Here is a 51,991-nt window from a genome sequence, read left to right as displayed (position 1 = left end):
GGAGGAGCGCGTGCGCGGCCTTGGTGAGCTGGACGGGGTCCGCGGTCGGGGTGGGGAGCCGGGCGACGGACTGGGGGAACATCCCCCGGCGGTCACCGCCGGCGGCCGCGAGCGCGGTCTCGTCGAATGGGGAGATGGAGGCGAAGGCGGTGAGGAGCTTGGCGACCTGGCCGTGGCGGACGAGGCGGGTCGCTGCGCGCTGCGCGTAGATGGAGAACACCTGCCGCATCTCGGCGACGGTGGTGATCTTCGTCCCGAACGATCGGCTGACGATGAGCTGCTTCTTGTCCCCGACGTGCGGGTCGTCGGGCCCGATGCAGGGCACGCCGCGGAGCTCGAGCGCGGTCCGCATCGTGACGACGGACGTGTTCTTCCGGACGACGGTCGGGTCGGCTGCGGCGAGGTCTGCGACGGTGCGGATCCCGATGCCGGCGAGGCGTTTCTCGAGCCGGGAGGCGATGCCCCACACCTCCGAGGTGGGGAGCTTCGCGTACAGCTGGTCCCGCCATTCCTGCGGGGTGTCGTCCCAGACGCAGACACCGTCGAAGGCGGGTGCCCGCTTGCTCCACTTGTTCGCCATCTTCGCCTGAGTGCGTGTTCCCGCTACCCCGACGCAGACCGGGACGCCGACGAGGCGCAGCAGCTCGTCCTTGATCTGCCGGGCCCACGCCTGGGTGGCCCCTGGCTCCCGTTCGATGTGCGGTGGTACGGTCAGAAACGCCTCGTCGATGGAATAAATGTCCAGGTCAGAGGTGAATCTTGCTAATACACCCATCACCCTCGAACTCATCGATCCGTAGAGTTCGTAGTTCGATGAGACCGCCCGCACGCCGAGGCGTTCCGCGTGCGGGCGGATCTTGAACCACGGCTCCCCGAGGTCGAGCCCCATGGCCTTCGCGTCTTTCGACGCGGCGACGACCATCCCGTCGTTGTTGCTCAGGACGACGAGGGGAACGGTCGCGAGATCTGGCCGGAAGACACGCTCGAACGACGCGTATGCGGAGTTGACGTCCACGTGGGCCAGCATCGTCCACCTCCCGACTCGAATACATGTTCGAGTGTACGCGGGCGGTCGACGCTCTGATTATTCCGCGAGCTTGGCCTTGATGGTGTCGATCTGGGCCGTGTCGTTCGGCGCAATGAGGAACAGATCGTGGGCGACCATGTCGTCGGCGGTCACGCCCAGGCTCTCGAATGACGTCGCGAAGGCGTCGCGGGCGTCGGTGTCGGCGAACTCATAGATGCGGACGTCACTGCCGTCCAGCTGGCCCTTGCCCCACGCGCTCGCACCCGGTGCCATCTCGCTCGACTCGGCGAACCCGGTCACGCCCACGCGCTCGGCGATGGTGGTCAGGCTCTTGGCGGCGGGTTCCTGAGCCGCCGGGCTCTCATTCTCCGGCTGGGGCGATGGTGTGTTCGCTGCCGGCGGTTCGTTGGCGGCGCCGGGCTTAGTGGCGGCGGGGGAGGGGGAGGAGCAGCCGGCGAGGAGCAGGGCGGACAGTGCGAGGACGCTCGCGAGGGTCCGGGTGTTGAGGTGGGACATGGCCAGAGCGTATCGAAGAGGTCAGACGGCGCACCTCCCGGTGTCACTCCGCGGCGGTGGGGAGGGAGATCGTGTACTCGTCAGGGGCGGGCATCTCGAACGGCCACAGCCACGTGGCGGGCTTCACGGTGGCGGAGATCTCGATGGTCGCGGTGGCGCCGGTGGCGTCGGTGACGCGGACACGGTCGGCCTCCGCACTCTGCGGGACGACGGAGCCCTTCACGTCCTCGATGAAGTAGGTGACCTGGTCCTTCGACCCGTCGATGCCGTCGCCCACGTACGTGTCGCCGACCTTCACGATCGGGACAGTCTTGCTGTCAACGGCTTCGGTGGGGACAACGGCGTACGCGTACAGCGGGCCGAGGGCAATGGTGCAGAGGACGGCGACGACCGACGCGGTCAGCATGTTCGTCTGCCACCCGCGGATCCGCAGGCCGTTGTAGCGGTCGCGGACCATCAGGACGATCGCAGTGATGAACAGGGCGATGCCGACGGCGGGGATGAGGACGAAGGGGCTGGTGAGCGGGTTCATGGTCGTGCGGTCCTTTCGGGTCGTGGTGGTACCCCCTTCATGCGCGGTGCATAGTAGGTGCGTGCACCACGCGGCGCCGCAGGGTATCCGCCGACCAGGAGGAGCCTCATGCGAGCAACGACCCGTGCCCGTGCCGTGGTCGCTGCGGCGGCGCTGCTCGCACTCCTGATGGCCGGGGGCGCTGCGCCGGCAGGCGCCGAGCAGACTGACGCCATGGCGCTCGCCGCGGCCGCGAAACCCGCCCCGAAGGTGAAGCCGTACCCGGTTGGGGCGACACCGGACTACCAGCTCGGCGGCGCGTACACCGTCCCGAAGGGTGTGACGGTCGTCGTCCGTGACCGGCTCGCGAAGCCCGCGAAGGGCGTCTACTCCATCTGCTACGTGAACGCGTTCCAGACCCAGCCGGGGGAGCTCGCGAAGTGGCCGAAGCGCGCGCTGCTGCGAGACGCGCAGGGCAAGCTCGTCCACGACCCGGGCTGGCCGGACGAGGTCATCGTTGACACTCGCCGCGCTGACGACGTCGTGAAGACCGTCACCCCGTGGATCCGTGACTGCGCGAAGCGTGGGTTCGCCGCCGTCGAGTTCGACAACCTCGACACGTACACACGCACGAAGGCGCTCACCCGCACCCACAACGCCGCCGTCGCGAAGCGACTCGTGGCCGTTGCGCACTCCGTCGGTCTCGCCGCGGCGCAGAAGAACGCCGCTGAGGACTCCGCCGTGCTCCGGAAGACCGCGCGCTTCGACTTCGCGATCGCTGAGGAGTGCAGCGTGTGGAAGGAGTGCGGCACGTACGCGAAGGTCTATGGGAAGGCGGTCCTCGCCGTCGAGTACTCCGACGACCTGCCGGTGTCGTTCAAGACGATGTGTGCCCGGAAGGACGCGCCGCTCTCGATGGTGCTCCGCGACCGGGACCTCGTCACCCCGAAGGTGAAGGGGTACGTCTTCCGTACCTGCGGTTGAGCGTTACTGCTCGACGGCCTCGAGCTGGATGTACGAGCCGGGGTAGGCCGATATGGACAGCCCGCCGCGGAAGATGAAGACGAGCTCGTTCTCGTCGACCTGGTGCACAGATTCCAGCACCCCGGTCGCCCACATGACCGGCAGGTCTGCCAGACCGTGCCTCGTCCGCGCCTGCGTGACAGGGGGTCGCATGACACGTACGAGCTGCCCGATAAGGGGCAGGAACGTCGAGGGGACGGTGGACTCCAGCGGTCCAAAAGCGTAGGTGTTCTCCCGGCTGATCGTGTCCTCCACGAGGCCTCCTTCTGCGCGCAGACGCGCCGGTATCGGCGCCCGGCTGGGCGCGGTTTGTGCCATGGTCATGCGCGGCGAGCGCGCGGCGGCGTGACTCGGCCGCTGTCGGAGCCTAGCGGCACGGGGCGCGGTCACCTCGGCACGCCGTGCGCATAGGCCGGCGTGACCACGACCACGTACTCCCGCGCTGACGGGACCGAGTTCAAGGAGGCCGAGAAGGTCATCCGCACACGCCTGGACCCGGTTCTGCCCGTCCTGATGCGCCTGGACGGCAAGGCGTTCCACTCGTACTGCAAGGGCCTCGATCGCCCGTACGACGAGAGGTTCATGGTCGACATGGACGCGGTCATGGTGACCCTCGCTCGGGAGATTGACGGCACCCGTGCCGCCTTTGTTCAGAGCGATGAGATCAGTCTGCTGCTGTCACTCGGACTACCCGAAGGCGAGACCGGCCCGCAGCTGATGTTCGGCGGGCAGGTGCAAAAGCTCGTCTCCATCTCTGCAGCGATCGCTTCCTCCGCGATGAACGCCCGCCGTCTCGGCACGGTCACGGACCGGGTCGCCCTGTTCGACTCGCGCGTGTTTCAGCTCCCCGACCTCGCCGCGGTCGAGCGATACTTCCAGTGGCGGCAGGCGGACGCGCGGGTGAACTCCCTCGGGATGCTCGCCTCCGCCCACTACTCCCACCAGGCACTCGCCGGCATCTCCACCCGCGAACGCGCCGCGATGCTCCGCGGGAAGGGCATCGACCCCGACGAACTCCCCGCAGGGTTCGTGCACGGGCGCATCGTCCGCCGGCGACCGGTGGAGAAGGCCGTCACGTTCACCGACCGGCGGACAGACACCGAGAGCACCATCGACGTCGTCCGCCAGGAGACCTACGTCACCGCAGCACCGCCATTCGAGGAGGGCCTCGACGATGCCTGGTACTGAGACCACGCTGCTCACCGACTTCGACGGCGTCATCGCACCGTTCGGGTGGCCCCGCCACCCCGTCACGACCCTCGTGTCGCCCGGCGGGTACTTCGACTCCGCGTTCGTCTTGAACGGACTCCCGCACGTCCTTCACGCCCTCCACACGGCCGGGCGGATCCGCTGGACGATGCTGTCCTCGTGGGGCGCGGAGGTCACCGCCTACCTCGCCGGCTTCGACCTCCCGACCCCAGTTGACGCCATCACGCCGGGCACCGTCGGTGGCCCGCTCCGGGAGCGACACGGGAAAGCCGCGGCAGTGGAGGCCATGCTCGAGGAAGGGCCTGTCGTCTGGGTGGACGACCTGGATGTCCAGTCGTTCCGGGAGGAGTGCGCCGACGCCGTGACGCTGCTGGACCATCCGCGACTCCTGGTCATCGAGACCGACTCCGCAGTGGGTTTAACCCCTGACCACCTGCACCGCGCGCTCGCGTTCGCGGACTCGTTCCGCTGACCTACCCCCGCAGGTGCCGGATTCCGAACGTCGCGACGCCGAAGATCTGAAGGTCGCTCAGCTCGGGCACGACGATGTCGGGATGCTCCGCATTGTCAGCCTGCAGGACAACCCCGGTGGGCGTCACCCGCAGGCGCTTCACGGTCAGCTCGCCGTCGAGGATGGCTACGACGACATCGCCGTCACGCGGTGTCTTAGACCTGTCGACGAGCAGCTCATCCCCGTCCCAGATGCCGGCGTCGTGCATCGAGTGACCGGCCACCCGAACGATGAACGTCGCCGCCCGATCGGTGATGAGGTGGTCGTCCAGGGACAGCTCACCGTCGTAGTAGTCCTGTGCGGGTGACGGGAACCCCGCGGGCACGGCGACGGGGGAGACGCGGATGGGGGAGCGGGCGAGCTCGGAAGTCGCGATGCCGAGAACGGTCGCGTACACAGCACCACCTCCGAACATTGCACCGATGCTCAGTATGCGACGAGCACGCCAGATTCGGAAGTTTGATCCGGTAGGCCGTGGCGTGATACGCCAGTGGAACGCGAGGAGCCTAGCCTCGCGCGCCTACCGCCCATGGGCAGTTCAGCGTCCGGTGAGTACGTCCACGGCGTAGTCGTAGTCGTTACCGATCATGCTCGACGGAACGTGGAAGATGACACTGCCGGCCCGCTGGACGTCGAAGGGCCACAACCAGTTCGCAGGGGTGACTCGATCGACGACGGTGACTGTGGCTTCATCGCTCTCGTAGAACACCGCCTGGCTGAGGAGGCTGGAGGACTCGTCGGAGCCTCCGGCAGTGCGCTGGTAGAAGGTCACCCCCGCGTTCCCCATCTCCGTCTCGTGGGTCGCAACCAGCAGCGACTCACCATCACGCGTGAAGGGGATGAGCTCGTGGGTTGACGTCGTCTCGACGACGCCGTTGGCGTCCAGGTTCACGAATGGGAGTACCAGGAGGGCCGTCGCTGCGAACACCCCTGCGGAGATGCCCGAGACGATCGCTCGACCGGGCTGCTTCTTGACCTCGGCGAAGCGTGCGTAGACGACGAGGGCGATGGCGAGAACGACCAGAGCGATGGGGAGCATGGCTGAGCTATGCGCGTCACCGCCAGTGGCAGGGACCGCGCATGTACTCGGTATGTCGCACCTCGAATCGCAGCTCGCCGCCGTCCGCCTCGCCTGGTCCCTTGACCCCGCCGCGCCCCGGGAGCTCACCGGCGACGAGACCGCCACCCTCACCTCGTTCATGGGCTGGGGACAGTTCGCGAAGGTGTTCCGCGCCGACGACGACACTCCGGAGGCCGCGATCGCCGCCGAGCTCGAGGACATCCTGCCCGCCGACGCGTACTTCGAGGCGTCCATGCAGGTGGACACGTCCTTCTTCACCCCTGCCGCCGTCACCGGCGCTGTCTACGACATCCTCCGCTCCGTCGGGTTCACCGGCGGCCGCGCGTTCGAGCCCGGGTGCGGCGCGGGCGCGTTCATGAGCGCAGCCCCGGCCGACATGAACATCGCCTGGACGGGCGTGGACATCGACCCGACCGCGGCCCGCATCGCGAAGCTCCTCCACCCGACCGCGGAGATCATCACCGGACGCCTCGAGAAGACCGAAGTACGCGACGGCACCTACGACATCGCCGTCGGCAACGTCCCCTTCTCCGCCACCCGCATCCACGACGCCGCAGGGCGCTACGCCGCCCTCCACAACTACTTCCTCCAGCGTGCAGCTCTCACCGTCCGCCCCGGCGGCTACGTCGTGGCCGTCACCTCCCGCCACACCCTCGACGCCTCCGGTGGCCTCCTCGCCCCGCAGAACGCCAGCGACTTCGCCGGGATGACCTTCGAGGGCGCCGTGCGCCTCCCCTCCGACGCGTTCGGTGAGGCAGGCACCTCCGTGGTCACCGACATCATCGTCCTGCGCCGCCCCGACGTCTCCTACGAGCCAGTGTTCTACTCCGGCACCCCCGAGCAGGACTACGCCCGGGACCCTTGGGGCTACGCGCGCGCCACCGACAACGGCTTGTTCATCGAGGAGCCCGCCCAGGCCGCCCCCGGTGTTCGCACTCGTGTCTCCGCATTCTGGGCGGACAACCTCGACCTGGTCGCCGGGACGATGAAGGTCACCACCTACGACCGGTCCCCGCTGGTCGTTCGGAGCGAGGACCCGGCCGGCGACATCTCGGCCGCCGTGTCCGCCCTCACCGCGCGACTGACGCCGATGACCGAGCCCGGCCACGCGCTCAGCCTCGACGATGTCATCCTCGAGGACGAGGAGGGACGCAAAGAAGGCTCCTTCCACGTCATCGACGGGAAGATGCACAAGGTCGAGCGCGGCGCGCTCGTCGCCGCCCGCACCTCGAAGGAACTCGTCCACCTCGTGCGCCTGCGCGACATGATGACCGAACTCCTCGCCCTCGAATCCAACCTCGACCTCCCCGACGAGGAGATGGCCGAGCACCGCGCCGCGACCCGAGCCGCCTACGAGCAGTACCTCACGGCGTTCGGCCCCCTCAACCGCGGCACCCTCGTGGAAGGCAAGCCCGACGAGGACGGCAACGTGACCCTCTCCTGGCGGCGTCCGCCGCTGGGCGGGTTCCGCCGCGACCCCGACAGTGCGCTCGTGATGGCCCTGGAAGTGTTCGACCAGTCCACCGGCGCCGCCCGCGCCGCCGACATCCTCACCCGCCGCGTGAACCGCGCCCCCGAACCCATCGAACGCGTGGACACCCCCGCCGAAGCCATCGCCGTCAGCATGGGCGAGTCCGGCCGCATCGACCTGCACCGCATCGCCTCCCTCCTGGACCTGGACGACGCCCAGGTCGCCGCCGACACGCTCGGCGACCTCATCTGGGAGGACCCCGCCACCGGCCGCATCATCCCCGCTGCGGAGTACCTGTCCGGCGACGTCCGCGAGAAGCTGCGCCTGGCCGAGGACCGAGGCCTCACCGCCCACGCCGAAGCCCTCCGCGCGGTGCTCCCCGCTGACCTCGGCCCGCTGGACATCACCCTCAGCCTCGGGCACCCGCTCGTGGCCGCAGGCGACGTCGTCGACTTCATCGAGCATGGCCTCGGCGCAGGCCACGTGAAGATCTCCCACGAGCCGTACCTCGGCGTCTGGGAAGTGGACGGCGGCGACTACGCCAACCAGGAAGCGAAGATGACGTGGGGCACCCCCGACATCACCCCCGCACGCCTGGTCGAGCACGCCCTGAACAACAAGACCCCCGAGATCACCGACCGTGTCTACGACCCGCGCGTGGGCGACTACCGGCAGGTGCGCAACGCCGACAAGACGGCAACCGCGATGATGAAGCTCGAGGAGATCAACGACCGCTTCTCGACGTGGGTGTGGGAGGACCAGGCCCGCTCGGAGCGCATCTGCCGGGAGTACAACGACCGGTTCAACGCCCACGTCACCCGCACCTACACCGGCGAGGGCATGACCTTCCCCGGAATGGCCGACACCTTCACCCCGTGGGCGCACCAGTGCGCAGGCGTCGAACGCATCGTCTCCAACGCCACCTCCCTCATCGGTCACCCCGTGGGCGCCGGTAAGTCCGCGACCATGGCGCTCGCCGCTGTCGTCCTCCGCGGGAGGGGCCTGGCGAACAAGCCCCTCATCATCGTTCCCAACCACCTGCTCGAGCAGATGGCCCGAGAGGTGCAGCAGGTCATCCCCACCGCGAAGATCCTCGTCGCCACGAAGGAAGACCTGCAGAAGGACAACCGCCGCGTCTTCGCTGCACGCTGCGCAACCGGCGACTGGGACGCGGTCATCATGACCCACTCCGCGTTCACGATGATTCCCGTCTCCCCGCAGGTCGAGCAGCGCTGGATCGCCGAGCAGAAGTACGAGCTCCACGACGCTCTCGCCGAGCACGCCGAGGGCGGGTCGAAGGGCGCGAAGGCCATCGCCCGCCGTATCCGGTCGTTCGAGCAGCAGATGGATAAGGCCCGCACGGGCATGGGCGACACGGACGCGATCTACTTCGACCAGCTCGGTATCGACTTCATCGCGGTTGACGAGATGCACCTCTTCCGCCGCCTGCCCACCCACTCCACCCAGCGCGGGTCGGGCCTGGGCTCGGGGTCCTCGAAGCGCTCCACGGACCTGCTGCTCAAGATCGAGACGCTGCGCGAGAAGAAGGGGTGGGACGCCCCCGTCATCGCAGGCTTCACCGGCACCCCCTGGTCGAACACCCTCGCCGAGACGTGGGTGTGGCAGCGCTACCTCCAGCCCGAGCTGCTGACGAAGATGGGCCTGCGCCCCTTCGATGCATGGGCCGGTGCGTTCGTCCGGTACGAGACTGCGAACGAGGTCGCACCCGACGGGTCGGGCTTCCGCAGCTACCGCCGCCCGGTGGGCCTGGTGAACGTCGCCGAGGTGAAGACCATGCTCGCGCAGGTCGCTGACCTCATCTCCGCAGACGACCTGCAGACCGAGCGCCCCGACGCCTTCTACGAGACGTTCGTCGTGGACGGCACCCCGGAGCAGATGTCGTACGTCGCCGGCCTCGCCGAGCGCAGCGAGAACCTCCGCAACAAGGTCGACACCGGCATTGAGAACGACAACATGCTTCTCATCGTCGGCGATGGCCGGAAGGTTGCCCTCGACCCGCAGCTGGTGGGCCTGGACGAGTTCTCCGCGAAGGTGACCGCGTTCGCCGACCGGGCCGCGGCCACCTACCACGAGGACAAGGACCGCACCTTCGGCGACCTCGCCCGCCCGGGCGGCTTCCAGCTCGTGTTTTGCGACCTCGGCACGCCGCACCCCTCCGACCCACAGACGTACGGCCGGATCCGCAAAGCCCTCATCGACCGTGGCGTCCCCGCCACGCGCATCCGCTTCATCCACGAAGCGACCACCGACAAGGGCCGCGCCGCACTGTTCGCCTCCTGCCGCGACGGGGACGTGTCCTTCCTCATCGGCTCCACCCCGAAGGTCGGCATGGGAACGAACGTCCAGACCCGCCTCACCGACGTGTGGCACCTGGACGCACCCTGGCTCCCGTCGGAGATGATCCAGCGCGACGGCCGCGGCATCCGCCACGGCAACCTCTCCGGCACCGTCCGTATCCGCCGCGTCGTCGTCGAGGGCACGTTCGACGCCTACATGTGGCAGACCCTCGAGCGCAAGAGCCGGTCCTTCGACGCGCTGTACGCCGCAGGCGCCTCCGCCCGCGAGCTGGAAGACGTCTCCAGCGCCACGCTCAGCTACGGCGAGGTCAAGGCGCTCGCCGCCGGCAACCCGCTGCTGCTCGAGCAGGCCAACGCCCGGACGGAGGTCAAGAAGCTCCGCCTCCTGCGTGCCGTGCACCTGCAGGGAGTGAACGCTGCGCGCGACCAGGCCAAGCGGGCGACGGAGAACGCCGCGCGCAACCGCCGGCAAGCCGCCTCGCTCCTGGACGTCCACGAACTGCTCGAAGAGCGCGGGATGCCGGAGATCGACGTCGTCGCCCTGGCCCGCCAGATCCGCGAGTGGCAGGGCGGGGAGAACACGTGGAGCAGGTTCGCCATGGGTGCGTTCAACATCGGAGCGAACGTCTCCCGCGACTACCGGCAGAACACGTCCCGCCTCACCTCGCTCAGCCTCCGCGTGGACTACGACACGGTCCACGAGTGGTTCATCGACAAGAACTTCGCCCGGAAGTCGCCCCGCACCATCGCGAAGTGGCTGGTCGCCGCCGTGACGAAGAGCATCGGAGACGCGCAGGTCGACGCCGGCATCCTCATGGCCCGCGCCGATCGGGAGGACGAATACGCCGCCGAAGCGACCGCGCTCGTCGAGCGCTCGAGCTTCGACCGGGAGGCTGAACTCCAGGCAGCCGTGACCCGCCTTGCCGAGATCGACGCGGCTATCGACGAGCAGGTGATTGCCGACCAGCGTCAGCCGGTCTCCGCGTGAAGCCCTCGCCTGTGCCGCTGGTCGCGGCGCCTGTGGCTGAGACCGACCAGGTTCTCGCCCGGGCGCCGTTCCCGGCGCTCAGCATGAACCGGCAGATGCTGCGGAACCTGTTCTGCCACTACTGCATGCGAGAAGCGACGACCCGTGACCACGTCGTCGCGAAGGCCCGCCACGGGGTCAACAGCTACTTCAACCTCGTCCCCGCGTGTGGGCCCTGCAATTCGACTCGCGGGTCATCCCCGTCCGGGTGCTCATGCGAGTTCTGTACCCGGGCGCGGTGGCTGTTCGACATGGGGCACCGCCGGCGCCGCTGAGGCGAGGTGGTCACACCCACCGGCGCGGACCGCGCATGGATGTAGACATGACGACCTCGACTGAGAACGCACTGCTCACTTTCGGCGACACGTTCACCCTCCCCGCCACCGGCGACGAGGTGTGGACCATCAAGGACACCCGTCCGTCGTTCACTCACATCCGGGCGAGCTGGAAGCACATCGCTCACGCTGTGAACGAGGAGCTCGACCACCACGCCTGGTACTTCCCCGGAGTGGGATGGCGTGCGAGGGTGGGCGGCTCTCAGGATCCCGCTGTCATCGAAGCAGAATTGGCCGCGCTCAACTTCAACCTGGCACATCGCACGGCCGAGGAGTGGCAGGCGAAGTACCGCCGCCTTCTGGCGACTGAGGTGCGGGAGGACATCGCGCAGATCGTCAACCTCGTCGAGACCTGGACCACCGGTCCTGACCTGCACATCGACCAGGCACCCCTGCGCGCTCACGTCGCCGCGGTCGCCGCCTGCACCGTGGCCGGCGTAGAGGCCGACCCGACCAGTGACCCCTACGTCGCGGTGTACGCCGCGACCATCACCGCGTATCGGAGTGCCCTGTGACCGCCCTGACATTCGGTGACACGTTCACCCTGCCCTCCACCGGTGACCTCGTGTGGACGATCGTTGACGACCGCCCCACGCACTACGTGGATGCCTCATCCCGGCCATACACCGCCCGCGTGCAGACGGATGGGTATGTCGTCCGCTACGGGCCCGAGAGTGGCTGGTACGCCCTGTACAGCACGGGGGTCCGGCGCGCCTCGGGCGACCAGCCTGTCATCGCTGAGCTCGAAGCCCTCGAGGTGCGCCTCCCACGCCGGTCCGAGCAGGAGTGCGAACACCTCGAGCTCGACCGACTCGCCGCCCACACCCGCGCCCGCGTGGACCGTCTTGTGGACGAAACCCGCATCGGGACCGCATACTACCTCGGCGCCCGCGCCTATCCGATTCATCACGAGCACCTCGCTCACGTTGCCGCGATCGCCTCCGTGCACATCTCCGGGGGCGAGGAGGGGGACGTGCAGTACCTCCTCGTCTACAACGCGACCCTCGCCGCTCTCCGTGAGAACGCGCTCCCCGAGGAGGAACGATGACCACCCTCGCCGACATGCTCGAAGCGACCCTCGCCTCCTGGACGCCCGTGACCGGGCGTGCGCTCACGTTCGAGGACACGTTCCGCCTGCCCGCCACCGGGGACGACATCTGGGCCATTCGCGACAGTCGGACGCCCGCGCCGGCCGCAGGCGCCGCCATCGGGATCCTCCCGCCGGCGACCGCGACCGCGTACGTCGCTGTCAGCCGCGACCCCCGACCGACACTGCTGGCCGTCTACCACCCCGACCGCGGCTGGGAGTCTCACGTCGGCGACGAGGTCGAACTGTTCGACGTCCTGACTCAGCTCGAGCAGCTCGACGTCGACCTTCCCGAGCTCCCACCACTGGAAACCGCGTACCTCGGCAACCTCCTGGGCGCCATCCCCGCATAGAACCCGAGGCCACCCACGCCTCCCATGACCTCCCACCCCGAAGGACAGACATGACTCTCGTCGCAGACGCTCCCGCCGTCCACCGCCCCACCGAGGAGCAGCAGGCCGCCATCGACGCGTTCGCCACCGGCGGCCACACCTCCATCGTCGCCGGAGCAGGCTCTGGCAAGACCGCCACGCTCCGCTTCATCGCAGAGACCGTCCCGAACAAGCGCGGCCTCTACCTCGCGTTCAACAAGTCCGTCGCCATCGAAGCCAAGCAGCGCTTCCGCGGCACGAATGTCGAAGCTCTCACCGTCAACCAGGTCGCCTACCGTGCGTTCGGTGCGGCGTCCCGCGACCGGATGGAGATGAAGCGCCTCTACCCGCACGAGAAGAAGCGCGCGTTGGGGATGCCGACGAAGTTCCCCATGGGCACCTCGTTCGTCAGCTGGCAGAAGGTCCTCCGCCTCACCCAGCAGACCCTCGAGACCTTCTGCCGGTCGTTCCGTCCCGAGATCGAACTCGACATGGTCCAGATCCCCGCCACCATCCTCGGCCCCAAGAGCGACCGGGACGCGCTCGCCGAGTCCATCCTCCGCTTCGCGCAGGCGTGGTGGAAAGACTGGCTGAGCCCGAACGGCCTCATCGAGCACACCCACTCCACCTACATGAAGCGGTGGGCCCTCAGCGCCCCGCAGCTCGAGTACGACTACCTCCTCGTCGACGAAGCGCAGGACCTCGAACCCCTCACCCGCGGGATGCTCCTCAGCCAGAACACGCAGGTGGTCACCGTCGGCGACCCCAACCAGGCCATCTACGGGTGGCGCGGCGCCTCCAACGCCCTCGACGACTTCGACGGGCACCGCACCTACCTCACCCAGTCGTGGCGGTTCGGTGACGCGATCGCCGAGGAAGCGAACTTCTGGCTGTCGCTCCTGGAGTCCGAGATGCGCCTGCGCGGCAAGCCCGGTGCGAAGTCCAGCGTGTGGAAGTCCGAGCGACGACCCGAAGCCATCCTCACCCGCACCAACGGTGGGGCCATGCAGGAAATCATCGCCTCCCAGCAGCGTGGCATCGCCGTCGGTGTCGCAGGGGAGCGGAAGAAGACCGAGCTCGTAGACCTCGCCAAGGCCGCCCTCGACCTGCAGCGCGACGGCAAGACGAAGCACCGTGAGCTCGACGACTTCACCTCCTGGGCCGACGTCATCGCGTTCGTCGAGGACGACGGAGCAGACTCGGAGATCGCAGCCCTCGTCCGCGTGGTGGACAGCTACGGCGCGCCCGCCGTTGTCGCAGCGATGGAAAACACTGTTCCCCTCGACCAGGCCGACCAGACGGTTTCCACCGTCCACGTCGCCAAGGGTCTCGAGTGGTTCCACTGCCGCATCGCGGACGACTTCCGCGAGCCCGGATACGACAAGCAGACCAACCAGCAGAAGCCCCTCGAAGCCGAGGAAGCACGCCTCGCGTACGTGGCCGTCACCCGCGCGGAGCGTCACCTCGACGCGTCCGGGCTGGACTGGGCGCGGACGATGACTGGCGGTGTGGCGCTGTGACCTTCACGTACCCCGGCCTCATCTACACCGGCGAGGGACCCGAAGCGATTCTCCTCGGCCACGGCCTGCCCCTGGACGAGGTCATCGCCGCGGAGGCCGACATCCTCGGGCCGCTGGAACCGAAGTTCGAGAGGGTCATCAGCGAAGTGCACTTCGCGTACACGCCGCGCGTGAAGCACTGCTCTCGCTTGGACGGATGGGGCTGCGACCAGGAGGGGGAGTGGCACGGCCACTTCTACGAGGTGAAGCCCGCCGCCGGCACCGCACACACCCTCGTCCGCCACCGGTACGTCCGCCAGGACGAGAAGAGCAACCCCGTCCTCGTCGAAGCGATCGTCCGAGGCGACTACATCGACTTCGCCGCCCAGCTCCGCCGTGGCGTTCACGCGACCTGGGCTGCCACCGACGTAGCCACCGCCCTCCCCACCCTCGACGCGTGGGTCGCCCACCAGTCGAACTCTCCCTACTGAAGCGGAACATCATGACCACCAGCACATTCCTCGAGAACGTCACCGCTACCTTCCACGCACGTAGCGATGCGTTCGCCCGCCTCACCGACACGGGCGGCCAGGACGCGTACCGGCTTGCTCACCGCGCCGCCGACAACGCCATCCTCGAAGCGCTGCACCGCGGCGCGACACCCGCAGCGGTGAGCGCCGCCGCGGGCATCCCGGAGGAGCGCCTCCCGAAGGCCCTGCGCCGGATGGCATCCGCCGGGTCGAAGCTCGCGATCGAGCTCGTTCGACGGCTGTATCCGATCACGAGCGTCGCGGCCTGAGCGTGGGCGCATAGGTGAGAGCACCCCGACCGGGGAGCTCCCACCTACGGAAAGCCCGCCATGCCCACACCCCGCCGTCTGCCCCGCAAGCTCACCTCCGCTCTCGCCATCAGCATCGGCCTCGCCGCTGCCGTGGGTCTCGTCGGGTGCGAGAGCGACGCGGCGAAGGTCAGCGAGAACATCTCCACCGCCGCCGACAACTTCGAGGTGCAACGCCTCATCGTCGGAATCAACGGCATCACCGACAAGGTGCTGTTCTCCGTCGAAGGACGATGCTCCATCACCCGCGATGGGGACCTCGTCGTCACCTGCAAGCACGGCGAGAACGACTACCGGAAGCACATCGTCGGCCTCAGCGACAACGTCACGTTCATCTCAACCCAGCTCGAGGGCATCGACGCCTCGGTTTACCACACCCGCATCATCCTCAAGCCGGAGAACATCCTCCCCGACTTCGACCTCAGCACCGGGAAGCAGTAACCGATGGCACGACGGAAGCAGGCGACCCTCGGAGTGGACTGGCACCTCCCCGACGGGCGGGGCGGCTTCCGCGCACGCCGGTTCGCGACCACCACGCGCGCGACCAGCGACCTCATCGAAGCGCTCGCTGCCGACGGGCACACGGTCGCCACCGCGCGTGACGCGGTGAACTACGACCCGGAGGCGAAGGCCGTCCTCGCCACCATCGCCGACGCCGGGTTCGGCGATAAGCGCCTCGACCTGTACGTCCGTACCTGAACGGAACCCTGTGACTGACATCGACCTCGACCATCTCGAAGCTCTCGCCCACGCCGCCACTCCCGGACCCTGGGTGCAGTGGGACGACGGTGACGTCGGCACCGCCTACCCGGTGACGAAGAACCGTCGCCGCCGCGACCAGGAGCCCGAGCAGGTGCAGGTCGAAAGCGACCACCTCGCAAACGCGCACGGAGCGGACGGCGCGTACATCGCCGCCCTCTCACCCGACGTCGTCCTCACCCTCATCGCTCTGGCGCGTGCGGCCGAGCCGCGGGCCGGGTCGCTGATGGAGTTCGCGAACACGCTTCGCGACGACGACCCGGACACCCAGTTCATCCTCCGTACAGGCGGCCGCGCCGTCGCCATGCACGCCGAAGCACACGGCTACCGGCCCGCCGGCAGTGCGCCGCAGCTCGAGGGCGACCTACTCGAAGTGCAGGAGCAGATCCGGGAGGCGTACGTCCGCCCTGCCAGCCTGTTCGGCCACTACGGTGCCGAGACGCGGCAGACCGCATTTGACCGCTGGTACGCCGCCGTCACCGGATGACGGACGCTACCCATACGATGATGACCAACACCACGGGGGGAACCATGGGCAAGACCTTCACGCGCGCCATCACGGCCGCAGTCACGATCGCGCTCGCCGCAGGCATCACCGCCTGCGCACCGGCTGCGCCGGCCGGGCCCGCCAAGAGCGCGGCGGCGTCCGCGGCACCCGCAGGGCCGACGCCGGCCGTCAGCGCGGAAGACCTCGGGGTCGCCGATTGGCCGCTTCTCGAGGACGCAGACTGGGCCGCGCCGAAGGAGCCGGTCGGTGACTACACCGAGAACGAGGTCGAAAGCCTCGGCGAGCACCTCTCGTCCTGGGTCAAGGTCGCCGTCAGCGAGGCGATGTGGCACCAGAAGGACAAGGCGTCCGAAGCGGAACTGTCCTCGTCTGCCCTGCCGGGCGACGTTCGTGGCTGGTACAAGGACTGGGAGATGGGCGCTGACACAGGCCGAGCCCACGTTGGAGGCATCGTCGTCGCCGACGACGTGACCGTCCACCCCGAGCAGAGCCGGATCCTGCTTGGTTGGGACACGCAGGAAGGCCCGCTCGCCGAGAACGAGCCGGAGGCGGGTTTGCATGCTCGCTTGTCGGCTCACGTTGCTCTCCTCACGACCGTCGAGGGCGAGACGGAGCCGCAATGGATGCTCTTCTACGTCGATCGCACTCTGGCTACCGACCAGCCGCACCGGGTCGGGAACGGGGCCCAGGTCTTCTGGAACCGGAACACGTCCACTGGACTGCTGGACTACTGTCGCGCGGAAGGCGAGGGAGGCGACGGGCAGTACGCCCCGTCGGTTTACCCTGCCATCGCTGGCGGCACCGTCGAGGACAGTGATGAAGCCCGCGAGGCGTACCTCGCCGCGGCGACGACGATGATCTCAGAGGCAGACGGCGAGTACGTCTCCTCCGACGAGAACCGCGCCGCCGCTAAGAAGGCAGCCGAGAACGTCATCGAGGACTACAGCTGCGAGTACTGACCACGCCCTCCGAGCCGGATGACGAGGAGCTGTCTCGACGTCCGGCTCGAAGGCTGTTCGGTCACGCTCGCCGCTCAAGGTAGAATTAGACACGCCCAATATGGCGTGCAACACCGCCTCCGCTAGAACCGCAGAACTAGGCCACAGGCGATGTCCCCAAACCCCAGCTCCCACCAGCAAGAACAGGCAACCGCTCTAGCCAACCGGCTACGAACTCTCCTTGATGTCGCCGAGTCCCAGAAGGGACACGAGGTCACCTTCGCCGAGGTCACCGAGTACCTCACGGGCCGCGGCATCGCGATCTCCCGTGCACGCTGGTCCTACATGGTCAACGCGCACCGCCTCGTCGACGACCCGGTACTGCTCGACGCGCTCTCCGACTTCTTCCGAGTGGACCCCGCCTACCTCCGGGGGGAAGGGGAGATGCCTGACAGCGTCACCGCCCAGCTCGACCTTGTCCGGGCGATGCGAGCAGCGAAGGTTCGCTCGTACGCTGCCCGCACCCTCGGCGACCTGTCACCGGAGACTCTGGGGGCGATCACGAAGTTCCTCGACGACGAAGTCCGCAACACCGAAGGGAAGTGACGGACGCGATGCGCGCCCAGCACCACAACGCCCACCCCGAACGACTCGACGTCATGGTCGAGCCCGGCATCACCCTCAGCGGGCTCATCGCCCGCGTGGAGGCAGCCCGAGAGCGTCCCATGCGGATCATCGAGCTTCCCGAGCTGGGCCAGGAAGACGGGGCACTGTGCGGGTTGTGGCTGGCCACCGACGCTGAGGACATCGTCCTCCACGCGCCCAGCGAGTCGGCGTTGCACCGTGAGCAGTTCATCCTCCACGAGCTCGCGCACATGATCTTGCTCCACGACCAGGACGACAAGGTCTACACCCCACGCAACCTCCTCCCCGACATCGACGAGGCGACCGTTGTGAAGGCGCTCGCACGCGACGACATCAACGACGACTTCGAGATCGCAGCGGAAGCGCTCGCGGACGAGATGGCGGCCGTCATCCGAGAAGGCCGAGGATTCTCGCGGTTCGGGGCGGTGTTCGGCTGATGGCGCAGCTCATCATCGCGGCCCTCATGTGGACGCTCGTCATCGTGCTCGTCGTGTTCCGCCGCGCCAACAAGGAGCGGAGCGTCCTGTACGCCGCCATCCTCATCGCCCTGTCGATGATGATGTCGATCGACCCGCTCTACCTCGTCGTGGACGGCTGGTTCGGCGGCGGCGACATCACCCACCTGCCAAGCTGTCTCGCGCTCATGGTCGGGGTGTTCTTCCTCGCCCGCGGCGTCGCCCGGGCAGGCCACATGCAGTCCAAGTGGTCACATCTCGCTCTCGGGCCGGTCACCCTCATCGTCGCGTGTGTGGTCGTCTCCGTCGCGTTCTTCCTGGTGGAGCGCGGCCCCGAGACGACCGTAAGCTTCGGGGCTGCCTACGGCACCCAGCTCGCCGCCGGCGTCTACTCCGCTGCGCAGTACGTGTACCTCGGCATCGTCGTTTCCGCGATGGCCCTGACCGCTCTCCGGCAGCTCCAGGGGAGCACCCGTGGCCGGGAGAAGGTCTCCGCCTGGCTCCTGCTGGCTGGCTCGGTCGCTGCGATCGCGCTGTGCCTGGACATCGTCGCCATCAACGCCGCAGGCGTCGCACAGAACCAGGCTCTCCTCTCCGGCGCGCTCGTCTTCTACACTCCGCTGCAGATCGTCACGTTCGTCTTCCTGACGTTCGGGCTCATGGCAGCGCCCCTCATCCGGTGGGCGCGGTACGCGCGCCGACAGCGGGTGCTGTCTACGAACCTGGACCGCATCGACGACCTGTGGAAGACCGCGACCGTCGCACGCCCCTCCATCGCCGACCGCATCGCGACACCCAGCAGCGAACCGTCCACGCGCCTGCACCGTCGGGTGGTGGAGATCCGTGACGCCGCCCTCGACAACCGGAACGACTTCCACCTGACGCCAGAGGACCGGGCGCTACTGGCCGAGGTGGAAGACCACCTCATGGCCGGCACCATATGACCTTCGGACCCTTCATCGCGCGCGCCGCGACCCGGCCGCCGAGGCCCCGGGTGCATGACCTCACAATCCTGCGCGCGACCGCTCGGACGGTCACCGTCCCCGCTACCGGGCGCACGGTCGTCCCCGGCGCGTGGGGGATCTTCCTGGCCGGCGGCGGGCACCTCCGCGTCGCGGGTACCCCGGATATCTCCGGCGGTGCAGCAACCTGGCAGGTGGAAGCAGGACCGGCGCGGGAAGCTCTAGGGCGACGAGCGGCATGGACCGGCATCGTGCACCCCGGTCCGGCCGCCGCAGGTCTCACCTCGACCGACCACCTCTTCCAAAGCCCGGAAGGAGTGGCACCGGCCTGGGTCATCGACGGAGCGCCAGGGGAGAGGCGACCCGTCTGGGCTGTCCACGTTCACGGCGTCGGGTCTTCTCGCGCCGGAACGCTCCGAGGCGTCGTCTCAGCGTCGGCGGCGGGTCTCCCCTCGGCGGTGGTCACCTACCGCAACAGCGAAGAGGGCCCTCACGTGGGCTCCGGGCGCTCGATGCTGGGGTGGGATGAGGCTCACGACGTCGCGGCCGCACTCGACGCGCTCGCCTCCGATGCCGGCACCCGGTTCGTCCTGTTCGGCTGGTCGATGGGCGCTCAGATCGCCCTCCGCCTCGCCGCCTCCGCCCGCTGGCGGGAGCAGGTCGCTGCCCTCGTCCTCGACAGCCCGGCCTTGTCGTGGCCGCACGTTCTGGAAGCCAACGCCCATCACGCGGGCCTCCCGGCGTTCGCGGGTCGGCAGGGCGCCGCGTGGCTGTCCGGATGCGCCCGCGCACGCTTCACGGGGCTGACGCGCCGGATCCCGCTCGAGGAGATGGACTGGGTCGCGAAGGCGCCCACCGTCCGGCAGCCGGTGCTCGTCCATCACGGCCGCGGCGACTGGTCCACACCGATGACCGACGCGGAACGCTTCGCCCGCGACGCGCCGAACACCGCCCTCCGGCGCAACGACGGCGGGCACACCACCGGGTGGAACATCGACCCTGAAGGGTGGCACGACTCCACCCGCGAGTTCCTCACCCGCACGCTGCGTTAAACCAGCGGCGCCCCGCCGTGCTCGGCGGCGAACTCCCGCATGAGGGTCATGTGGAAGGGGGTCAGCCCGATGTCATCCAGCGGTGCGATGAGCAGCTTCGGCAGGTCCGGGTACCGGGCCTCGACCTTGTCCCGCCAGATAGGCACCTCATCGTCGTCGGCCCAGATGAACGGCCGTGGGTCGGCATCGAGACTCCGGCACAGCTCGAGGTACTTCCAGTCTGCGGGGATCGCGCCAAGCGGGTCTGAGAAGTCCCGGCCCGGGAAGTTCAGCTTCTCGTAGACGAACGTGGGGTAGCACTCGGCGAAGAACGCGTCGACGGAGTCGTGCTCGAGCCACGTGGTCAGCATCGTCACGTCCACGCCCAGCGCCATGATGTCCGCGAACAGCTTCGGGGACACGCGGCATCGGGTCCGGAAGGTCTGCCTCGGCTTCACCTTGTGCCGACGGCGCGCGAGCCATTCCGGCATCTCGCCGCCAGAGCCGACGTGCGCCGACTTTGGGCGCATTGCGGGGTGAACGAGCTCGGTCGGGATGTGCTCCTCGACTTGGCGGATCTGCTCGTGCCCGTACTTCAAAGACGACGCACGGACGACTTCGTCGATGTCGAGGAACAGGTGGGGCGCGGCGCTCATCAGAGTTCATCCTTTCGCAGGTGGTGTCGGTTCTCCCACTCCATGCGCGGTCACCGCCAGCGGCCGACACCGCGCATGTCCTTTCCATCACCCACAGATGGAAGGACAGACCGATGACCGAACAGCTCGAACCCCTCGCCGGCGGATACCCCGTCGTTGCGATCGTGACGATGGCAGGCGAGCACGCCACCTGCGGGTGGGCCATCATCTCCTCGGACGAGACCGGCAGTGAGATCCTCGACTCCGGCGTCGGAACGACCGGTAAAGCGCTGAACGGGGCTCTCGCTGAGCTCGCTCTCATCCACGCGCAGCAGCGCCAGTCCCTCATCCGCACCTGGCGCCCGCAGCTGGACGCTGCCGTCATCGCTGCCGGCGGGGAAGGGTATCTCGACGTGCCCACGAACATCCTCGTCGACGACCCCACCTACCTTCACGCGCTGACCCTCACCGAGGAGCTCGCCGCCGAACGCGCCGCGAAGCGCGAAGCATCCGGTGCAGGACGCGCCGCGATGAAGCCCGTCACCATCGCCGTGGACGGCTCCCGCTCCCGCGACGGCGCCGGGGCTTGGGCGTGGATTACCGAGGACGGGGCCTACGACAGCGGTGCCGGACGGTACGCGTGCATCCTCGCAGCGGAGCTCACCGCCATCCTTCATGCCCTCCGTTCGAACCGCCGGGGGACCCGCCCTCTCCACATTCTCTGCGACTCCCGTGACGCCATCCGCAACGCACAGCGGGTCCTCGCGGGGGAGCGCCCCGCTTCCACCGTCAGCAACAGCGTCGCCCGGGTCCTTTCCGCCATCGCCCGCGAGCACGGCGGGGCGAACGTCACCATCGAATGGGTGAAGGGCCACGCGGGTCACCCCCTCAACGACCGCGCCGACCGTCTCGCGGTCCTCGCCCGCCGCACCGCCGATGAGCACCAGAGCGCCGGCGTGCAGCTGGTCGCCGCGAACATCGCCGACATGGTCGCCGCCTGAGCGCCCGCCGCGCATGAACAGCTCAGCCCACCCGAGAGGACGCCGCCCATGACCACCAGCGCATTCACCCCGCCCCCGCAGATCACCAGAGAGGTCGCTCGGGCCGTCTCCGTGCAGATGATCCGCAACTTCGATGGACCGTTCGACGGCATGAGCACCGACGATTCGCTCTACGCGTTCACCACGGTCTGCTGGAAGTGTCAGACGCCCTCGATCGTGTGGTTCGAGCAGGACTTCGTCACGCTCACCATCGGGGAGCGGTGCCTGCGGTCGGATGTCCGCCGCGAGATCACAGAGAAGTTCTCCACCCCGCTCGCTCACATCGGCCAGGTCACCACGAAAGCCGGCGGCACGTACCTCGGCTTCACCTGCAACGCGTGCCACGCCGTCCTCGGCAAGCACTTCCTGAAGGTCGAACTCTGCAACCTCATCGCCGGCGGAATGCGCTCCAACTTCTGGGTCCACTCGTACAGCAGTGCGCCGACCCCCATCCCGGAAACCGCTCTGTCGACGCTCGACGAGAGTGTCACCCCCGAGGACCGGGCCGCGCTGTTCGCGCTCTGGCGGTGGAGCATCTCACCGATCGTCGAGCACTACCGGAAGACCGGCCGGATGCCCGAAGACCTCAGCACCAAGCTCACACGAGCCGCGGTGAAGCTCCGCCTCCGCGCCGATGAAGGGCGGCTCAGCTCCCAGCAGGTCATCTACCTCGACACGGTCATGCCGCCGTGGCGTACCGCTGGCTTCCCGCGGAAGCTCACCGGCGAGGAGGAAGCCCTGGTGGAGTTCCTGCTGCGCCTGTGAACGTCAGGGCGTGAGGTAGGTCTGCATCGGGTCCGGCTCCGGGGTCGCCGGGCCGTTGAACGTCGGGATCGCCAACGGTGCGACGACCGCGAAGGCTGCCACGAGGCCGACGACGATCATGATGACCCTCAAGCGCTTCTGACGCTTGGCGAAACGGTCGTCCTTGCTCTCAGGCATGAGGGCTCCAAATCAGGGTGAGGCACGCCGCGTACTGCGGCCGCACCACCTATGCGCACCGCAGGGTGACGAGGGAACGTCCTTCCGGTCATAGGATCCGGGAAGCAACTATCCGTGGCGACGACGCCATGAAGCACGAGGGGGAGACGATGGGACTGTTCAAGCGGAAACCGAGTCAATGGGACTTGGAGCGCGAACGGGAGAAGGGCGCCAGGCACGCGTTCCAGCAGAAGGTCCGCGACGGGCTTGTGATCGAACCGCCCCGGGACTGGAAGGGTGAGTGCGACAGGTACCACTGCGACCCGAGGACCGGGATCGTGACCTTCTGCCTACCGTCGTCCAGATCAAAGACGTTCAGCAAGGTCTGTTACATCGCTGCGAGCGCGAACGGGCACTACCGCGATGCCCGGCAGATGTCCGAGGATGTCGAGGCGATGCAGGGACACTTCGCGCGCAACGTCCTCGAGTCGGGCATCCCCGTTGCCGAGGGTCACTACGTCGCCCACCTTTTCGACCCTCGCGCCCCCGACACCCTGGACATGGCGACCCTGTACATGAGGCATCTGCAGCCGGGCACACTCATATACGTCTACGAAACGGGGTTGGTTCTCAGGACGACGTCGCGCCACGACAGATTCGAGCTCGTCTCAGGCGAACTCCCCTGGGCGTCTCAGAAGTACCTCGACCGGAACCAAGCTCTGCACGGCGGGCACTTCATGACGGCACTGAAGAGTGGCGGTCGTCTGGAGTATCCGACCGCCGCCGAACCGCCGTTCATCGTCAACTGGCGAGGCGGCCGGCTCCTCGAGCAGGAGCACGTCCGCCATGCAGCGATGCCTGGGCCTCCGCGGCCTCGTGGGGGACTACTCGACTGAAGTCAGCCCAGTCCGAGGACCGCGCGGTAGGTGGTGTCGGCGGCGATGTCGTCGTGGCTCAGATGCTCACCTGTAGCGCGCTCCCACGCGGAGCCTTCCTGGACCGCTACGCGTGACAGCTCAGCCGGGCTGAGCGCGTGGGTGGCGGGGACGACGCGGAGCGCGTCACGCAGCGCACGGTCATGCCGCACGCTGACCGTGTACGCGTTCCCGCCAGCATCCCGGGAGTACACCTCGATGGGCTTCGTGCCGAGCACGCCGAACTTGTCGTAGACGGAGCGCAGCACCGGACCGTACGGCCACTTCCGGAACGGTTCGTCGATGAGAGGCTGCCCGGTGATCGTCGCGTACTCCGCGGCGGTGAAGTAGAGGAGCCGCTGCAGCCGCATCGCTGTCACCGGCTCACCGGCTTGGAAGCACTCTCGGAGGATGGTGTTCGCGACCGCCTGCGCGCTGTACCCGGTCACTTCGTGCCGCGCTTCTTCGCGGCCGCCGCGCGGGGCGCTGCGGGCTTCTTCGCCGCGGGCTTGCGGGCAGCCGCGGTCTTGTTCGCGGGTGTTGCCTTCTTCGCTGCGGGCTTCCGAACGGTCGTCTTCTTCGCGGCGGGCTTGCGCTTCGCTGCCGGCTTCCGGCGCGGCACGGGGACCTTCACGGCCACGTTCGCGTTCGACCCGGGGGTCGGAGTGCCAGCGGAGAACAGCAGAGGCTCCGACAGTGCCCACACGCGCGTGAACTCCTCGAGGAACGCGCGGGCGATCGCGGCGTTGTGGATGGTCATGCCGTTCTCGATGTTCGACTCGGCGCCGGCGGTCAGGTTGAACGACCCGGTCCATACCGCCGCTGGGGTTCCCGCGGCATCGAGCCGGACGAGGAACTTGTGGTGCATGAGCGCCCCGAACCTGCCCTTCGCCGTCCACCCCACGCACCGCACCGGATCCAGAACCGGACCCGCCGGCGTCGGCGCGGGAAGGATGCCGGCGGGCACGCCGCCAACGAGCGGCATGAGCGCTTCACGTTCAGGGTGCCCCTGCACGCGCAGGCCGAACTCCTTGTTCACCACCAGGGCGACAGGGCGTGCGGCGAGAGCGGCGATGAGGCGCTTGGACTTCACCCACGCGACGCAGCCGACGATCATCGGGGAGTCGTGGATGAACGCTTCGGCGGCCGTGGCGACATCTCCGAAGTGGACTGTCACCTCTCCCGCGGTCGCCCCGCGGACTCGCGCGGTCCAGTCGTACCCGCCGTGCGATCGGGGCGAGAGGTCGTTCAGGTTGATTCCGCGTGGAGGTGCCATCGCGTGCCCTATGCGCGAGCGCGCGTGAGCGTGAGACGTGGCGCATAGGGGTCGCACTATGACACCCATCGAAACCCAGACCGCGAAGCTTCGTGCAGCGGTCGATGCCTTCCAGGCCCAGTTCGGTCGTGCCCCGCGAGCCGCGTTCGACGCGGACGGGGTCATCTACCCGTTCGAGGAGACGTACCTCGCCCACCACAACAAGGAGAACCCGGACCTTCCCGTCACGGGCCCGTTCACGAAGTTCGACGTCGGCTACGGCTTGGACGAGAGGACCGCTGAGGCTCTGCAGGAGTCGATGCGGACCCTCGACTGGTCCACGCTCACCCCGCACCCGGCAGCGCTCGCCCTCATCCCCGTGATCATCGACGCCGGGGTGGATGTGTCGGTGGCGACCTCGCACCGCACCGACAATGTGTACCAGCCGTCGGCGAAGGTCTACCAGTTCAAGCGCGACTTCAAGGGTCAGCTCGACGACCGGGTCATCATCACCCAGGACAAGACCCGGGTGCTCGCTGACTGGCTGTTCGACGACAAGCCGGAGATCACCGGGAAGCTCGAGCGCGTCTGGCAGCAGGTCATCTGGGACCAGCTGTACAACCGCGACGTGCACGGCCCCCGCGCCACCTGGGAGACGGTCCTCATCGTCCTCGCCGACCTCATCGACCAGGCCGTCGCCGCAGCGAAGCAGAACACGTTCGAGATCGCGGCGGTCGCCACCGACCTGCCGGCAGCCCTCGACCTGGCCCCCGCGGTGGAGGAGCCGGCAGCAGCGTGGGAGGACGATACCGACGGCGCGCTCTCGGCGATCACCATGCCGTGGGATGACTCACCCGCCACCCCGGCGGCCGAGCACGTGAACACCACCGACACGACCACCGCGCTGCCGTGGGCGACGCCGGAGAAGACCACCGAGCCCGCTGGGCTCACCAGCGTCGTCTGGGATGACCTCGTGACGGGAGACGCATCGTGAGCATCGACACGTCCGAGGTCCGCGTCACCGGCGCGTCCGGAGCCTCCAAGGGGCAGAAGGGCGCCCGGTTCGACCTGATCCCGCCGCTGCAGCTCAAGAAGCTGGCCGTGCACTACGGGCTCGGTGCCCGCAAGTACCCCGGCATCGAACGGCAGGACGGTCAGCCCGGCCCCGCCATCGACAACTGGCGGCTCGGGTTCAACTACTCGTCCTCCATCGCCGCACTCGAACGCCACTTCAACCTGTGGAAGAGCGGCGAGGACTTCGACGAGGAGACCGGGTCGAACCACCTCGTCGCCGTCATGTGGCACTGCATGACCCTCCTCGAGTACCAGGACACCCCTGGGTTCCCGGCCGCGTACGACGACCGGCAGCAACCGCTCGTGAACAGCCTCGGCGCCACCGTCGAAGAGGTCCGCGCAGCCATCGCCGCGTACGGCGGAAGCCTCCCCACTTCCCCCATCCCCACCAAGCTCGAGCCGCTCCCCAAGCTGGGGGAGTGACACCTGCCCCACCGCCAGGCGTGTGGGGGTCACCCGCACTCTTCCGAGAAGCAGGTCCGCCTCACCGCCTCAGCGCGTGGGGGTCACCCGCTGCATCCGCCCTACTAGGCACCGCTCCACCGTCTTGCGCGCGTGGAGGTTCCCCGCACTGATCGGGTTTCCGACGTGCTCCACCGCTCCGCGTGTGGAGGTTCCCCGCCGATCGTCATGATCACCACTGCTCCACAGCCTCGCGAGTGGAGGTGTCCCGCTGTGTCCCAGCACCAGACCCGCCCCACCGCCGTCACCGGCAGCGTGGGGGTCACCCACAAGAACCCATGGGCTACCACGCCCCACCCGCCCCGGCGAGCGTGGGGGACCCGCAGCGCATAGGACGGCATGACCGATGACCCGTTCGAGACGCTCGGCGTGTCCCGCACCGCCCCCGACTCGGTGATCAAGGCCGCCTACCGCGCCCGGATCCGTGAGACCCACCCCGATTCCGGCGGCACCGCCGCAGATGCTCAGGCCATCAACGACGCGTACGCCGCGCTTAGCGACCCCGCCCGCCGGGAAGAGCTCCGACGCCGCCAGGAAGCCCCACCGGCATCCCCCGGCCCTGCGACACCACCGCCTCCGCAACCCGCGGCCGCGCAAGCGCCGAAGACCATGCCGGAACGTACCTACTCGCAGTTCAGCCCGCCGACGAAATGGCGCCGGAACCGTATCGTCTGGGCAGCCGGGGCTGTCGCCCTTCTCGCAGCCCTTGCCGCGGGCGGCCCGGCCGGTGCGCTCTGCAGTGCCATCGCTATCGCCATCGCCCTCCGCTGGTCGGTCAAGAGTGCGGCCGCCGCGGTGGTCATCTCCGCGCTGCCGTCCGTGGCACCGCTCATTGAGCCCGGCGCGAGCCTTGCGGACTTCACCCCGTTCCCGTCCCTCGTTCCCGCGATCGCGCTCGCCGCGATGCTGTGCGCGTGGGCCGTCGTCAGCCGTCGCACTCACCGGGCATGGCTCGCGCACTTCGGAGACGTGTTTATCACCACCCGCGACCTCTTTGCCCTCACCCCGTACCTCGTCACCGGCATGACCGGAGACGCCGCGCACGGCCTCGGGCTCATCCACCTCGAACGAGCCGACGGTCAGGCGGAAGCTCAACCTCGCACCATCCGCGACGACCTCACCGTCCGGACGGGCGACCTGGTCGTCTTGGCCGGCGGCAGCATCCTGGCCTCAGCGACCCCGGAGATGCTGCAGGTGTTCGCCCGGCTCAGTCGGTGACGGTCGGGTCTTCGATGTAGGGATCGACGTCGTTCAGCCACCACAGGTGGAACAGCGCACCAGTGAGGTGCTTGTCGTCGGCGAGCGCGTGACGCGGATCCCACGGCACGAACCGTTTCACCGTCAGCAGGTCAATGATGCGGGAGTCGTCGTGGATGACCCCGTTCTGGGTGAGTGGGTCCAGAGCGCCACGGCCGAGCTTGTCGACGTCGGGCGGACCGACCGGGAAGGTGTGCTTCGTCTTCGCGTGGGTCTTTGGGCGTGGGAGCCAGAACTCCACCGCGCAGAACAGCGGACCGTCCATCGGGATCATCGTCGCGGGCTTCTGCTCCTTGAGCGCCCTCTCGATGTCAGCGCGCCACGGCTTGACCTTCTTGGATGATTCGACGAGCACCCCACGGCCGACGTGCCGCTTGGACCCTTGCGGGGCGGGAACGCCCGGCGCGAAGAAGGAGAAGTCCGGGGCGGTCGCGAGGACATGCAGGTAGCGATAGAGGGTCACACTGCCCCTATGCGTGCCGGCCGCCGAGAGGAGCCCCGCGCGCCCGGGGGTGCCTGCCGCTCGTAGGCTGATGGGATGCTCACCGGCCTTATTCGCGATGCCCGAACCGTCACCCGCGAGGTCTCAGCAGACAGCCTCGAGCTCGCCAAGGCAGCTCTCGCGGAGGCGGCCCCGGTGGGGTACGAGCTCGTGAAGGCGCCGGCCCGGATGCGGAAGGGGTCTATCACCCTCGACGTCACCGGGACGTTCGCTCCCCGCGGCGAAGCGCGGGAGGTGGAAGCGTCAGACCTGGCGGCTCTGCGCCAGCTCATCCCCGACGGGTGGGAGCTGCTCCTCGTGCGCCGAGCGGGGTAGGACTCGGCTGCAGGCGCGCTCGGTGCTCCACCGCCCGAACGCGCAGCACGCACCGGCGACCGCGCAGATGGCGAGGGTCAGTGGGTGCAGGGTGATGCCCGGCAGGGTCATCGACAAGATGGCGCTGACGACGAAGCCGAGCACCCCGAACGCCGCGGTGCTCACAGCAGTCGTCGCGTGGCGCAGCGCTCGCCCCGCCCACCATGCGATGGGGGCGAACACCCAGCACAGGATGAACGAGACGACGCTGACGGTGATGGTCGTGTACATGACTGAGTTGACCCGGACGCCGAGATCGCTCACCGAGAAGAACACGGCCACGACCGCGGCAATGAAGGTGATGACGGTGAAGGCCAGCCAGGTGGTGAGGGTGTGGCGGCACACGGCGCGGGCATCGAAGTGCATCAGGGGTGGATCTCTCCTGGAGTGGAACGGTTCTCGCGGCGCCGGCGGGCGATGAACGCGGCGCCCCGTCCCGCCGCGGTGCACAACCCGCAGACGGCACCAGCCAGCAGCACGGGATCGAGCGTGGGTTGCAGCGACCCGGCCGTAGCCAGAAGGCCGAACCAGAGGACCGCTGCGGACGAGGCCGCACCGACCACCCAGAATACCGCCAGATGCAGCACCACCCAGGGAACGTGCCGCATCGAGTGAGCGACGAGGTAGGAGATGGGGAAGCACGCCCAGAACATGACGAACGTGATGCACGCCGCGAAGAAGCCGACCATCACCACTAGTCCGCCCGCGGAAGCCGCCCACAGCGATAGCACCGCGATACCCATGGCCAGGAACCCCCACGACCACATGATGTAGACGGAGTTGTCTGCCGCGTCGAACGGTGCGCGTGGCGCCCTGGGGGTGGTCATCACTGCTCCCGGTCTATGGAGTCCAGGAACACGTCCTCGGGGTCCGGCGCCGCAGCCCGGGTTTCGCGCCTGTGGCGCGCGGCGAATGCGATCGCCCGTCCGCCGGCGGTGCACGCACCGCACAGGGCGGCACCGACGAGGACCCAGGTGACCACGTGGGAGGTGTTCTCGTACGGGGTGAAGGCGGAGCCCAGCCAGAGGGCGGGGAGGGAGGCGACAGCGCCTGCCGCCCCGAACACGGCGATGTGAGCCCATGCTGCGCTGACGTGGCGCATCATCCTCGCGATGAGCCACGCGACGGGGGAAGCTACCCACACTAGGCCGAGGGAGATGACGACGGCCAACCCGCCGATGACCCCAGCCAGACCGTAGGAGCCTTCCTCAACAGCGGAAATCAGCACCATCGCGTAGGTGAGTGCGACCGCAGAGAACAGTCCCCACGTCGTGAACGTGTGCACGGCCACGTCAGTGAACGCAAACGGGACCCGGGTGTCAGATGCTGCGCTCATCGCTCTCCTTCGCTCGGCGGTACCGCGTCTTCGTGCAGTAGTCACCGTCCATCGGGTGATCCCACCCGAACTTCTCATAGACAGCGGTGATCATGTGGACCGGTTCCTGCCAGGCGAGCTGACCGAACCGGACCTCGAGGACGGACTGACCCTCAGGCACGGACCTGCGCGACGCGCGCGTTGAAGAGTTTGCCGCCAGCCTGGTGGGGGATGTGGCGGCCGGCCGCTGCGAGACGTGCCGCCTCGCTGAGGACGATGTGCTGACGCTTCTCCCCCTCCGGCTCGACGTACCACTTCCCGGCCCGCTCGTAACGGACGATCGGGTGGCCGTCCGCGGTGTATCCGTGGACGACGCGGTCATACGGGTCAGGGGCAGCCATACCCGTCCTATGCGCAGCAAGCGGCCCGGGCCGTCACCGGATGGCCTTCTTCGCGGAGGTCTTCGCCACGGTGACGTACCCGCTCTTCGCGTAGGTGACCTTCACCGTCAGCGACTTGCCGCGGTCCGCTCGCGTGGCGACGTAGGTCGGCTTCGTCGCACCCTTGATAGTCCGCCCGTTCGAATACCACTGGTAGGTGACCTTCGCACCGGAGACCTTCGTGGTCAGGGTCGCGGTGTGCTTAGCTCCGACCTTCCCGGTGCCGGAGATCTTCGGCGCGGCGACGGAGAGGGTGCCCTTGGCGACCTCCCCGGTGGCCTTGGACACCTTGCTGACGGTCGAGTATCCGGCCTTCGTGCCGGTGACCTTCACCGTGATGGCCTTCCCGAGCTGGGATGTGGTCGGGGTGAACGTCGAGCCGGTGGCGCGAGAAATCGCGGAACCGTTCGCGTACCACTGATACGCGAAGCGAGTCCCCGCGGACCAGGTGCCGGGCTTCGCGGTCAGCTTCGAGCCGACCTTCGCGGAGCCGGTGGCAGCGGGGGTGCTCGCGGCGAGAGTGCCGAGGGCCACCACACCTGCACTGGCGGTGCGTGAGTGCGTGTAGTAGCCGGCGAGGGAGCCGGTGACATCGACAGTGACGACGGATCGAGCGTGCTTAGGCTCCAGCGTGAAGCTCGACCGCGTCGCGCCAGTGACGGGGCGGCCGTCAACGAGCCACTGCACAGTCAGGGCCGGGCGCTCAGCCCACACGCCGGGGGTAACTGTCAGCGTGTTGCCGACTTTCGCGGTTCCCCGGATGACCGGCTGGACGCTGGTCAGCCACCCCTTGTCCACAGCGGCAGTAGCAGCCGATGTGCGTGTCGCGGTGGTGAAACCGGGGTTGCTGCCGGTGACGGTGACCGTCACAGGCTTCCCGGCCGCCGTCGCCCCGACCGTGTACGACGGTCCGGTTGCGCCGGCAATCGGGGTGCCGTTCGCGTTCCACTGGTAGGTGAAGAAGGTGCCCTCCGACCAGTACCCGGGGTCGGCGGTGAGAATCCTCCCGACCGTTGGGATCCCGTAGATGCTCGGGGTGCCCGCCTCGATCTCCGCGTTGGCAATGGCGGGGGAGGCGGGGGATGTGACGACCCGGTCGTTGTACCCGGCGAGGGTGACGGTGACCTGCACACTCACTCGCTTGCCGAAGTCGGCGGGTTGCGGGGAGTACTGACGGCCGGTCGCCCCCAGGATGGTTGTCCCGTCCGTCATCCACCGGTAGCGGACCTCCGCATCCTGCGGGGAGGTGACCCCGTCGGCGACCAGCTGCCCGCCGACGATCGGGGTGCCGGTCACGCGGAGGGTGAACGCGGGAAGGGTGCCCTTAGCGACGAGGCCTGTCGGGGCGCTCTTGAAGATGCCGCGGTCGCCACCTTCGACGACGCCCCACACCTCGATGGTCTTCCCGGCGTCGTCGGGTCGGACCGTGTAGGTCGGCTCGATGTGTTCGACATCCACGCCGCCGACGACCCAGCGCAGCTCGTAGTCCTGGTCTGCCCAGCCGGCATCCACGGTGGCCGTGAGGGTCTCACCGACCTTCGCGGTACCGGTGATGACGGGCTTGGTGAGCTCCGTGGGTGCGGTGGCGGCGCCGTCGAAGGTGACGGTGACAGCCGCGGTCTGCGACGTGGTGGATGCCGCATCGACCTTCACACGAAGACCGGGAGTGTCCTGCCCGGTGGTGAGGGACTCGAACTGCTGGCCGGACTGGAAGGACAGCGCGCCGGTCTGCGCGTTTCGGAGGACCGTGGAGGCTGCACCTGAGCACAGGCTCACCGTCGGGTTCTCGCAGTCGAGCTCGAGGATGCGGACACCCGGTGCCCAGGTGCGTTCGGTCTTGCCGACACGGCCGTAGAAGGCCAGGGCGTCGCGGCCTGTGCCGGAGCGGTACTCGACGTAGTAGTGCTCGCCGGTGTGCTGATTGACGACGTCGAGCGCGCGAAGGCCGGTGCCTGTGCCCATGCCGCGGAGAGTGAAGGCTTGGGATGCGCCGCCGGCGGCGGTCACCGTCTGGATGCCGGGGGTGGTCCCGGTCCGGGTGAGAGCGTCGAGGTTGACCTTCTGGGAGGAGTTCAGCGAACCGATGTTCGCGAAGTTGGAGGTGTTGCCCCACCAGATGCCGCCGCCCATGACGTCGTAGAAGTCGTAGTACTCCTGCTGGGTGCAGCTGTCACCTTCGACGGTGGGGAGGGAGCATTGGGTGAGGTTGGAGTGGCCGAGGCCGAGGTTGTGACCGAGCTCGTGGAAGACGACCTGATCCCAGTCGGTGGCGACGGTGGACACGGACGCCCAGGCGACACCGCCAGCGTGGACGCTTCCGACGGTGCCCAGGCCGTTGCCTTCACCGCAGATGTCGCCGGGGACCAGGACGAGCAGGTGGTCCCCGTTGCCCTTGGCCCAGTAATGGGCTGAGGCCATGCTGGTGTTCCCGTAGTAGTCACGGCTGAACCCCTTGGGTCCTGACGCGTAGTCCCAGAGGGCGTTCGCGTCGCACAGGAGGGATTCGGGGACGCTGTCACGCTTGACGGCGTTGGCCCGGCGGATGGTGGAGACCTGCCCGCCCGACTCTGACGTCCAGTACTCGCTGAGACGGCCGACGGCCTTGTCGACGTCGCTGTCCGATCCGTACCCGGCAGGTCGGGAGCTGTCCTGGAAGACCATGACGTCCACGGTGTGCGCCTTCGGGGCCGCGGCGGCCGCGGTGGGCGGGGCAAGGGTGGCGGAGGTCACCTTCAGGGGCACGTCCAACTCCGCGGCGGCTTGGGCGACCTGCTCACCGAGATCTTCGGCAGGGACAGGCTCGACGAGAGCTGCGACCTTCGGTGCGACCGTCACGGTGCCAGTGAACGCTGCGCCGGTCTCGGCGGTGCCGACCTTCGTGCCGGTGAGCTCGACGGTGGTCCCCTCCTCGGTGACGAGGGTGACGGTGTTCTCCGTGGCGTGGGTGCCTTCGGGGGAGGCCATGCCTTCCTCGTCCGGGAGGACTCGGATGACGCCTTCCAGGGCGACAACGCCAGGGATGGCCGGTTCAGCGGCGGAGGCTGCGGAGACGGGGAGACCGAGAACCACGATGGCGGTCGCGGTCAGGATGGCGAGCACGCGCGAGCGCGCAGGAATGATCATTGCGGCCAAGAGCCTTCCGGTCGGCAGCCCCAGGCTGCGGTTGAAGGCGCGAAGCGAGGTCGTTGCCCCGGCCTCACATCGCACCCTGCGGCGAATCGTGTCCAACTGTGGGCCGCGCGCACGCTCGCCGTCCCCCCATGCTCATCATGGCAGGGATCAGCGAGCGAACATGCCCGGGTGTCGCCGGGCGAGGCGGGAGACCTCCGCGCCGGAGAGGTTGCCGGGGATGACACCTCGGTCGATCTGCGCGGCGCGACGGGTGGAGCGGTGGATGTCCTCGAGCGCGCGGCTTAGGTGCAAGCCCTCGTCACCTGCGAGGTGGAGGTCGTGTCCGGTGGTGCGAAGGAGCGCGTTGACGAACGGGACGCGGCTGCCGCCCTGCACGAACGCGATGCGGGACAGGAGCCCGCGTGCGGTGTGGGCGGGGACGATGACCCCGTTGTCGGTGGGGCGGATGTCGGCGGGCGCACCGAGGAGGTTGAACACGTGGTTCAACTGCTCGGCGGTGCGCGCGTACTGCTGGTTCATGGTCCTCATGTCGTTCGAAAGTTCGGGGTGTCCCGTTCATGCGCGGTGCCGGGCGCACCGCGGTGACAGCAGCACGCAGCGCATAGGGAAGCGTCGACTGTTCGAACCCAGACAGGATCTCTCATGGCGAACGCCATCACGCCCATCACCGTTGCCGTCGGGCAGGTTCGGGAGGACAACGATGAACGCAGTCGTGGACGGACCGTGCGTATCGTCGGCATCGACGAGACTCACGCGAGCGTAGTCGTTCTGACCGCCCGGTCGAATGCTCCGGCTGATGTGAAGAAGCGGGTGCCCGGCAAGCGGACTCGCATCCGTCTGGATCGGCTCAAGCCTACCGGCCGCGGCTACCGGCTCATCACTCCCGCTCTCTGAGGCCGCGTACATGACCAGCATGCACAGCACCCAGGCCGAGAACCTCGAAGCCCACCGTCAGGATGACGGGAAGTTCGGGAAGCACCCGAACACCAGCCCCGAGTTCACCCTCGGCGAGCGCCCTCACGCCGCCCTCCCGCGGCTGAGCATGCAGCCGTACGCGTACGGGGTCACCCACTGGACCTTCCCGGATCAGCGGGACCACTTCGACCTCGAGCCGCCGTATCAGCGCGGCGCCGTTTGGGAGCTCGAGCAGAAGCAGAAGCTCATCGAGAGCCTCCTGCGACGCGTGCCGGTCGGTTCGGTCATCTACAACCATCGGAAGGACGCCATCCGTGACGGTGGGTCGCTGTATGCCGTCATCGACGGAGCGCAGCGGCTCCGTGCTGTCCGGGAGTTCTGGGACGGCGAGTTCTCCGTCCCGGCGTGGTGGTTCGAGGACGATGAGCTGGAAGTCCCCGCCGGCGGTGAGGTCACCTTCGAGGGTCTGTCGGTCATCGGCAAGCGCCGGTTCCAGATGTGCTCCCTCCCGGGCCTGGAAGCCAACGTTGCCACCATCGAGGAGGAAGCTCGCATCTTCGACCTGATCAACACGGGCGGGACCGAGCAGGAACAGTCCACCATCGACCGTGCTCGTGCGATCGCTGCTGGGGGTGCCGCGTGAGCACGTCCCTGGATGATGCGATCGCGCTCGTCCGTCAGCGTGCGGTCGCGTGGCTGTTCGCGCACCTCCCCGACGACGTCGAATACGTCAGCGTCGAAGCGTTCGGCGGGCAGATCGAACCAATCGTGTTCTCGGACGCATCCGGACGGCAGCTCGACCCGTCCTGGGACGACGACGCGTTCGGTCCGCTGAACGAGGTCGCAGGTGCCGGCTACCGGGCACTCCCCGGCCTTTCGGTGCGCGCTGCGACCTTGCCCGAGAGAGTGCGAATCGCACACGACGCCCCGTACAGCGACGGGCCGATCCTCATCCTTCAGCGCCCCGCCTGACCACCGCGGGCACGGTACCGCGCATGTAACGGAGGACGGTCGCAGGGTGCGGCCGCGAGAGGACCCCATGGACATCAGCGCCTTCACCGCTCAGCTCGACGCCATCCGCCGCGAGGCGATCAACGTCCTGTTCCGTAGCATCTCTCCCGACATCGACTACGTCGTCGTTACCGTCGAGAACGGAGAGATCTGGGACGCCCAGTACTTCACCCCGAACGGGGAGATCTACTCCCAGGCAAGCGTCGAGCTGTGGCCCCTCACGCAGGTGTTCGGTCATCACCTCGATGAGCTCGGCCCCTACACCGCGACGAAGAGCTCCGTCCCCGAGCACGTTCGACGCGCAGCCTCCTACGACTGGAACCGGCCGAGCGGCACCGCGCGCATCTTCGTCCGCCCCGACGCGCTGCGCTGACAGCCGCGCACATAGACACTGCCCGCACCTCGCCGGGCGACCCCACAGCCTGACGAACGGACCACCCATGAAAGCCCAAGGCCACAAGCTCGAGACCACCTGGAACGGCCGACGTGGCCACGACGCGGTCACCACCGCCACCTGCCTGTGCCGGAAGTGGTCTCACACCGGCGCCAGCCAGGTCGATGCCCGTCAGGCCTACCAGGAGCACCTCGGCGGAGCGAAGAAGCCGAAGGCCCGCGCCGAGAAGAAGACCGTGAAGGGCACGAAGGCAGGGCTCGTCCCCGCCCGCGCCGACGGCACGAAGTCGTACACCGTCGCCATGCAGGGTGGGATCACCAAGACCCGGACCGTCTGGGCGAAGGACCAGGCCGCCGCGCGCGCGAAGGTGAAGGCCTCCCTCCCGCGCCTGGCCCGCATCACCGACATCACACGCACCCCGGCGACATGAGCACCCGCCGCTACCTCAGCCCGCTGCGCTACCCCGGCGGGAAAGCGTCCATGGCCACCTGGCTCGCCGGCACCTTCGCCGCACAGTCCGGGCTCATGGACGTCGAGGTGTGGATCGAACCGTTCGCCGGCGGCGGGGGAGCAGCCCTCGCCCTCCTCGAACAGAACGTCGTCGAGGAAGCCTGGCTCATCGACCAGAACCCCGGCATCGCCGCGCTTTGGCACGCCATCACCGCCGACAACGAGTCGTTCGCATCCCGCATCGAACAGACCATCCCGACCGCGGACCTGTTCGAACGCTCCCGCGAGATGCTCACCGCCCCGGAGGGGGTCGACCCCTTCGAGCTCGGCTACGCCGCGTTCATCGTCAACCGGCTCTCCCGCTCCGGAATCGTCGCACCCCGCGCAGGGATGATGCCCGACCCCACCGCTCGCTTCAACGCGGCCGCGCTCGCCGACCGTGTCCGCCACATCGGAACGTTCGGATCCCGCCTGCGAACCATCCACGGCGACGGCATCAGCTACCTCGAAGACCTCGCAGACTCCGGGGTTGATGACGAAGTCCTCGCCTTCGTCGACCCTCCGTACCTCAGAGAGGGCAACCGGCTCTACTCGCAGGGCATGGACCAGGCCGGGCACCAGCGTCTCGCCGACGCCCTGAACGCGACGACCGCACGATGGGTGCTCACCTACGACGATGAGCCTGCCGTCCTCGACCTGTACCCGGAACGGCGAGTGCTCTCCTACGCCATCCGCAACACCGCGAACCGCGCTCGCACCGCCCGGGAGTACGCCGTCCTCAGCGACAACTTGCACACCCCCGAGACGGCAGCGCTCACCACCAGCGGCGCCGCGGAATGGGTGCGGGCAGCCTGAGAGCGCGGACTGCGCATGTGGTCGGTGAACACCACCGAAAGGACCACCATGACTTCTCTCACTCCCGGCTTCCTGAACCAGGTCGCGCAGCTGCGCACCTTCGTGGACACCCACGGGCGCCTCCCCGTCCAGTGCGACGCCACCGACCCGCACGAGCGCACGCTCGGCGACTTTCTCCGCTCCCAGCGCGGCAGTCACACCTGGCGCACCGTCAGTGAGGCGACCCGCGAGCGCGCCGCGCACCTCGACCAGGAGGTCCCCACCTGGCGGACAGATGCCCGTCGCCCTGTCACCCGCCGTTCCAAGGGAACCGACTTCGAAAAGCGCGTCGAACAGGTCGCCCGCTTCGTCACCCGCCACGGGAACATCCCCCGCTGCACGGCGCCTGCCGGCACGCTTGAGCGGGAGCTCGGAACGTTCCTCATGAACTGCCGCCAGGCAGCACGCGGCAAGGGCACGATGGTGTGGAACGTCGCGCGCGCCTCGACCCTCGAAGCGAAGGTCCCCGGCTGGAACGCGGTCAATCCCGAAGCGAAGTTCGCCTCGAACCTCAGCAGTCTGCGCGACTATGTCTCCCGCACCGGCACCCGGCCCCGCCGAGGCAAGGGCCCGCTGGATGACGCCGGTCGCCTCGCACTGTTCGTGCAGAACACCCTCGCCGCCGGGAATGAGGCCCGCCGGAAGGCGATCGCCGACACCCTCGCTCTCGCCGCGTGAGTCAGGAGCGCACCGCGGCATCCGCCGAGGACATTCGCGGTGCGCTCTGCCAGTCGCCCGGCCAGTGCATCGCCACTTCGATAGCGTCCAGGTCGTCCCGGGCCTGACGGATCTGCTCAGCGAGCTGATAGTGGGGGAGGAGCTCATCCAACACCTGCTGGGCCGCATCCCGCAGACGCACCACGGACACTCGGTGACCGGCGAGGGTGATGTCAGCGTTGCGGAGCCCGTCCTCCTCCGAGTCCAACGCGCGGCGCACGTACACCGCGGACGTCGGCGGCACCCGACCCTCGGACAGTTCAGCGATGAGCTGCGCACGCGTGGCCACCGCCTTCTCCGCCTCACGAAGGCCGGGGACAGCGATCGCCGCTTCCTCGAACAGGGTCGCGTCTGACCAGAGCTCCTCGTTCGCTTCGGGCACGGTTCCGTCCTCACCGTCGATGAAGGCGAGGAGAGCCTGCATCGCTGTGACGTGCTCTGCGGTGGGGAGCATCGACCGGCGCACGACCGACGTGCTGGCGGCCTCCCGGTGCGCCTGCTCCTTGCCCATCAACTCGCTCGCCTCGTCAATGGTGTCCGCCTGCGCCTGCAGTGTCGCCGGGTTCTCTGGGAACAGCTCCCACACGACCTTGCCGTCGGTGCGCAGGTCCAGCCGAGTGAACGCTGATCCGCAGAAGCTCTCACCGGCATCGACCAGCATCTCGAGCCGGTCGGAGATGGTCTTGCCCTCATGGTCGCGGGGAACATCCTCCACCCGCAGACCCCACCGGCTGACCGCGTATGCGAGGTCCGCAGCCAGGGCGGGGGACAGCTCAGCCATGGGACGCCTTTCGGTGACGAGGTCGGTGCCGTGACTGTACTCACCGCCGCCGACATGACCCCACGCATAGGCGCTGTGAGCGGCCCACGCCCGGTGGGCCCGACCAGAAAGCCCACTCTTGGACTTCACACTCATCATCACTGTGGCGGTCGCCGTCGTCGCAGCTCTGTTCCTCGGCGGTATCGGCCTGCTCATCTGGCGCGCCTGGTACCAGGTCCCCGGAAGCGACGAGGCCATCGTCGTCGTCGGAAAGAAGCAGCGCGGTTCGGACGGCTCGACCAGCAACATGACCGTCATCACCGGTGGCGGCGCCTTCATCAACAAGCTGACTCAGCGCTCGGACAAGGTGTCCCTCCGCGCCCGTCAGATCAAGATGGAGCCGACAGCCCAGACGACCCACGGCGTGACCCTCCACGTCGCCGGCGTCGCCCTCGTGAAGATCGGCTCGCAGCCGGACCACGTCCGCGCCGCAGCAGAGCGCTTCGCCTCGCAGGACAAGGCCATCGACGCCTTCACGACCGAGCAACTCGAGGGCGCCCTCCGTGGTGTCGTCGCGAAGCTGTCGGTCGAAGAGGTCATGAAGGACCGTTCCAAGCTCAGCGACGTCATCGCCGAGCACGTCAAGGCGGACCTCCTGGCACAGGGCCTCATCCTCGACGCCTTCGCCATCCAGGGCATCACCGACGCCAACGGCTACATCGAAGCTCTCGGCGCCGCCGAGGTCGAACGGGTGCGCCGCGAGGCTGAGGTCGCCCGCATCAACGCCGCCCGCGAGGTCAAGGCCCGCCAGATCGCCACCGACGAGGCGAACCTCATCGAGCAGACCGCCCTCGACAAGAACAAGGCCGCGGCCAAGAGCGAGGTCGGACGCGCGAACGCCGAGGCCGAGCAGGCTGAGAACCTCGCCCGTGCGGAGCGTGAGCAGGCTGTCCTCGTCCAGATGGCCGAGAACAAGCAGGCCACCCTCGACGCGGAGGTCAAGAAGGTCGCCGACGCCGAGAAGTACAAGGCGCAGACCGAGGCCGACGCCCTGGCGTACACGCGTCAGAAGCAGGCCGAGACGGACCGTGCTGTCGAGCAGCAGAAGGCCGACGCGGACGCCTACAAGGTGCAGCGTGACGCTGACGCCCGCCAGGCATCGGCATCCGCCGACGCGGCAGCCACCCTCGCCAAGGCACAGGCCGAGGCAGACGCACGCCGCGCCACCGCCAACGCTGAGGCGGACGCCATCCGTGCGACCGGTGAAGCTTCGGCTGCCGCCATCCAGGCTGAGGCTGAGGCGCTCCGGGAGAACCAGGACGCCATCCTCGCCCGCGAGCTCATCGGCCAGCTGCCGACCCTGATGGGTCAGTTCGCCAGCGGTTACGCCAACGTCGGGAAGATCACCCTGGTGGGTGGCGACTCCGCCGGCACGCACATCGCCCGCGAGCAGAGCGCCAGCCTCACCGCCACGTTCGACGCCGTCAAGGCTGCCACCGGGCTCGACATCGCTGGTCTCGTCCAGGGTCAGGCCGTCGGCCGCGGCATCGCCAGCGGTGCGCACAGTCTCGACGCCACGGACGTTGACCTCACCGACGTCACCCTCTGACATCCGGCACACTGAGAATGCCCGCCTCCCGTTTCGGAGGCGGGCATTCCTCTTTGCCGGCACCGCGCATGGAGAACCCATGACCGATTCTGCTGAGGGCATCGACCTCACCATGGCCGTTCGGATGGTAGCCGCCGACCAGATCCAGGGCGACGACATCAACACCGTCCAGGACGCCATCGACCACGCCGTGGACACCCTCCGTCTCCCTGAGGAGCCGCCGGTCCACGGCGCCATACCCATCGAGGGGGATGACGATCTCGCCCACGCGTACCGCGTCGTCCTCGAGGCGTACAAGACGATGAGCGTCGCCGACATCGCCGCGGCCGCCGGCGAAGAGTTCTCCGCACTCATCCGACGACTTGCGGAGGGCCGACCGTGAGGAACAACCTCCACGACAAGGAGCGCCTCCGCGACTTGCAGGCCATCGACCGCCGGGGCTCGTCACGCGCTCCCAGGGCCACGATGAGTCTCCGCGAGGAATGGCTTTGGACCGCCGGTCTCGTCACCTTCGACAAGAGCACCGGGAACCTCATCCCCACCGAACGCGGCGAAGCCATCCTCGACGACACCGGCGAGCGCGAATGGCTCTACTCCGTCCGGCCCGTCACCCCCAAGACCCCGGTGCCCCGTTTCTCTTCGTTGTCCCACGCCGTCTGGGACTACGAACGGCGCCTCGGGAAGCTCCCGGACGCCTCCGACGACGGTGACGACGAGGTCTTCCGGGAGGAGATCGCACGGTTCCGGGCGCTCCTGAGCATCGTGGACAACGACCGCATCTGGATCAACCGCAGCGGCGGGAGGCCCATCGTGAACCTCATCACCGGTGAGGAGTTCGCCGGCGAGCGCGACGAACTGTTCGAGTGGGGGATGCGCTCCAACCAGGACACCGCCCTCCATCCTCTGGCAGCCGAGCAGAAGGCCGACTCGTACTTCACGCACCACATCGGTTTCACCGAGCAGTGCGCAGGCCGGAAGATCGTCCACGCGGACGCGACACTCGACTCCCTCACGGACGCGCTCCGTCGGGTCGCTGAGGTCAGCGAGCGAGCGTTCATCAAAGGGACGCGCCTGAAAAGCGGCATCACGACCCTCGACCTCACCGGCGTCACCGACTACGAGGACTACGAAGCTCTCATCCTCTCGGACCCGTTCCTGGCAGGTGAGCTCATGTACCGGGACGGTGACCGGTGGGCATTCCTCGTGCAGGAGTGGGTGGACATGACCTTCGAGCGGCGGTTTTTCATCGTCGACGGCATCACCGTCGCCCACGCCGGGTGCATCGAGGAGTACACGCCCTTCGACCACCTCAAAGGCGTCGAGGACTGCCGGATGAAGCGCCACCGCTCCGACACCGATATCCTTTGGGCCGCGGCAGAGACGAAGCTCCTCGGCGACTTCGCGCGACAAGTCGGGAAGGGGATCTACGACCGGGACAAGGCGATGAGCGAGTTTGTCCTCGACGTCGCCATCGGACCGGACGGGCAGCCCCTCATCGTGGAGCTCAACGGCATCCGCAACGCCGGTCTGTACGCGTCCAGCCCCGGCCGTGTCATCGACCTCCTCGCACGACGCCGTGACGTGTGGTCGAAAGCACCGCACGCGCGGCCCAGGCGGAAGGTTCAAGCCACATGACTCGCGAGATGATCCTGCACCTGCACCTCCCGATCGCCCTGAACCAGGACGAGAGCGTGAAGCTCTTGCTGAACGACTGCCCCAACGAGGCCCTGTCCGCGGATCTGCACAAGTTCGGCTTCATGCGGTTCGGTTACCCCGACGAGCAGCTGGGCCACGTGGAGGGCATCAATCCCCTCGCCATCGCAGCGAAGCAGCACGCCAACGGCGTCTACAAGGTGAACCTCATCCGGGGTGCCACTTCCCGCACCGTCGCCGGTGACCTGCTCACCGTCGTCCGCGGGTACGAGCCGGAAGCGACCTCCGCCACCCTGGTGCGTGTGGACAGCGAGAACGAGAAGCTCGTGCTGTTCCAGGGGCAGTGGATCGTGTGGGCGGAGGTCACCGTCGCCGTGGAGGTCTGACCTCACCACTCAAGCAGAAAGGCCCCGCACCGAAGTGCGGGGCCTTTCGTGCGGGGGTCAGCGCAGGAGCGACAGGACACCCTGGGTCGACTGGTTCGCCTGCGCGAGCATCGACGTACCGGCCTGCGACAGGATGTTCTTGGCCGTGTACTTGACCATCTCCGACGCCATGTCGGTGTCGCGGATGCGGCTGTTGGCCGCCGAGATGTTCTCGGCCGAGACGTTGAGCGAGTTGATCGTCGACTCGAGGCGGTTCTGGTTCGCACCGAGTCCGGCACGAGCCTCCGAGACGGCCTTGATCTTCTCGTCGATGGTCGAGATGGTGGTCGCCGCGTTGGTCGCGTTGTCCACCGTCAGGGCCGCGACCTCTCCACCGAGGGCCGAGAAGTCCTCGAGGGAGACGGTGATCTGGTCCTCGGTGGCGACCGAGCCGGCGCCGACGTGGAACGTCAGCGAGGCGTTGTCGCCGTTGAGGAGCTTGATGCCGTTGAAGTTCGCCGACTCCGCGACACGGGTCAGCTCGGCACCGAGGGTGTCGATCTCGCCCTTGATGGCCTCGCGGGACGCGTCGTTGTTCGAGTCGTTGCCCGCCTGGACAGCGAGGTCACGCACGCGCTGCAGGAGCGAGTGGACCTCGGTGAGCGAACCTTCCGCGGTCTGGATGACGGAGATGCCGTCCTGGGCGTTGCGGGCGGCGACGTTGTAGCCGTTCGCCTGCGACTTCAGGCCCTCCGAGATGGCGAGGCCGGCGGCGTCGTCCGCGGCGCGGTTGATGCGGAGGCCGCTGGAGAGCTTCTCGAGCGACTTGCCGACGTCGTTCTGGGTGCCGGACAGGTTCCGGTAAGCGTTGAGGGCCGAGACGTTCGTGGCGATCTGCATTCCCATAGTGGTTTCCTCCGTGAGTGGGACTGGGGTGAGCGTGGAGCTCATGAGGCCCATCCGTGGACCTCAGGAAGCGTTATCGGCAGCGCCCGCCATCGCGTTAGGCAGAATCTGAAAAATCTTTCGGGCTCGCGCATAGGCGGCCGTATGAGCATCGAATCCCTCACCGCCGACGACCACGGCGAGTACCGGCTGACAACGCTGACCGGCAGCATCTACGAGCTCGTCCTCCATGAGCCGAAGCTGTTCCCCGCCGTGTCCATCGGGACCCTCCGGCGGCTGCCTGACCAGGTCCCCGCAGCTGACGGGGGCGCTCAGTCCGCACCGATGCGCCGTGACGGCGATGCGCTGCGCGTCATCGGCGCCGAAGACATCACCCTCGGGACGAACGGGTTCTTCACCCTCGAGGCGCTCGGTGACGGTGAGTCCACAGTGCGGCGCACGAGCATCATCCAGTCGATCGTGAAGGTCTGAGGCGGCCGATACGCTCAGCCCGTGACCACACCGCAAGCGGGTAACCTCGATGCGTACCTCGAAGCCCGCATCGACAGGCAACCCGGCGATGACGGGTGCTGGCTGTGGACGCTCAAGCCGGACCGGGAGGGGTACGGGGTCGCCAACTGGGCTGGCCGCACCCACCGTGCGCACCGCCTCGCGTACTCCCACTGGGTGGGCCCAATCCCAGACGGCGCGGAACTTGACCACACCTGCGAGATACACGCCTGCGTCAGGCCCTCGCACCTCGACCCCGTCACCGGGCTCGTCAACCTCGAACGCAAGCACCTCCGCCGCGGTGAGACACCCGAGCGCGCCCGAGAGCTCGCGCTCCTCGACCAGCAGATGTACGCCCGACAGAGTGAGAAAAGGCGCGCGGACACCGCAGCCCGTTCTGCCGCTGCGGACGTGGCACAGTCCGTGGGCGTCAGGGTCGGCACGCGCCTTCGCCGCTCGACATCGAAGGCGGGCGTCATCTGGCGAGTCGTCGCCATCACGGCGTACGGCGGTGAACCGTGGCTGACCGTCACGTCTGAGCGCACCGGCTACGAAGACCGCATGCGCTTGGGTGACCTTGCCGTCGCGACCATCATCACGTAGCCAGCTCGCCCCGATACGCTTCGGACGATGGTCGAGGACGAGCACTTCCGGGCGCGCGTGGATGCGCTCGCTGCGTTCGCCGCAGCGACCGGACGGATGCCGTCCCGGAGGGCGGCGGACCCAGCAGAGAAGAGTCTCGGCAGCTGGCTGAAGACCCAGCGGCAGAACGCCGGCGCCGGCCGGTGGCTTGATCGTGTCGCTACCCTGGACGAACGCGTTCCTACCTGGCGGACCCCAGCCGGGAGCGACCGCCGATGACCGGTCGCTTCCGCAGGCCCTCACGGACCTGCTGGAACTCCACCTCCAGCTCCGCGTACCGGACGTGGTCCGCGTCCGTGTACTGACCAGCGGCCCCGAGTTCCTCGATGGCCAACGTCGCCTGCAGGCTGTGGCCGGCATCCCGCGCGATGGACAGGTTGTGAGCGTGCGACGGTGGCGTGGTGGGGTCGCCGATGAGCTCGTCGAGGTCGGCGATGATCCGCGGGTAGATGATGCGGGACAGCTCCCACGGGGAGTAGCGGCTGCGATCGACCCATTCGCCCGTTCGGCGGAAGGTAGCCTTCTGCTCCGTCCAGGACGCCTCACCAGGGTCCATCGACGCGATGATGCGGTCCGCCTTCGAGACGGCTTCCGCGGTGACACGTGCGCACATCTCATCCAGACGCTCATGGAACCAGTCAAGGCTCGGCACTGGCAGGTCTCCTCGCTGGCGCGCGGTGCGCCCTCACCTCACCCATGCGCGGTCACCGTCTGGCCGCCGTGCCGCGCATGGGAATCTCGTGACGACCACGAACTCGCGGGCAGGTACCCGCTTCCTCAGTGCCCAGACCTGCCAGGAGCACCTCGGTGTGACCCGTGAGGAGCTGGACGTGAAAGTCGCCAGCCGGCTCGTCCTACAGATGACGACCTCCGACGGTGTCACGGTCTACCCCGAAGCGCAGTTCACCGCCACCGGGGAACTCCTCCCCGGTCTCGCCGACATCCTCTCCATGCTCCTACGCGCCACGTTCGACGAGTGGACCGTCTTCTACTGGCTGACCGCGCCACTCGACGACTTCGGCGGATGTACCGCACTGGATGTCCTCCGCCTCGGGAACCGAAGCGAACTAGACCTCATCCGGGCGTTCGCCTACGACGACGCCTCAGCATGGGAGAGCACCCGCTGACCTTCACGTGCGCGCATAGGCGGGCGTGCCCACCACCCCATCCGAGCTCGTCCACGTCATCACCCGGACGCCGCTCCGCTACGCCACCGAGGCGCAGCTACAAGAACAGCTCGCAGCCGCGCTCACCGCCTCAGGCAATGACGTCACCCGCGAAGTGGTGCTCTCGGACGGTTCCTCCCGCATCGACCTCATGGTGGGCCGCATCGGCCTCGAAGTGAAGGTGAAAGGGTCCCTCCCTGACGTCCGCCGGCAGCTGTCCCGATACGCGCGCACCGGCGACCTCGACGCCCTCATTCTCGTCACCACTCGCTCAGCCCATCACACCATCCCCGCCACCCTCGCCGGGATCCCCCTCCACCTGTGCTCCCTCGTGGGAGTCCGGCTGTGACGCGCACGTACGGGAAGCTCACCTTCCGGAACAACTCCGCCGGCGGCAACTGGTACATCACCGCGGAGCCCGCCGTCGTCATGCGTTTCAAGCGCACATTCTGCCGCGTCCAGCAGAACCGTGACGGCACCCTCTGGCTCCGTCACACCATCGAAGTCGCCCGCGACCTCGACTGGTTCACCGAGCGCTTCCCACTGGAAATGGACGAGAAGACCCGCACCCGCCTGACCGGGGGAGCGGACGCCCACCGCGACCAGGAGCAGACGGTCGCCGACATCCTCGCCCGGAAGACCCCCGCACCTCTCACCCTCGCGCAGGAGCCGGCTGTCCCCGCCCGCGACTACCAGCTCACCGCCGTCGAACTCCTCCGCGCCCGTGGCGCACTCCTGCTCACCGACTCGGTCGGCCTCGGGAAGACGTACACCGGACTTCTCGCCACCGCACCCGAAGACGCACGGCCCGCCCTCGTGGTCCCACCCACTCATCTCCCGAAGCGGTGGATGGACGAATGGGCGAAGTCGTTCCCGCACCTGAACGTCGTCGTGGGGGAGAAGACCACCCCACCCGACACGATCGTCGACGGCGACCTCCCCGACGTCCTCATCGTCCCCTACTCGCGACTCGCCGGCTGGGCAGACGCCCTCGCTGGGCGGGTGAAGACCGTCATCTTCGACGAGGTGCAGGAACTCCGCAACGGCACCAACACCCGTAAGGGCCAAGCCGCTGCGATGGTCGCCGAGAAGGCCACCTACGTGATGGGGATGAGCGCCACCCCCATCCAGAACTACGGCGACGAGATCCACTCCATCTGCGACATCGTCGCACCCGGCGAGCTCGGCACGCGCAGCGAGTTCATCCGCGAATGGTGCACCGCCGGCCACCGCGTCCTCGTCCGCGACCCCGCTGTCCTCGGCTCCTACCTCCGCGAGAACGGCCTCCTCCTCGGCCGCACCCGCAAGGACGTCGGCCGGGAACTCCCCACCGCCATCAAGGTGCCCCACATCGTCGAATCCGACCCCGCAGCGCTCGCCGCGGTGCAGGAGGACGTTGCCGAGCTCGCGCGCCTCATCCTCTCCGACAGCGCCTCCCGGCAGGACCGGTTCCAGGCAGCGGGGGAGATCGACTGGAAGCTCCGCCAGTCCACCGGCATCGCCAAAGCCCCCTACGTCGCCGCGTTCGTTCGGATGCTCCTCGAGACGGAGACGAAGGTGCTCCTGTTCGGCTGGCACCGAGACGTCTACGAGATCTGGATGGACCTGCTCTCCGAGTACAACCCCGTCATGTACTCCGGCAGCGAGACCCCCGCTCAGAAGGCTGCCGCGGAGGAACGATTCGCCAGCGACCCGACCTGCCGCATCATGGTGATGTCCCTCCGCTCCGGCGCCGGCGTCGATGGCCTCCAGAACCACGCGCGCGTCGTCGTGTTCGGGGAGCTCGACTGGTCACCGAAGGTCCACGACCAGGGAATCGGCCGCCTCGAGCGCGACGGCATGGACGAGAACGACCCCGTACTCGCCTACTTCCTGCACACCGTGGACGGGTCCGACCCCGCCGTCCTCGAACGCCTCGACCTCAAGATGCAGCAGTCAGATCCCATCGTGAACCCCGACGCGGCACTCACCGCCCCTACCGCGCCAGACCCCGACCGGGCACGCTCCCTCGCCCGGGCGTTCCTCGACGCCGCCGCAGCTCGAGCAGCCTGAGACCGAACAGAGACCATGATGGTCCGACCCCGTCGATACGCTGGCCGCATGCACCGCCCTCTCGCCCTCCCCGCCCTCGTCGTCGGAGCCTTGCTGCTCGCAGGGTGCACCCCCGGTGAAAGCGACGGCGGGCTGATCGGCACCGAGCCGGAATCGCCAGTAACCTCACCCTCGGCATCCCCAGCGCCCACCACGACCGGCAGTCCGGTCGAGGCATCGCCCACCCCGACCCCGTCGGCAGAAGCCGATCCTGCACCGGCGGTGAGGACCGCTCCGGAATGCACGGACATCGCCTCCCTCGAATGGCTGCAGTCGAACATCGACACGCAGCTCGACGGACCGGACACGTTCGAGTTCACCGGGGAGGGGCTCCCAGGCCCCGCCGCGCAGACGGCGGCGTCGAAGTCCACCGCGCTCGTGTCCTGCACGTGGGGCATCCCCTACTCCGACGGTGCGTTCTCCGTGACCGTGCTCACCACGACCCCCGCCATCCAAGAGTCGCTGCAAGACGCTCTCAGCACCTCGTCGAAGTACACCGCGAGTGAGAGCGGCTACATGGGGCCCGACGGCACGGCCGCCACCACCTACACCCACCTGTTCGAAGACGGCATCGGCTACGGCCTCGCCTACGCGTTCTACGACGGGTACTGGGTCATCGCCTACGGCACCATGGTCAGCCCCGACGACTGCATCACCCTCACCCAGAAGGCTCTGACGGCCACCACCGCCATCAACACCTGACCCCGCCATCACTGGCGACGCGCCGTCGCCCTCGCCGCTACGTATAGACCGCGTACATGAGGAACATCCGCACCATCTGGTGCGGCATCCCACCGGCGAAAGCGAAGCGATGACTCTCACCTCCCAGGCAGCCCACCACATCGACGCCAAGGAGGAGGTGACGCGCACCTACGTCCTGGACACCTCCGTCCTGCTCTCTGACCCGCAGGCCATGTTCCGGTTCGCCGAGCACAACGTCGTCATCCCGATCGCCGTCGTCGTCGAACTCGAAGGCAAGCGCAACGACCCCGAGCTCGGCTACTTCGCGCGCCGGGCACTCCGCCACCTCGACGACCTCCGCGTCGAGTACGGCCGCCTGGACGAGGGGATGCCCACCCCCGGGCTCGGCAGCGTCCGCGTGGAGCTGAACCACACCAACACGTCCTCCCTGCCCTCCGGGATGCGCCTGGCAGACACCGACACCCGAATCCTCGCCGTCGCGAAGAACCTCGACGACGAAGGCAAGAACGTCACCATCGTCGCCAAGGACCTCCCCATGCGAGTGAAGGCATCCTCGCTCGGCCTCATCGCCGAGGAGTACCTCAACGACCAGGCCGTCGACTCCGGATGGACGGGAACGGCAACCGTCCACGTCAGCGGAGACACCGTGTCCGGGCTCTACGAGGGGACCGTCACCACCATCCCCGAAGCCAAGGACCACCCCCTCAACACCAGCCTCATCATCGCCTCCGAGCGGGGAAGCGCCCTCGGTCGCGTCACCGGCAAGGACGGTCAGGTCCGGCTCATCAAGGGCGACCAGGAAGTGTTCGGCCTCCGCGGACGCAGCGCCGAGCAGCGCCTGGCCATCGACATGCTCCTCGACGACGAAGTCGGCATCGTCTCCCTCGGAGGCCGCGCCGGCACCGGCAAGTCCGCGCTGGCCCTCGCCGCAGGCCTGGAAGCCGTGCTCGAGAAGAAGCAGCAGAAGAAGGTCATCGTCTTCCGGCCCCTCTACGCCGTCGGCGGCCAGGAGCTCGGCTTCCTCCCCGGCGACGCCGCAGAGAAGATGAACCCGTGGGGCCAGGCCATCTACGACGCTCTCGGATCCTTCGTCTCCGGCAACGTCCTCGAAGAGGTCGACGCGCAGGGTCTCCTGGAGGTCCTCCCGCTCACCCACATCCGCGGACGCTCCCTCCACGACGCGTTCGTCATCGTGGACGAGGCACAGTCCCTCGAGCGCAACGTACTCCTCACCGTCCTCAGCCGGATGGGTCAGAACTCCCGCATCGTCCTCACCCACGACGTCGCCCAGCGCGACAACCTCCGCGTCGGCCGCCACGACGGCATCGCCTCGGTCGTGGAGACCCTCAAGGACAACGCACTGTTCGGGCACCTCACCCTCATGAAGTCCGAGCGCTCCGCGATCGCGGCCCTCGTCACCGACCTCCTCGAACGCGGCGAGCTGACCTGACCTCCGCAGGGTAAAGAGCATTCGACCCCCGCCTGGCATCAGCCAAGCGGGGGTCTTCGTTCGTGCTGGCACAGTCAGGGGAGCGGGCCGCGCATGAAGGTGTAGAACCACTCGACCAGAAGGAGCAGCCGTGCCTGACACCAACCCGAACTTCGATGACATCGTCCTGACACCCACCATCATCGACGAGAGCGGGAACCTCTTCGTGCACACGAGGGTGGACGGCATCGAGCTCGACCGACGTGACATGGTCGGGTACGGGGTGTCCACCACGCGCAACGCACTCCGCCTTGCTGCAGCCGTCCGCGCCGGCGCCGTGTTCCACGACTTCCAGGTCCTCACCGACAGGAACGGGAAGACCTACCTCAGCGCTTCGAGCCGGGTGTACTCGCGGACCATGAACGCCGACCTGAAGAGGCTTGGCTACTGACGAACCTCGGTGCCGCTCACTGGTCGTGAGAAGGTGAGGTCGCAGCCGTCACCGCAGGAGGACGCAATGGAACGCACGTTCACCCGCGCCAAGCTAGCCGCGTCCCTGCTCGCCACCGCATTCGGGCTATCCGCGCTCGCGGCCATCGGAACCGTGTGGGCACCACAACCGGGACTCAACCCGTTCACGACGAACGGCAATGCAATCGGCTACTTTTTCGCGCTCCACTTCGCAGGCGGGCTGGTCGCGTTCATCATCGCGCTTCTGCTCGCGGATAGGGGTGGGGACTCTTCGCCGCTCACTGTGGCGTTCCTCGCGAACCTCGTACCCGGGTGCATGGGCCTTGCCATCGTCGGGTTCCTCGGCAACTGGGGAACCCTGGCGATTTGGGTGGGCTCAGTGGCGCTTGCCGGCACTCTCACCTTCTGGCTCATCCTTCGCCCGTTCGGCCTCGGCCTTCAGTCGGAAGACTTGCGACAGTAACGCCCGCGCCTTGTCCGGGTGGACCCTGGCGCCTCCGGTGAGGTTCGCGAACGGCCGCACCCCAAACTCCTCGAGGTGCATCGCCAGGAGCGCGTTCTCCACCTCGCCAGGGTCCACTCCCGGGGTGGGGTACCAGCCGACGACGAGCTGCTGGCTTGCGGGGAGCTGCCAGATGTACCGTCCGCCGAAGTGCCCGGCGCCGTACCCGCGGCCCTGCTTCGCGTACGCCCAGAGGCGGTCCTTGAACCCCGCGTCGCCGCCTGCCTTCCCGATGTAGAGGATCTCCGCACCGCCCCGCCACGCGGCTGTCAGGGTCGCGACGGGGACGGTGAGGTCCGCGTGCTTGTGGGGCCCGCCGACGCTCACCGGGAGGAACTCGGGAGAGACCAGCGGGGGAGTGGTGACGACGTAGACCCCGTGGACAGCGGGGAGGTCACCCTTCGCGAGCGTGCCGAGCGGCTTCCAGCCGACGAACCCCAGCTGCTCGAATCCGGCCTTGGTCCATTCGATGTCCACCCCGCCACCGTAGCGGCGGAGTGGACAGGCTCAGATGTCGAGTGCGTACATGACCCCACGACGGAGGTTGAGAGGCACCGACAGCCACTCGGGTCGCAGCGGGATGGTGCCACCGAGCGAGAAGGCGATGCGAGGGCGGGGGCCGCCGTTCGTCTCGTACGTCTCCTCGGACTTGTACGCGCCGAGGATGGGCCACGCCATGATGGGCACACCCTTGTAGACGGCGACGAGGTTGTCCACCTTCCTGCCGGTGGCCAGCGTGATCGGCCACGCCGCGTGAGCCACTTTGGCCGCCTCGTCGTAGGACATGCCGGGGCGATAGGTGTCGTTGACGGACACGAAGATGACGCTCATGATGAGCTCCGTTCCAGCTCGCCTAGATGCGAACGCGTCATGGGTTCTCGCCTGATGCGTGAGCCCGATGTGAGCAAGCTACTGCCGCGGCGCTTGGTTCGTCAACCGAGGGAGAGCCGACGACGCTGAGCGGTACGCCGACATCGGCGCAGCGGTGGCGGCTGCGGTAGCCGCAGGGGAGACGGAGCGGGCGCGTGCAGAGCTCGCCTTGGTTGCAGGGGATCTGTGGATGGGGTCCTTCAAGCAGGCGGCGGGCGCAGGCGAAGGTGACGGGAAGGCGGTACCACGGGTCAACGACCCCTACCTGCGCGCGCAGGTCTTCGTTCGAGACCGCTTCCGGTGCACGCATTGCGGCGGTCGGACTGTCCCGCGAAGCGTCCTCGTAGCGCTCAGCGACCTATTCCCAGCGGAGATTCCTTACGACCGGCACTACAAGCGGGGCGCGACGCGCGCGCGGACCAGCACCCCGTTCTGCGGCCTACTGGTGACGAGCATTATTGAGTTGACCAGTATTCGGTTGACATGCCGGGCCACCCCACCTCCTCCGTCTGTCCAACCGTCCTCTGTATCG

General features: G+C 68.0%; 70 protein-coding genes (1 of these 70 cut by a window edge). 47 read left to right on the top strand and 23 right to left on the bottom strand.

Annotated elements, in window-relative coordinates:
- The 3 genes in view from BLR68_RS17500 to BLR68_RS17490 are tightly spaced (at most 57 nt apart) and all read right to left on the bottom strand, a layout consistent with a single transcriptional unit that may run on beyond the window.
- A protein-coding gene (locus tag BLR68_RS17500) for a Y-family DNA polymerase (protein WP_051082773.1) crosses the window boundary here: on the bottom strand, positions 1-1,027 show its 5' portion. Its footprint begins 278 nt before the window's first position; only the first 1,027 of its 1,305 coding nucleotides appear in the window; the start codon lies at positions 1,025-1,027; the stop codon falls past the left edge of the window.
- A gap of 57 nt (positions 1,028-1,084) precedes the next feature.
- Entirely contained in the window at positions 1,085-1,543 is a 459-nt protein-coding gene (locus BLR68_RS17495) for a hypothetical protein (RefSeq protein ID WP_018186313.1), read from the bottom strand.
- Between the two features lie 43 nt (positions 1,544-1,586).
- Positions 1,587-2,075, bottom strand: coding sequence for a hypothetical protein (locus BLR68_RS17490; RefSeq protein WP_018186314.1), 489 nt, complete (start codon positions 2,073-2,075; stop codon positions 1,587-1,589).
- Positions 2,076-2,183: 108 nt separating this feature from the next.
- Here BLR68_RS17490 and BLR68_RS17485 point away from each other — a divergent pair, with 108 nt between their 5' ends.
- Positions 2,184-3,038, top strand: coding sequence for an endo alpha-1,4 polygalactosaminidase (locus BLR68_RS17485; protein WP_018186315.1), 855 nt, complete (start codon positions 2,184-2,186; stop codon positions 3,036-3,038).
- A 3-nt stretch (positions 3,039-3,041) separates the two neighbouring features.
- On the opposite strand, the gene BLR68_RS17480 is transcribed toward BLR68_RS17485, so the two are convergent.
- On the bottom strand, positions 3,042-3,332 hold the full coding sequence (locus BLR68_RS17480; protein ID WP_018186316.1) for a hypothetical protein: 291 nt from the start codon (positions 3,330-3,332) through the stop codon (positions 3,042-3,044).
- Positions 3,333-3,494: 162 nt separating this feature from the next.
- On the opposite strand from BLR68_RS17480, the gene BLR68_RS17475 reads away from it, so the two are divergent.
- The gene (locus tag BLR68_RS17475) at positions 3,495-4,265 is read left to right on the top strand and encodes a tRNA(His) guanylyltransferase Thg1 family protein (RefSeq protein ID WP_018186317.1); all 771 of its coding nucleotides are present in this window, start codon (positions 3,495-3,497) and stop codon (positions 4,263-4,265) included.
- The gene (locus BLR68_RS17470) at positions 4,252-4,758 is read left to right on the top strand and encodes an HAD domain-containing protein (protein ID WP_018186318.1); all 507 of its coding nucleotides are present in this window, start codon (positions 4,252-4,254) and stop codon (positions 4,756-4,758) included. The genes BLR68_RS17475 and BLR68_RS17470 overlap by 14 nt, the downstream gene beginning before the upstream one ends.
- A gap of 1 nt (position 4,759) precedes the next feature.
- Here the strand turns inward: BLR68_RS17470 and BLR68_RS17465 are convergent, their stop codons facing one another.
- Together BLR68_RS17465 and BLR68_RS17460 are read right to left on the bottom strand one after the other, a co-directional pair.
- Positions 4,760-5,194, bottom strand: coding sequence for a LexA family protein (locus BLR68_RS17465; protein WP_018186319.1), 435 nt, complete (start codon positions 5,192-5,194; stop codon positions 4,760-4,762).
- Between the two features lie 141 nt (positions 5,195-5,335).
- Positions 5,336-5,836 (bottom strand): hypothetical protein, encoded by a 501-nt coding sequence (locus tag BLR68_RS17460; RefSeq protein WP_018186320.1) that lies wholly within the window; start codon positions 5,834-5,836, stop codon positions 5,336-5,338.
- Between the two features lie 52 nt (positions 5,837-5,888).
- On the opposite strand from BLR68_RS17460, the gene BLR68_RS17455 reads away from it, so the two are divergent.
- The 16 genes from BLR68_RS17455 (at position 5,889) to BLR68_RS17390 (ending at position 20,143) form a co-directional block, all read left to right on the top strand.
- Positions 5,889-10,655 (top strand): helicase-related protein, encoded by a 4,767-nt coding sequence (locus BLR68_RS17455; RefSeq protein WP_018186321.1) that lies wholly within the window; start codon positions 5,889-5,891, stop codon positions 10,653-10,655.
- A gap of 83 nt (positions 10,656-10,738) precedes the next feature.
- Positions 10,739-10,969: an HNH endonuclease gene (locus tag BLR68_RS18310; protein WP_081626439.1), complete on the top strand. Its 231-nt coding sequence runs from the start codon at positions 10,739-10,741 to the stop codon at positions 10,967-10,969.
- Between the two features lie 47 nt (positions 10,970-11,016).
- On the top strand, positions 11,017-11,544 hold the full coding sequence (locus BLR68_RS17445) for a hypothetical protein (RefSeq protein ID WP_018186323.1): 528 nt from the start codon (positions 11,017-11,019) through the stop codon (positions 11,542-11,544).
- Positions 11,541-12,077 (top strand): hypothetical protein, encoded by a 537-nt coding sequence (locus tag BLR68_RS17835; protein ID WP_018186324.1) that lies wholly within the window; start codon positions 11,541-11,543, stop codon positions 12,075-12,077. The genes BLR68_RS17445 and BLR68_RS17835 overlap by 4 nt, the downstream gene beginning before the upstream one ends.
- Positions 12,074-12,469, top strand: coding sequence for a hypothetical protein (locus BLR68_RS17830; RefSeq protein ID WP_018186325.1), 396 nt, complete (start codon positions 12,074-12,076; stop codon positions 12,467-12,469). The genes BLR68_RS17835 and BLR68_RS17830 overlap by 4 nt, the downstream gene beginning before the upstream one ends.
- Positions 12,470-12,519: 50 nt before the next feature.
- Complete coding sequence (locus BLR68_RS17825; RefSeq protein WP_018186326.1) at positions 12,520-14,007, top strand: UvrD-helicase domain-containing protein; 1,488 nt, start codon at positions 12,520-12,522, stop codon at positions 14,005-14,007.
- Positions 14,004-14,477, top strand: coding sequence for a hypothetical protein (locus BLR68_RS17435; protein ID WP_018186327.1), 474 nt, complete (start codon positions 14,004-14,006; stop codon positions 14,475-14,477). Before BLR68_RS17825 ends, BLR68_RS17435 begins: the two co-directional genes overlap by 4 nt.
- An 11-nt stretch (positions 14,478-14,488) precedes the next feature.
- Positions 14,489-14,785: a hypothetical protein gene (locus BLR68_RS17430; RefSeq protein ID WP_018186328.1), complete on the top strand. Its 297-nt coding sequence runs from the start codon at positions 14,489-14,491 to the stop codon at positions 14,783-14,785.
- Between the two features lie 60 nt (positions 14,786-14,845).
- A complete protein-coding gene (locus BLR68_RS17425) occupies positions 14,846-15,265 on the top strand; it encodes a beta-sandwich lipoprotein (protein ID WP_018186329.1) in 420 nt (139 codons plus the stop codon).
- Positions 15,266-15,268: 3 nt separating this feature from the next.
- Complete coding sequence (locus BLR68_RS17420) at positions 15,269-15,523, top strand: hypothetical protein (protein WP_018186330.1); 255 nt, start codon at positions 15,269-15,271, stop codon at positions 15,521-15,523.
- 10 nt (positions 15,524-15,533) lie between these two features.
- Positions 15,534-16,070 carry a hypothetical protein gene (locus tag BLR68_RS17415; protein ID WP_018186331.1) on the top strand — a complete coding sequence of 179 codons (537 nt, stop codon included), beginning with the start codon at positions 15,534-15,536 and terminating at the stop codon, positions 16,068-16,070.
- Positions 16,071-16,090: 20 nt separating this feature from the next.
- Positions 16,091-17,050 carry a hypothetical protein gene (locus BLR68_RS17410; protein ID WP_143015838.1) on the top strand — a complete coding sequence of 320 codons (960 nt, stop codon included), beginning with the start codon at positions 16,091-16,093 and terminating at the stop codon, positions 17,048-17,050.
- 150 nt (positions 17,051-17,200) lie between these two features.
- On the top strand, positions 17,201-17,635 hold the full coding sequence (locus BLR68_RS17405; protein WP_018186333.1) for a hypothetical protein: 435 nt from the start codon (positions 17,201-17,203) through the stop codon (positions 17,633-17,635).
- A complete protein-coding gene (locus tag BLR68_RS17400) occupies positions 17,632-18,111 on the top strand; it encodes a hypothetical protein (protein WP_018186334.1) in 480 nt (159 codons plus the stop codon). The genes BLR68_RS17405 and BLR68_RS17400 overlap by 4 nt, the downstream gene beginning before the upstream one ends.
- Positions 18,111-19,073, top strand: coding sequence for a DUF6545 domain-containing protein (locus BLR68_RS17395; protein ID WP_018186335.1), 963 nt, complete (start codon positions 18,111-18,113; stop codon positions 19,071-19,073). The genes BLR68_RS17400 and BLR68_RS17395 overlap by 1 nt, the downstream gene beginning before the upstream one ends.
- Before the next feature lie 50 nt (positions 19,074-19,123).
- Positions 19,124-20,143 carry an alpha/beta hydrolase family protein gene (locus BLR68_RS17390; protein WP_176770702.1) on the top strand — a complete coding sequence of 340 codons (1,020 nt, stop codon included), beginning with the start codon at positions 19,124-19,126 and terminating at the stop codon, positions 20,141-20,143.
- Here BLR68_RS17390 and BLR68_RS17385 read toward each other — a convergent pair.
- Complete coding sequence (locus BLR68_RS17385) at positions 20,140-20,778, bottom strand: hypothetical protein (protein ID WP_018186337.1); 639 nt, start codon at positions 20,776-20,778, stop codon at positions 20,140-20,142. The two genes, BLR68_RS17390 and BLR68_RS17385, sit on opposite strands and share 4 nt — an antisense overlap.
- A 113-nt stretch (positions 20,779-20,891) precedes the next feature.
- Between BLR68_RS17385 and BLR68_RS17820 the strand changes: the two genes are divergently transcribed.
- Both BLR68_RS17820 and BLR68_RS17375 read left to right on the top strand, forming a co-directional pair.
- Positions 20,892-21,758: a ribonuclease HI gene (locus tag BLR68_RS17820; protein ID WP_018186338.1), complete on the top strand. Its 867-nt coding sequence runs from the start codon at positions 20,892-20,894 to the stop codon at positions 21,756-21,758.
- Between the two features lie 48 nt (positions 21,759-21,806).
- Positions 21,807-22,562: a hypothetical protein gene (locus BLR68_RS17375; protein ID WP_018186339.1), complete on the top strand. Its 756-nt coding sequence runs from the start codon at positions 21,807-21,809 to the stop codon at positions 22,560-22,562.
- Between the two features lie 3 nt (positions 22,563-22,565).
- Here BLR68_RS17375 and BLR68_RS18120 read toward each other — a convergent pair whose 3' ends face one another.
- Positions 22,566-22,739 carry a hypothetical protein gene (locus BLR68_RS18120; RefSeq protein ID WP_018186340.1) on the bottom strand — a complete coding sequence of 58 codons (174 nt, stop codon included), beginning with the start codon at positions 22,737-22,739 and terminating at the stop codon, positions 22,566-22,568.
- 149 nt (positions 22,740-22,888) lie between these two features.
- On the opposite strand from BLR68_RS18120, the gene BLR68_RS17370 reads away from it, so the two are divergent.
- The gene (locus BLR68_RS17370) at positions 22,889-23,614 is read left to right on the top strand and encodes a hypothetical protein (protein WP_143015837.1); all 726 of its coding nucleotides are present in this window, start codon (positions 22,889-22,891) and stop codon (positions 23,612-23,614) included.
- Between the two features lie 2 nt (positions 23,615-23,616).
- Here the strand turns inward: BLR68_RS17370 and BLR68_RS17365 are convergent, their stop codons facing one another.
- Both BLR68_RS17365 and BLR68_RS17360 read right to left on the bottom strand, forming a co-directional pair.
- A complete protein-coding gene (locus tag BLR68_RS17365; protein ID WP_018186342.1) occupies positions 23,617-24,081 on the bottom strand; it encodes a Panacea domain-containing protein in 465 nt (154 codons plus the stop codon).
- The gene (locus tag BLR68_RS17360; RefSeq protein WP_018186343.1) at positions 24,078-24,908 is read right to left on the bottom strand and encodes a phospholipase D-like domain-containing protein; all 831 of its coding nucleotides are present in this window, start codon (positions 24,906-24,908) and stop codon (positions 24,078-24,080) included. Before BLR68_RS17360 ends, BLR68_RS17365 begins: the two co-directional genes overlap by 4 nt.
- 58 nt (positions 24,909-24,966) lie before the next feature.
- Here BLR68_RS17360 and BLR68_RS17355 point away from each other — a divergent pair, with 58 nt between their 5' ends.
- The 3 genes from BLR68_RS17355 (at position 24,967) to BLR68_RS17345 (ending at position 27,641) form a co-directional block, all read left to right on the top strand.
- Positions 24,967-25,881, top strand: coding sequence for an HAD family hydrolase (locus BLR68_RS17355; protein ID WP_018186344.1), 915 nt, complete (start codon positions 24,967-24,969; stop codon positions 25,879-25,881).
- A complete protein-coding gene (locus tag BLR68_RS17350; RefSeq protein WP_018186345.1) occupies positions 25,878-26,384 on the top strand; it encodes a dATP/dGTP diphosphohydrolase domain-containing protein in 507 nt (168 codons plus the stop codon). The genes BLR68_RS17355 and BLR68_RS17350 overlap by 4 nt, the downstream gene beginning before the upstream one ends.
- Before the next feature lie 378 nt (positions 26,385-26,762).
- Positions 26,763-27,641 (top strand): J domain-containing protein, encoded by an 879-nt coding sequence (locus tag BLR68_RS17345; protein WP_018186346.1) that lies wholly within the window; start codon positions 26,763-26,765, stop codon positions 27,639-27,641.
- Here the strand turns inward: BLR68_RS17345 and BLR68_RS17340 are convergent.
- The gene (locus tag BLR68_RS17340) at positions 27,631-28,143 is read right to left on the bottom strand and encodes a RusA family crossover junction endodeoxyribonuclease (RefSeq protein WP_018186347.1); all 513 of its coding nucleotides are present in this window, start codon (positions 28,141-28,143) and stop codon (positions 27,631-27,633) included. The genes BLR68_RS17345 and BLR68_RS17340 overlap by 11 nt on opposite strands.
- A gap of 75 nt (positions 28,144-28,218) precedes the next feature.
- Here BLR68_RS17340 and BLR68_RS17815 point away from each other — a divergent pair, with 75 nt between their 5' ends.
- Positions 28,219-28,497: a hypothetical protein gene (locus BLR68_RS17815; RefSeq protein ID WP_143015836.1), complete on the top strand. Its 279-nt coding sequence runs from the start codon at positions 28,219-28,221 to the stop codon at positions 28,495-28,497.
- Here the strand turns inward: BLR68_RS17815 and BLR68_RS17335 are convergent.
- The 7 genes from BLR68_RS17335 to BLR68_RS17310 form a co-directional block, all read right to left on the bottom strand.
- A complete protein-coding gene (locus BLR68_RS17335; protein ID WP_018186348.1) occupies positions 28,426-28,902 on the bottom strand; it encodes a hypothetical protein in 477 nt (158 codons plus the stop codon). The genes BLR68_RS17815 and BLR68_RS17335 overlap by 72 nt on opposite strands.
- A complete protein-coding gene (locus BLR68_RS17330) occupies positions 28,902-29,366 on the bottom strand; it encodes a hypothetical protein (protein ID WP_143015835.1) in 465 nt (154 codons plus the stop codon). Before BLR68_RS17330 ends, BLR68_RS17335 begins: the two co-directional genes overlap by 1 nt.
- Positions 29,363-29,872: a hypothetical protein gene (locus BLR68_RS17325; RefSeq protein ID WP_018186350.1), complete on the bottom strand. Its 510-nt coding sequence runs from the start codon at positions 29,870-29,872 to the stop codon at positions 29,363-29,365. Before BLR68_RS17325 ends, BLR68_RS17330 begins: the two co-directional genes overlap by 4 nt.
- Positions 29,856-30,032, bottom strand: a complete 177-nt coding sequence (locus BLR68_RS18115) for a hypothetical protein (protein ID WP_018186351.1) — start codon at positions 30,030-30,032, stop codon at positions 29,856-29,858. Before BLR68_RS18115 ends, BLR68_RS17325 begins: the two co-directional genes overlap by 17 nt.
- Positions 30,025-30,252, bottom strand: coding sequence for a hypothetical protein (locus BLR68_RS17320; protein WP_018186352.1), 228 nt, complete (start codon positions 30,250-30,252; stop codon positions 30,025-30,027). The genes BLR68_RS18115 and BLR68_RS17320 overlap by 8 nt, the downstream gene beginning before the upstream one ends.
- 33 nt (positions 30,253-30,285) lie before the next feature.
- A complete protein-coding gene (locus tag BLR68_RS17315; RefSeq protein ID WP_020411042.1) occupies positions 30,286-33,414 on the bottom strand; it encodes a M12 family metallo-peptidase in 3,129 nt (1,042 codons plus the stop codon).
- A 156-nt stretch (positions 33,415-33,570) separates the two neighbouring features.
- On the bottom strand, positions 33,571-33,942 hold the full coding sequence (locus BLR68_RS17310; protein ID WP_018186353.1) for a hypothetical protein: 372 nt from the start codon (positions 33,940-33,942) through the stop codon (positions 33,571-33,573).
- Positions 33,943-34,065: 123 nt separating this feature from the next.
- Here BLR68_RS17310 and BLR68_RS17305 point away from each other — a divergent pair, with 123 nt between their 5' ends.
- The 7 genes from BLR68_RS17305 to BLR68_RS17275 all read left to right on the top strand — a co-directional run bounded on the left by BLR68_RS17305 (position 34,066) and on the right by BLR68_RS17275 (position 37,765).
- Positions 34,066-34,317: a hypothetical protein gene (locus BLR68_RS17305; RefSeq protein WP_018186354.1), complete on the top strand. Its 252-nt coding sequence runs from the start codon at positions 34,066-34,068 to the stop codon at positions 34,315-34,317.
- A 10-nt stretch (positions 34,318-34,327) separates the two neighbouring features.
- Positions 34,328-34,981, top strand: a complete 654-nt coding sequence (locus BLR68_RS17300) for a DUF262 domain-containing protein (RefSeq protein ID WP_018186355.1) — start codon at positions 34,328-34,330, stop codon at positions 34,979-34,981.
- Entirely contained in the window at positions 34,978-35,310 is a 333-nt protein-coding gene (locus BLR68_RS17295; RefSeq protein WP_018186356.1) for a hypothetical protein, read from the top strand. Before BLR68_RS17300 ends, BLR68_RS17295 begins: the two co-directional genes overlap by 4 nt.
- 67 nt (positions 35,311-35,377) lie before the next feature.
- On the top strand, positions 35,378-35,722 hold the full coding sequence (locus BLR68_RS17290; protein ID WP_018186357.1) for a hypothetical protein: 345 nt from the start codon (positions 35,378-35,380) through the stop codon (positions 35,720-35,722).
- A 67-nt stretch (positions 35,723-35,789) separates the two neighbouring features.
- Positions 35,790-36,173 carry a hypothetical protein gene (locus BLR68_RS17285; RefSeq protein WP_018186358.1) on the top strand — a complete coding sequence of 128 codons (384 nt, stop codon included), beginning with the start codon at positions 35,790-35,792 and terminating at the stop codon, positions 36,171-36,173.
- Positions 36,170-37,048, top strand: coding sequence for a DNA adenine methylase (locus tag BLR68_RS17280; protein WP_018186359.1), 879 nt, complete (start codon positions 36,170-36,172; stop codon positions 37,046-37,048). The genes BLR68_RS17285 and BLR68_RS17280 overlap by 4 nt, the downstream gene beginning before the upstream one ends.
- Before the next feature lie 48 nt (positions 37,049-37,096).
- Positions 37,097-37,765: a hypothetical protein gene (locus BLR68_RS17275; RefSeq protein ID WP_026302816.1), complete on the top strand. Its 669-nt coding sequence runs from the start codon at positions 37,097-37,099 to the stop codon at positions 37,763-37,765.
- Position 37,766: 1 nt separating this feature from the next.
- On the opposite strand, the gene BLR68_RS17270 is transcribed toward BLR68_RS17275, so the two are convergent.
- Positions 37,767-38,585 carry a metallophosphoesterase family protein gene (locus BLR68_RS17270; protein ID WP_018186361.1) on the bottom strand — a complete coding sequence of 273 codons (819 nt, stop codon included), beginning with the start codon at positions 38,583-38,585 and terminating at the stop codon, positions 37,767-37,769.
- 118 nt (positions 38,586-38,703) lie between these two features.
- Between BLR68_RS17270 and BLR68_RS17265 the strand changes: the two genes are divergently transcribed.
- From BLR68_RS17265 to BLR68_RS17250, 4 genes are all read left to right on the top strand, one after another.
- Positions 38,704-40,173 carry an SPFH domain-containing protein gene (locus BLR68_RS17265; RefSeq protein WP_018186362.1) on the top strand — a complete coding sequence of 490 codons (1,470 nt, stop codon included), beginning with the start codon at positions 38,704-38,706 and terminating at the stop codon, positions 40,171-40,173.
- Between the two features lie 79 nt (positions 40,174-40,252).
- Complete coding sequence (locus BLR68_RS17260; protein WP_018186363.1) at positions 40,253-40,555, top strand: hypothetical protein; 303 nt, start codon at positions 40,253-40,255, stop codon at positions 40,553-40,555.
- Positions 40,552-41,808, top strand: a complete 1,257-nt coding sequence (locus tag BLR68_RS17255) for an ATP-grasp domain-containing protein (protein ID WP_018186364.1) — start codon at positions 40,552-40,554, stop codon at positions 41,806-41,808. Before BLR68_RS17260 ends, BLR68_RS17255 begins: the two co-directional genes overlap by 4 nt.
- Positions 41,805-42,212 (top strand): hypothetical protein, encoded by a 408-nt coding sequence (locus BLR68_RS17250; protein WP_018186365.1) that lies wholly within the window; start codon positions 41,805-41,807, stop codon positions 42,210-42,212. The genes BLR68_RS17255 and BLR68_RS17250 overlap by 4 nt, the downstream gene beginning before the upstream one ends.
- 57 nt (positions 42,213-42,269) lie before the next feature.
- Here BLR68_RS17250 and BLR68_RS17245 read toward each other — a convergent pair whose 3' ends face one another.
- Positions 42,270-43,097, bottom strand: coding sequence for a flagellin N-terminal helical domain-containing protein (locus tag BLR68_RS17245; protein WP_018186366.1), 828 nt, complete (start codon positions 43,095-43,097; stop codon positions 42,270-42,272).
- Positions 43,098-43,241: 144 nt separating this feature from the next.
- On the opposite strand from BLR68_RS17245, the gene BLR68_RS17240 reads away from it, so the two are divergent.
- From BLR68_RS17240 to BLR68_RS18305, 3 genes are read left to right on the top strand one after another with little or no spacing between them, the layout of a single operon-like run.
- Positions 43,242-43,568: a hypothetical protein gene (locus tag BLR68_RS17240; RefSeq protein ID WP_018186367.1), complete on the top strand. Its 327-nt coding sequence runs from the start codon at positions 43,242-43,244 to the stop codon at positions 43,566-43,568.
- A gap of 21 nt (positions 43,569-43,589) precedes the next feature.
- Positions 43,590-44,189, top strand: a complete 600-nt coding sequence (locus tag BLR68_RS17235) for an HNH endonuclease (RefSeq protein WP_018186368.1) — start codon at positions 43,590-43,592, stop codon at positions 44,187-44,189.
- 27 nt (positions 44,190-44,216) lie between these two features.
- Complete coding sequence (locus tag BLR68_RS18305) at positions 44,217-44,447, top strand: Helicase associated domain protein (RefSeq protein ID WP_081626433.1); 231 nt, start codon at positions 44,217-44,219, stop codon at positions 44,445-44,447.
- Here BLR68_RS18305 and BLR68_RS17225 read toward each other — a convergent pair.
- On the bottom strand, positions 44,410-44,880 hold the full coding sequence (locus tag BLR68_RS17225) for a hypothetical protein (protein ID WP_018186369.1): 471 nt from the start codon (positions 44,878-44,880) through the stop codon (positions 44,410-44,412). The two genes, BLR68_RS18305 and BLR68_RS17225, sit on opposite strands and share 38 nt — an antisense overlap.
- 88 nt (positions 44,881-44,968) lie before the next feature.
- On the opposite strand from BLR68_RS17225, the gene BLR68_RS17220 reads away from it, so the two are divergent.
- The 7 genes from BLR68_RS17220 (at position 44,969) to BLR68_RS17810 (ending at position 50,550) form a co-directional block, all read left to right on the top strand.
- Positions 44,969-45,355 carry a hypothetical protein gene (locus BLR68_RS17220; protein ID WP_018186370.1) on the top strand — a complete coding sequence of 129 codons (387 nt, stop codon included), beginning with the start codon at positions 44,969-44,971 and terminating at the stop codon, positions 45,353-45,355.
- A gap of 25 nt (positions 45,356-45,380) precedes the next feature.
- Positions 45,381-45,743: a hypothetical protein gene (locus BLR68_RS17215; RefSeq protein WP_018186371.1), complete on the top strand. Its 363-nt coding sequence runs from the start codon at positions 45,381-45,383 to the stop codon at positions 45,741-45,743.
- Entirely contained in the window at positions 45,740-47,446 is a 1,707-nt protein-coding gene (locus BLR68_RS17210; RefSeq protein WP_018186372.1) for an SNF2-related protein, read from the top strand. Before BLR68_RS17215 ends, BLR68_RS17210 begins: the two co-directional genes overlap by 4 nt.
- Before the next feature lie 48 nt (positions 47,447-47,494).
- Positions 47,495-48,187: a hypothetical protein gene (locus tag BLR68_RS17205; RefSeq protein WP_018186373.1), complete on the top strand. Its 693-nt coding sequence runs from the start codon at positions 47,495-47,497 to the stop codon at positions 48,185-48,187.
- Positions 48,188-48,296: 109 nt separating this feature from the next.
- Positions 48,297-49,637 (top strand): PhoH family protein, encoded by a 1,341-nt coding sequence (locus tag BLR68_RS17200; RefSeq protein WP_018186374.1) that lies wholly within the window; start codon positions 48,297-48,299, stop codon positions 49,635-49,637.
- Between the two features lie 130 nt (positions 49,638-49,767).
- Entirely contained in the window at positions 49,768-50,067 is a 300-nt protein-coding gene (locus BLR68_RS17195) for a hypothetical protein (protein WP_018186375.1), read from the top strand.
- 66 nt (positions 50,068-50,133) lie between these two features.
- Positions 50,134-50,550 (top strand): hypothetical protein, encoded by a 417-nt coding sequence (locus tag BLR68_RS17810; protein ID WP_026302818.1) that lies wholly within the window; start codon positions 50,134-50,136, stop codon positions 50,548-50,550.
- Here the strand turns inward: BLR68_RS17810 and BLR68_RS17190 are convergent.
- Together BLR68_RS17190 and BLR68_RS17185 are read right to left on the bottom strand one after the other, a co-directional pair.
- Positions 50,464-51,066, bottom strand: coding sequence for a hypothetical protein (locus BLR68_RS17190; RefSeq protein ID WP_018186376.1), 603 nt, complete (start codon positions 51,064-51,066; stop codon positions 50,464-50,466). The genes BLR68_RS17810 and BLR68_RS17190 overlap by 87 nt on opposite strands.
- Positions 51,067-51,096: 30 nt before the next feature.
- A complete protein-coding gene (locus BLR68_RS17185) occupies positions 51,097-51,420 on the bottom strand; it encodes a hypothetical protein (RefSeq protein WP_018186377.1) in 324 nt (107 codons plus the stop codon).
- Positions 51,421-51,991: the final 571 nt, after the last annotated feature.

Origin of the sequence: Microbacterium sp. 77mftsu3.1, from assembly GCF_900100525.1 — a bacterium.
In the GTDB taxonomy this organism is placed as follows: Bacteria; Actinomycetota; Actinomycetes; order Actinomycetales; family Microbacteriaceae; genus Microbacterium; species Microbacterium aquilitoris.
The sequence above is the reverse complement of the archived record's forward strand: the minus strand, read 5'-3'. Positions and strand labels throughout refer to the sequence as shown.

What these genes read in the sequence shown, in the direction of transcription:
- BLR68_RS17495 (WP_018186313.1), bottom strand. Translation starts at nt 1,543, where the DNA reads ATGTCCCACCTCAACACCCGGACCCTCGCGAGCGTCCTCGCACTGTCC.
- BLR68_RS17490 (WP_018186314.1), bottom strand. Translation starts at nt 2,075, where the DNA reads ATGAACCCGCTCACCAGCCCCTTCGTCCTCATCCCCGCCGTCGGCATC.
- BLR68_RS17485 (WP_018186315.1), top strand. Translation starts at nt 2,184, where the DNA reads ATGCGAGCAACGACCCGTGCCCGTGCCGTGGTCGCTGCGGCGGCGCTG.
- BLR68_RS17470 (WP_018186318.1), top strand. Translation starts at nt 4,252, where the DNA reads ATGCCTGGTACTGAGACCACGCTGCTCACCGACTTCGACGGCGTCATC.
- BLR68_RS17460 (WP_018186320.1), bottom strand. Translation starts at nt 5,836, where the DNA reads ATGCTCCCCATCGCTCTGGTCGTTCTCGCCATCGCCCTCGTCGTCTAC.
- BLR68_RS17455 (WP_018186321.1), top strand. Translation starts at nt 5,889, where the DNA reads ATGTCGCACCTCGAATCGCAGCTCGCCGCCGTCCGCCTCGCCTGGTCC.
- BLR68_RS18310 (WP_081626439.1), top strand. Translation starts at nt 10,739, where the DNA reads ATGAACCGGCAGATGCTGCGGAACCTGTTCTGCCACTACTGCATGCGA.
- BLR68_RS17445 (WP_018186323.1), top strand. Translation starts at nt 11,017, where the DNA reads ATGACGACCTCGACTGAGAACGCACTGCTCACTTTCGGCGACACGTTC.
- BLR68_RS17830 (WP_018186325.1), top strand. Translation starts at nt 12,074, where the DNA reads ATGACCACCCTCGCCGACATGCTCGAAGCGACCCTCGCCTCCTGGACG.
- BLR68_RS17825 (WP_018186326.1), top strand. Translation starts at nt 12,520, where the DNA reads ATGACTCTCGTCGCAGACGCTCCCGCCGTCCACCGCCCCACCGAGGAG.
- BLR68_RS17430 (WP_018186328.1), top strand. Translation starts at nt 14,489, where the DNA reads ATGACCACCAGCACATTCCTCGAGAACGTCACCGCTACCTTCCACGCA.
- BLR68_RS17425 (WP_018186329.1), top strand. Translation starts at nt 14,846, where the DNA reads ATGCCCACACCCCGCCGTCTGCCCCGCAAGCTCACCTCCGCTCTCGCC.
- BLR68_RS17420 (WP_018186330.1), top strand. Translation starts at nt 15,269, where the DNA reads ATGGCACGACGGAAGCAGGCGACCCTCGGAGTGGACTGGCACCTCCCC.
- BLR68_RS17410 (WP_143015838.1), top strand. Translation starts at nt 16,091, where the DNA reads ATGACCAACACCACGGGGGGAACCATGGGCAAGACCTTCACGCGCGCC.
- BLR68_RS17405 (WP_018186333.1), top strand. Translation starts at nt 17,201, where the DNA reads ATGTCCCCAAACCCCAGCTCCCACCAGCAAGAACAGGCAACCGCTCTA.
- BLR68_RS17395 (WP_018186335.1), top strand. Translation starts at nt 18,111, where the DNA reads ATGGCGCAGCTCATCATCGCGGCCCTCATGTGGACGCTCGTCATCGTG.
- BLR68_RS17385 (WP_018186337.1), bottom strand. Translation starts at nt 20,778, where the DNA reads ATGAGCGCCGCGCCCCACCTGTTCCTCGACATCGACGAAGTCGTCCGT.
- BLR68_RS17820 (WP_018186338.1), top strand. Translation starts at nt 20,892, where the DNA reads ATGACCGAACAGCTCGAACCCCTCGCCGGCGGATACCCCGTCGTTGCG.
- BLR68_RS17375 (WP_018186339.1), top strand. Translation starts at nt 21,807, where the DNA reads ATGACCACCAGCGCATTCACCCCGCCCCCGCAGATCACCAGAGAGGTC.
- BLR68_RS18120 (WP_018186340.1), bottom strand. Translation starts at nt 22,739, where the DNA reads ATGCCTGAGAGCAAGGACGACCGTTTCGCCAAGCGTCAGAAGCGCTTG.
- BLR68_RS17370 (WP_143015837.1), top strand. Translation starts at nt 22,889, where the DNA reads ATGGGACTGTTCAAGCGGAAACCGAGTCAATGGGACTTGGAGCGCGAA.
- BLR68_RS17360 (WP_018186343.1), bottom strand. Translation starts at nt 24,908, where the DNA reads ATGGCACCTCCACGCGGAATCAACCTGAACGACCTCTCGCCCCGATCG.
- BLR68_RS17355 (WP_018186344.1), top strand. Translation starts at nt 24,967, where the DNA reads ATGACACCCATCGAAACCCAGACCGCGAAGCTTCGTGCAGCGGTCGAT.
- BLR68_RS17345 (WP_018186346.1), top strand. Translation starts at nt 26,763, where the DNA reads ATGACCGATGACCCGTTCGAGACGCTCGGCGTGTCCCGCACCGCCCCC.
- BLR68_RS17815 (WP_143015836.1), top strand. Translation starts at nt 28,219, where the DNA reads ATGCTCACCGGCCTTATTCGCGATGCCCGAACCGTCACCCGCGAGGTC.
- BLR68_RS17335 (WP_018186348.1), bottom strand. Translation starts at nt 28,902, where the DNA reads ATGCACTTCGATGCCCGCGCCGTGTGCCGCCACACCCTCACCACCTGG.
- BLR68_RS17325 (WP_018186350.1), bottom strand. Translation starts at nt 29,872, where the DNA reads ATGAGCGCAGCATCTGACACCCGGGTCCCGTTTGCGTTCACTGACGTG.
- BLR68_RS17320 (WP_018186352.1), bottom strand. Translation starts at nt 30,252, where the DNA reads ATGGCTGCCCCTGACCCGTATGACCGCGTCGTCCACGGATACACCGCG.
- BLR68_RS17315 (WP_020411042.1), bottom strand. Translation starts at nt 33,414, where the DNA reads ATGATCATTCCTGCGCGCTCGCGCGTGCTCGCCATCCTGACCGCGACC.
- BLR68_RS17310 (WP_018186353.1), bottom strand. Translation starts at nt 33,942, where the DNA reads ATGAACCAGCAGTACGCGCGCACCGCCGAGCAGTTGAACCACGTGTTC.
- BLR68_RS17305 (WP_018186354.1), top strand. Translation starts at nt 34,066, where the DNA reads ATGGCGAACGCCATCACGCCCATCACCGTTGCCGTCGGGCAGGTTCGG.
- BLR68_RS17300 (WP_018186355.1), top strand. Translation starts at nt 34,328, where the DNA reads ATGACCAGCATGCACAGCACCCAGGCCGAGAACCTCGAAGCCCACCGT.
- BLR68_RS17290 (WP_018186357.1), top strand. Translation starts at nt 35,378, where the DNA reads ATGGACATCAGCGCCTTCACCGCTCAGCTCGACGCCATCCGCCGCGAG.
- BLR68_RS17285 (WP_018186358.1), top strand. Translation starts at nt 35,790, where the DNA reads ATGAAAGCCCAAGGCCACAAGCTCGAGACCACCTGGAACGGCCGACGT.
- BLR68_RS17280 (WP_018186359.1), top strand. Translation starts at nt 36,170, where the DNA reads ATGAGCACCCGCCGCTACCTCAGCCCGCTGCGCTACCCCGGCGGGAAA.
- BLR68_RS17275 (WP_026302816.1), top strand. Translation starts at nt 37,097, where the DNA reads ATGACTTCTCTCACTCCCGGCTTCCTGAACCAGGTCGCGCAGCTGCGC.
- BLR68_RS17270 (WP_018186361.1), bottom strand. Translation starts at nt 38,585, where the DNA reads ATGGCTGAGCTGTCCCCCGCCCTGGCTGCGGACCTCGCATACGCGGTC.
- BLR68_RS17260 (WP_018186363.1), top strand. Translation starts at nt 40,253, where the DNA reads ATGACCGATTCTGCTGAGGGCATCGACCTCACCATGGCCGTTCGGATG.
- BLR68_RS17250 (WP_018186365.1), top strand. Translation starts at nt 41,805, where the DNA reads ATGACTCGCGAGATGATCCTGCACCTGCACCTCCCGATCGCCCTGAAC.
- BLR68_RS17245 (WP_018186366.1), bottom strand. Translation starts at nt 43,097, where the DNA reads ATGGGAATGCAGATCGCCACGAACGTCTCGGCCCTCAACGCTTACCGG.
- BLR68_RS17240 (WP_018186367.1), top strand. Translation starts at nt 43,242, where the DNA reads ATGAGCATCGAATCCCTCACCGCCGACGACCACGGCGAGTACCGGCTG.
- BLR68_RS18305 (WP_081626433.1), top strand. Translation starts at nt 44,217, where the DNA reads ATGGTCGAGGACGAGCACTTCCGGGCGCGCGTGGATGCGCTCGCTGCG.
- BLR68_RS17205 (WP_018186373.1), top strand. Translation starts at nt 47,495, where the DNA reads ATGCACCGCCCTCTCGCCCTCCCCGCCCTCGTCGTCGGAGCCTTGCTG.
- BLR68_RS17200 (WP_018186374.1), top strand. Translation starts at nt 48,297, where the DNA reads ATGACTCTCACCTCCCAGGCAGCCCACCACATCGACGCCAAGGAGGAG.
- BLR68_RS17810 (WP_026302818.1), top strand. Translation starts at nt 50,134, where the DNA reads ATGGAACGCACGTTCACCCGCGCCAAGCTAGCCGCGTCCCTGCTCGCC.
- BLR68_RS17185 (WP_018186377.1), bottom strand. Translation starts at nt 51,420, where the DNA reads ATGAGCGTCATCTTCGTGTCCGTCAACGACACCTATCGCCCCGGCATG.